The sequence below is a fragment of the Selenomonas sputigena genome (genome assembly GCF_026015965.1).
GTDB lineage: Bacteria > Bacillota > Negativicutes > Selenomonadales > Selenomonadaceae > Selenomonas.
Window position 1 is genome coordinate 2,377,962 of the sequence record NZ_CP110383.1, and the last position, 57,671, is coordinate 2,435,632.

A 57,671-nucleotide genomic window follows, 5' to 3' on the forward strand; every position below is an offset into this window, starting at 1 on the left:
TCAAGGGCCTCGACGTGACATGGGGTCACTTCTGGGGCAAGAAAGAGACCGTTTCCTATCCCGAGGAAAAGATTCCGATGACCGAGCGCTTTCGCGGCGGACATCTGGCGATGGAGACGGAAAAGTGCATCTCGTGCCGCCTATGTGCGACGAGCTGTCCGAACAAGGCGCTCGACCTTCATATCGTGACGGACGAGGCGAAGAAGCGCCACATGGCGGAGTACTGGCATGACATCGGACGCTGCATCTATTGCGGGATATGCGTCGAGGTTTGCCCGACGCAGGCGATTACTTGGAACAAGAATTTTGCGATTGCGACGTACTTCAAGGAGGATTTGAAGTACGATGCGGTGGCGGAAGAAAGGGAGAAAAAGAAGGAGGGGGGCGAGCCGCATGAGTGATTTCCTGAATGCAGGCGCCTTTTATCTCTTGGCGGCCGTCACGCTCGCGGGCGCGCTCGGCGTGGTGCTCGCGAAGAAGCTCGTCCATGCAGCGCTCCTCCTGACCGTCACGTTTATCGGCGTCGCGTGCCTCTACTTCCAACTCGGCGCGGACTTCCTCGGTGCGGCACAGCTCATGATCTACGCGGGCGGCGTCGCCGTGCTCATCGTCTTGGGCGTCATGCTCACGCGCCATGCGCCGGGCGAGGAGACGAGTCCCGACAATGCGCGATGGTTCGCCGCGCCCGTCGCCGCCGCTCTCTTCTTCGCCGTTGTATTCTCTGCCATCTATGTGACGCCGTTCGCGGAGGTCATGGAAGCGCCTGTCGGCAACTCGATTGAAAAGCTTGCCGACCTCATGCTCGGCGAGTATGCGATAACGTTCGAGCTGGCGGCGACGCTCCTTCTGGCGGCTCTCGTCGGCGCGATTGTTTTGGCAAAGGAGGAAGGACAATGAGCGTAGGACTCCTGCATTATCTCATACTGGCGGCAATCCTCTTTTCCATCGGCCTCTTTGGCCTCATCCAAAAGAGAAACCTCATCGTCGTGCTCATGAGCATCGAGCTGATGCTGAACGCGGCGAATCTCAATCTCGTCGCCTTCAATCGCTTCCTGCCGGTCGATGCGCTCGAAGGGCAGCTTCTGGCCATCTTCTCTCTGATGGTCGGTGCGGCGGAAATCGCCGTGGGGCTTGCGCTCGCGTTCCGCATCTACCATGACAGTCATACGATTTCACTCGATGCGCTGCAGCGCATGAAAGGCTAGGGGGTGGCATGATGTTTTCCTCTTTCGCCCTGCACCATGCGTGGCTCATACCGCTCCTGCCGGGAATTGCCTTCGTCCTCGCGGGCTTTCTGCGCGCCCTGGGGCGCCTTGCGGCGGCGCTCGTCGTGGCCGCAATCGCCGCGAGCTTCGCGCTCTCAGGCGGCGTGATCGCCGAGGTTCTCTCCACGCCGATCACGGTAGAAGCGCCGTATGTCGCGAAGACCGCTTGGATGACGGTCGGCAGCCTCGTCCTGGAGATGGGCGTCCTCGTCGATCCCATCACGGCGATGATGCTCTTCGTCGTCACGACGGTATCGCTTTGCGTCGCCATCTATTCCGTCGGCTACATGAAGGACGATCCCGGCATGGGGCGCTTCTTCTCGTTCATCTCGCTCTTTGTCGCGTCGATGCTCGGGCTCGTGCTCGCGTCGAACTTCCTGCAGCTCTACGTCTTCTGGGAGGGCGTCGGACTCTGTTCGTACCTTCTGATCGGTTTCTACTATCAGCGCGTATCGGCGCGGGAGGCCGCGAAGAAGGCGTTCATCACGACGCGCGTCGGCGACTTCGGTCTGCTCCTCGGCATCCTGCTCTTGCAGATTCACTTCGGCACGCTCGACTTTTTGAACCTGCGCATGCTCGTGCCGCTTGAGGTCTTGACGCTCGGCACGGTATTCTTGACCGTCGCGGGCTTCCTTATCTTCATCGGGCCGATTGGAAAATCGGGCCAATTCCCGCTGCACGTCTGGCTGCCCGACGCGATGGAAGGCCCGACGCCCGTCTCCGCGCTCATTCATGCGGCGACGATGGTCGTCGCGGGCGTCTACCTCGTCGCGCGTTCCTATTTCATCTTCGCGGCGTCGCCCTTCCTCATGGATTTGATCGCCTGGGTCGGCGGTTTCACGGCGATCTTCGCCGCGAGCATCGCCTTGACGCAGCGCGAGATCAAGCGCATCCTCGCCTATTCGACGGTCAGCCAGCTCGGCTACATGATGCTCGCGCTCGGCGTCGGCTCGCTGACGGCCTCGATGTTCCATCTCATGACGCACGCCTTCTTCAAGGCGCTCCTGTTCCTCTCGGCTGGCGCCGTCATGCACGCGCTCGCCGACGAGGCGGACATCTTCCGCATGGGCGGGCTCTGGAAGAAGATGCCGTGGACGTTCGCCGTGATGACGATCGGCGTTCTCGCGATCTCTGGTCTGCCGCCTTTCGCGGGCTTCTTCTCGAAGGATGAGATCCTCTTTGCGGCGGCGGAAGTCTCGACGCCGCTCTACGTCCTCGCGACCGTCACAGCTTTCATGACGGCGCTCTACATGGCGCGGCTGCTCTTCGTCGCCTTCCTCGGCGACTGCCGCACGGGCACGGCGTACCACGCGCACGAAGCGGGCTGGTGGATGCGCTTGCCGCTGCTCATCCTCGCGGCGCTCGCCGTCGTCAGCGGCTTTTTGGGTCATGCGTGGGGCTTCGGCTCTTGGGTCTACTTTGGACACGCGCACGAGGGCGCGATCGATCCGACGGTCGCCGGCGTTTCTACCGCTTTGACGCTCCTCGCGCTCGCCATCGCCTACCTCGTCTATGTGAAGAAGGTCGTTTCTGCCGATGCAATCGCAGAACGGCTCGGCATTTTCTACACGCTCAGCTATCACAAATACTACATCGACGAGATTTATGCGGGGCTTCGCAAGGTCTTCGTCGACGGCTGCGGCAGGGTCTTCTACTGGATCGACATCTACATCGTCGACGGCATCGTGAACCTTCTCGCGCTTTTTGTACGCCTCTTGAGCGGCGTCCTCTCCTTCTTTGAGACGGGGCAGACGCAGTTCTATGCGACGGTCGTCATCGTCGGCGCTGTCCTGCTCGCGCTTCTGGGTGTTTACTGTGCGGGCGGCACAGCTTTCGTGGGAGGTGGCTTCTGATGGACTTTCCCGTTTTGTCGGTCATCCTGCTCACGCCGTTGGCGGCGGCGCTTCTCCTTTGCTTCTTGAACCGCGAGTCGCGCTCCGCCATCCGCATCGTGGCGGCTGCCGCCATGGCGTTCTCGTTCGCTCTTTCCGTTTGGGCGTACTTCGGCTATGACCTCGCGGCGGGCGGCATGCAGTATACGGAGCGCGTGCCGTGGATCACCGATCTCGGCGTTTCCTACGCGCTCGGCGTCGACGGCATCTCCTTGCCGCTGCTCCTCTTGACGGAGCTGATCGGCGTGTCGGCGGTCTTTTCCTCGTGGCATGTCGAGGAGCGCTCGAAGGAGTTCTTCATCCTGCTGCTCATCTTGATCGCAGGCGTCACGGGCACCTTCGTCGCCAACGATCTCTTCATCTTCCTCTTGTGCTACGAGGTCGTCGTCATCCCGATCTACATTCTCGTCATTCTCTTCGGCTCGACGAAGCGCGTGACGAAGGAATACGCGGGCATGAAGCTCACGATCTACCTGCTGCTCGGCTCGGCATTCCTGCTCGTCGGCGTCGTCTGGCTCTACCTCACGGCGTTCCCCGCAGGAAGCCGCACGTTCGACATGCAGATGCTCGCGCTCGCGGCGCAAGGAGGACACTTCAGCCCGGGCTTCCAGATCGGCGCATTCTTACTGCTCCTCATCGGCTTCGGCTCGCTGCTTTCCATGTTCCCGTTCCACAGCTGGTCGCCCGACGGCTACGCGGGCGCACCGACGGCGGTGTCGATGATTCATGCGGGCGTTCTGAAGAAGATCGGCGGCTACGGCCTCATCCGCATCGGGCTTCTCGTGCTGCCTTTGGGTGCGAAGTTCTGGGCGCCCTTGATTGCGTTCCTCGCGATGTGCAACGTGCTCTACGCCGCTTACATCGCGCTCGTGCAGAAGGACTTGAAATACGTCGTCGGCTACTCGTCGGTGTCGCACATGGGCTATGTGCTCTTGGGCTTCGCGGCATTGAATGTCGTCAGCGTTTCGGGCGCGGTTGCCAACATGGTGGCGCACGGCGTGATGAGCGCACTCTTCTTTGCGATGATCGGCTTTATCTACGAAAAGACGCATCTTCGCACGGTTGACGATCTCAAGGGGCTTGCCTACCAGATGCCGCGCCTCGCGACGGGCTTCATGCTCGCGGGCATGGCGTCCTTGGGACTGCCGGGACTCATCGGCTTCGTGCCGGAGTTCACAATCTTCGTCGGCGTATTCGCCGAGTTCCCGATTCTCGCGGTGCTCGCTATCGCCGGCATCATCTTCACGGCGCTCTATGTGCTGCGGCTTCTCGCCAAGGTGCTCTTCGGTCCGGCGGACAAGAAGTTCGACGCGTACCGCGACATGCGCGGCGCGGAGCTTGTGCCGCTCGTGCTCTTGGGCGTCGCTCTCGTGGGCTTCGGCGTGTTCCCGCATCTCCTCATGGGGCTGATTTCGACGGGGACGGAGCCTTTGCAGCCAATGCTTGACCAGTTGAGCCGGATCGGCTTCTTTTTAGGGGGGGACTGAGCATGGATTTTTCAGCAATCGGCATGGAGCTTGGTCTTCTTGCGCTCGCCCTGCTCTTTTTGGCGATGGGCGTGCTGCTGCCGAAGAAGGAATCGCGCACGAGTCTCGCGGCGATCTCGGTCGTCGCGCTTCTCGCGCTCTTCGCCTACGGCTTTTCCTTCTATCGGGGCGGCGAGGCGGCGTCCTTCTACGCGGGGCTTTACGTCGTGGACAATTACGCCGTCTTCTTCAAGCAGCTCTTCATTTTGAGCGCGGCGCTTGTCGTGCTCTTTTCGAGCGACTATGTCGAAAGGCTTCTGCGCTCTCGTGCGGAGTTCTATGCGATCCTCGTCTTCGCCGTGCTTGGCATGTGCGTCATGGCTTCGGCGAACGACTTCCTCACGCTTTACATCGGGCTGGAGCTTATGACGATCTCCTTCTATGTGTTCGTCGGACTCCGCCAGCGCGATGCGCTTTCGAGCGAGGCGGCGATCAAGTACCTCGTCTTGGGCGCGGCGGCGTCCGCGATCCTCTTCTTCGGCGTCAGCCTCATCTACGGCGCTGCGGGCAGCCTGCGCTTTGCGGCGGTCGTGAGCAGCCCGCAGCTCTTCACGCCGCTCGGCATCGTCGGAATGGCGCTCGTCTTTGCCGGCATCTTCTTCAAGCTGTCGATGATACCGTTCCACATGTGGGCGCCCGACGTCTACGAGGGCGCGCCCGCGCCTGTCGCCGCGCTCCTCGCCATGGGGTCGAAGGCGGCGGCTTTCGCCGTGCTCCTGCGCCTTGTCTTGGCGGTATTCCCGCCGTTGGGTGGCATGTGGCTCTCGCTTTTGGCCATTCTCGCTGCCGTCTCGATGGTCGGCGGCAATGTCATGGCGATCGTGCAGGACGATGTGAAGCGCATGCTCGCATATTCTTCCATCGCGCAGGTCGGCTACATGCTCGTCGGCGTCGTCGCGGCGGATGCGGCGGGCATGAAGGCGCTGCTCTTCTACCTCGCGCTCTACGCCTTTGCGAACATCGGCGCTTTCGCCGTGCTGACCGCCGTCGAGGCGCAGCGCGGCAAGCCCGACATGGCGAACGTCGCGGGACTCGCGAGAACTGCGCCCGTCCTCGCCGCCGTCATGACGATCTCGCTGCTCTCGATGGCGGGCATCCCGCCGACGGCGGGCTTCGCCGGGAAGCTCTACCTCTTCACGGCGGTCGTCGATCAGGGCGGCCTGTGGCTCGCCTTCGTCGGCTTCATCATGTCGATGATCTCCGTCTACTACTACCTGCTCGTCGTCAAGGCGATGTACCTCGGCGAAGGCCCGAAAGAACCCGTAAAGATCTCGGGCGCACTTCGTGCCTGCGTCCTCGTGAGCGTCGCTCTGACGCTCGCCCTCGGCGTCTATCCCGAGCCTTTGGCGAACCTCACGAACTTTGTGGCGGCGACGTTCTTTTGACGGATGGGAGAAAACAGCCCTGCGGCTTGTGCCGCAGGGCTGTTTTGCTGGGGGGCGTGCCTTCCGCGCACGCTGTCACGCACATGGTTGACAGCAATGCGTTTCCATGCTATACTTTGTTACAGTGAAGGAAGAGATTTTGGGGAAAATGCCATGAGTTTTAGATTTTTCCCGTGGACAAAAGTTTCCTTGATATTACAGGGGTTGCGGACGTTTTCAGCCGATTTTGGCGACAAAAAAATCCCGCGGGGTTGCGGCGATTTGCCAAAAAGAGCGATCCGTTTAGAAAACCCGCTTCTGGGTTCAGCTGTCCCAAGGGCTGTGAGGGACGGTATTGCATGCAATCCATACCGCTTGCGGTATTGAAACTCCATTTTCCGTCCTTATCAACCACAATCTGCCAAATTGCATGCAATCCATACCGCTTGCGGTATTGAAACTCATCGATGTCCTCTCTAACATCAACGAGATCATCCATTGCATGCAATCCATACCGCTTGCGGTATTGAAACACGAATTCTGTTTGGGAGAGCGTATAATGTCCTGATTGCATGCAATCCATACCGCTTGCGGTATTGAAACACCGTCACGGGATGGCCTTCGAAGCCTTCAAACTCAATCGTATTGCATGCAATCCATACCGCTTGCGGTATTGAAACCGAAGGGAATAGTTCCCCTCCATTTCCAGATAGCCATTATTGCATGCAATCCATACCGCTTGCGGTATTGAAAAAGGACAGATTCGTGCAGAATCCCTAAGAGGATGAAAAGAAGCCCTGCGGCAGAGCCGCAGGGCTTCTTTTGTTATGGGTCACTGTCCGTATTTTGGGGTGCAGCCCACTTCAGCCAGTCGGGGTCTTCGTGGTCGAGATACTTGTCTGAAAGCGTGAGTATCTGGTAGATCAGCTTGAAGTTTGCTTTGTCAAACACGTTGGCTAACCAGAGCCGCATACTTCGCACGCTCGTCAGCCGGAATTTGCAGCACATCCATCGCCTTTTCTACGGAAAAATTCATGCTGTGCATCACGTTGCGGATGGAGGTGGTCAAGCCTTCCTGTCGTCCTTCCTGCCGTCCTTCCTGTCGTCCTTCCTGCCTTCCATCCGCTCTCGCCTCTTCAGCGCGAATCTCTAAGGCGCGTTCCTGATTCCAAGCAAAATTCAACATATCGAAGACCTCCTCCTGCTTCTGACGAAAATAATCCTCCAGATAATTATGTGCGATACAGTATCGCACAGACTCGCTTATAGCAGTTTCAAGCGCACTTCCGCTCTTGAGCCTTTCTCTCACCTTGGCGACGAAAACGCTGTAGCTTTTGAGCGCATGGCTTTTTTCCAGGATCGGACGATTCGGCTTGTCATTGATATTGAGGACTTTGACTGCAAGATCTATGTCTCCCCTGTAGTCATCAAAAGCATCTGACAGGTGCAGCGTCCATAGATCTGGCATTTCCACCTCACCGTTGTAGAATACATAAAACTTCGGTGCAGGCAAGGGGATCAATCTTTTCCGATAGACCGCATCGGCATCCACATAGCGACGATAGATTTCTGCCAGATACATGAGCATTCTCAATGGCATGTTCGCATTGATCGTGCTTTGATGCTCGGTCAGGAGAACATGCTGATTGCCGACGATAAAACCTACGTCATTCTTGATGCCTGAGAAAAGCGTTTCATTGATCGTGGCGAGCGTTATATCGCTGGCTGTCGTTTTAATGCCAAGAAGCGCCTCATAGATTTCTGGCAGTCTGTCTGCGTTGTTGAAGATGTCGCGAAAAAGAGAATCCCGGTATGCACGCTGCGGTTTCCTCATCGAACTGCCCCCCTTTATCATATTATACTATAAGCCGCGCCATCCGGACAAGGAGTGTTGGTGGTTTCGGCTGTATCATCCTGCGCATCGAAGCGCTCTCGACGCCCTCATGTACACGGTTGACAGCGGACATATTTCCATGCTATACTTTGTTACAGTGAAGGAACGAATTTCGGGGAAAGTGCCATGAGTTTTAGATTTTCCCCGTGGACAAAAGTTTCCTTGATATTACAGGGGTTGCGGACGTTTTCAGCCGATTTTGGCGACAAAAAAATCCCGCGAGGTTGCGGCGATTTGCCAAAAAGAGCGATCCGTTTAGAAAACCCGCTTCTGGGTTTAGCTGTCCCAAGGGCTGTGAGGGACGGTATTGCATGCAATCCATACCGCTTGCGGTATTGAAACGCTTATAATCCCGCTTTTGCAACAATGGAAGCATCAGATTGCATGCAATCCATACCGCTTGCGGTATTGAAACAAAATCTGTTATGATTGACCATGGAGATGGTATTCAATTGCATGCAATCCATACCGCTTGCGGTATTGAAACACATCATCGCGTTTGCACGCCTCTTTAACGATGGTTATTGCATGCAATCCATACCGCTTGCGGTATTGAAACTTGACAAAGCCGCCCTGCCGACTAAAGCGCGGCCATTGCATGCAATCCATACCGCTTGCGGTATTGAAAAAGGACAGATTCGTGCAGAATCCCTAAGAGGATGAAAATAAGCCCTGCGGCAGAGCCGCAGGGCCGGTATATGTATGCAGTTTTCCTAGCAGTGTATGTGTCTTTCGAGCAGCGGCAGCGCTTCCTCGAAAGGCGTCCTTAGATCCTGTGCCCGCCGGGCTTGCTGTATCCTTCTTCCTCCATGACGTTCCTCATGGCCGGCCTCGCGGCAAAGACTCGTCCGGACGCTCACCGATACTCGCGAAACCGCGTGAAGACGAAGCGGCTGATCTTGCGTGCCGAACCGTCTTCCGCCTGCTCCTCGATCGCCTCCCTGCGGCTCGTTGCCGCAAGGACAGTTACGCCCGCCGCACGCAGGAGGTTCACGAGATGGTAGACGTAGGTGAACTCGCCCTGACACAATACGGCGCAAGGCTTCTCCGCCAAGATCTTCGCGGCATTCTCCGCAGCGACTTTCGCGACGCGCTCCTCGTCCCAATCCGCCCCGATGTCGGGAAACGGCAGATCCTCGATCTCGCCCCAAGTGCGCGCCGCCTCTTTCTGCGCCGTCGGCCACTTCGCCGAGGCATGGTTCGTATGGTTGATGAACATGCAGCTTCCTCCTATGCGTTTCTAAGCCTTTCGATGTAGGCGGCGATCTCTTCTTCCAGCCGGTCGTTTTCCGACGCACCTTGATTTCTGCGAGCCGTAGGCGCATTTTCGGCAGCGTGGTTCGTATCGTTGCGACCTTGGCGGATGAAATAGAAACCGCGCAAAAAATCGACGGCTTCCTCCGTCGCCTTCTGCGTATACATCAAAAGTTTCCCGTGGCCCGATAGCATCCTGCGGTAGCAAGCTTCCCGGCGCAGCCATTTCTCTTCGGGAGATTGTTGCTTCTTCGCGGTGCGTCTCTTTCTGGAGGTTGGATTTTTTCTGGCGCACGCCTCTCCACATTTCTTGCCGTCTATGCCCAGCGCGGTGAAAATATCCTCATTCGAGCTGCCTGCCAAGCGCCGCAAAATCTCTTCATGAAAAAACTTCTTCTTCGGCGATGGATGCAAAATGGCGATGGTACGGTCGATGATGGCATTGCGCGTGCGGAAATCTATCTGTCGCAAATCATAGTTCCGCCATTTGGAGGCGATTTCATCGTAAGCGGCAAAAAAACTTTGCACGCCTCGTTTCATTTCCGGCGGCAAGTCCTCGACTCTTGTGCGAACTCCGCTGCTCAGTATCGTGCGAAGGAGGTTCGTCATTTCCTTGAAGGAAGCGTTATGGAAATCTCCTTCTGGAACAGACGTCGTCGGCGATTTCACTTCTTTGCTTTCCGTCACCTGGCCATACGAATTGATGAACTCCTGCTGCCAGCTCCGCATTCCCGCGCCGGAATCGCCGCGCTCTTGGCATTGCTCGATGACCTCTTCATCCTCCGTATAGCAGATTTTCTTCTCCACCAAGATCGCCGGAATCCACTCCGTGCAAAGTGTCATTGCTTGCTGCAGGAATTTCTTCTGCACGCACCACGCGATGATGTCGAGGCGACGATCCGATTTCTCGCCCGACGCATTCTTGATGACAGAGCCGTATTCTCCCTCGATGACGCCGAGGATGTGCGAGAACATCTCCTCTTCGATGGAAGCGGGCTTCGACTGGCGAAAGGCGCGAATCTTCTCGGCGAGATCGGTCATCTCGTCTTCGATGACGCTCGTGCGGCAGATGCGTATGGCGTCGGAAAAGCGCCGCATGGCGGCAAAGAGCGTGGAAAAATCCTCGCTGTGACGCGGACTGCGGCTGAAATACTCCTCCAGAGCCTGTACACTGCCGTACTTCTGGAACTCGTCCGCACCCGCGACGAGGTCGAACATGCGGCGAATATCATCCGTCAGATGAACGCGGCTCTCCCCGCCCCGAACAAGATCCGAATATACGACATGCCCCATGCGGATGCCCATGTACTTCGACAACTGCATGACGACGAGCAGCATCATCGCCGCATAGCGAAAGCCGCCCGTCATATCGGCATGAAGGACGAGCTCTGCCTCAGGCTCTTTTTCGTGCACGCGTTCGGCAAAGGCGCGAACACGCTCCGCGATGCCCGCAATGCTGCGCATCGAATCCTCGATGCCCATTTTCGAATATTCGCTGTCCTCGAACACCTGCGCGAGCTCCGGGTACTTCCTCGCGCTCTGCGCCTTCAAAAGCTCGACGGCGGACATCGACTCAGAACCGTATTTCTCCATCAGTGCCAGCCAATCTGCCGAATTCCGCGTCACCTTCTCGCGCGCTTGATCTGTCTCGATCAGAATGATTTTCGCCAAGCCGCCTTCCGCCCGCAGCAGAGACTGCAGCTGACAAACGGCGGCTTCGTTCGTCTGCATGCACGAAAATATCTCCTTCCCATCGACGCTCCGATATTCGACGTTCGTCGGATTATTCGCCAACTGACTCACGAAAGCCACCATCACATGAACATTTTTCGTCATAGAATCCTTCCCCCAAAAAGCCACTCGCAAATGTATTTCCAGCAGTCTGTCTGCGTTGTTGAAGATGTCGCGAAAAAGAGAGTCCCCGTATGCATGCTGCGCTTTCCTCATAGAACGGCTCACTTTTTCATATTATACTATAAGCCGTGCCATCCGGACAAGGAGTGCTGGTGGCTTCGGCTGCATCATCCTGCGCATCGAAGCACTCTCACCGCCCTCATGTACACGGTTGACAGCGGACATATTTCTATGCTATACTTTGTTACAGTGAAGGAAGAGATTTTGGGGAAAATGCCATGAGTTTTAGATTTTTCCCGTGGACAAAAGTTTCCTTGGTATCACAGGGTTTGCGGACGTTTTCAGCCGATTTTGGCGACAAAAAAATCCCGCGAGGTTGCGGCGATTTGTCCAAAAGAGCGATCCGTTTAGAAAACCCGCTTCTGGGTTCAGCTGTCCCAAGGGCTGTGAGGGACGGTATTGCATGCAATCCATACCGCTTGCGGTATTGAAACATAAAAGATGTTTTTTATAATGAAAGGAGTGGTTTATTGCATGCAATCCATACCGCTTGCGGTATTGAAACATGATCACTTCTCCTTTTCAAAATAAGAATAAACAAATTGCATGCAATCCATACCGCTTGCGGTATTGAAACGCCGCCGTATCGGCGTGGCCGATATACGACTCAAATTGCATGCAATCCATACCGCTTGCGGTATTGAAACCTTGCACGCCTCTTTAACGAGGGTGGAGGTCAAGTAAATTGCATGCAATCCATACCGCTTGCGGTGTTAACACAAAGGGGCTGTCGCACATAAATCATGTGCGGCAGCTTTTTTCATGCATAAAAAAGCCTCCGCCCTAGCAAAAGGGAGGAGGCGGGTGTAAAAAAAGAGGGCTGTTGCATGAGTCGAATTCGACTCATGCAACAGCCCCTTACGCTAAACCTTCAGGACATACGTTCAGCCACTAACCGAATCAGATCTCCGCGTCAGTGGATCTCAATCTGCTTGCGTTGAGGCTCGCCCGCTGTTTTTGGCAGCTTCACCTGCAGTACACCGTCCTTGAACTCCGCGTGGATATTCGCTTCGTCGATGCCGTCGATGTAGAACGAGCGGCTGACCTCGCCCGTGTGACGCTCACGGCGGATGTAATTGCCCGCCTCATCCTTCTCGTCCTTCGACTCGTCGTGCGAGGCGGCAACGGTCAGATAGCCGTTTTCATAGTGCAGAGCGACGTCTTCCTTCTTCATGCCTGGCAGATCGGCAGTCAGTTCGTAATGATCGTCCATCTCCTTGACGTCCACCTTGAAGGCGGCAGCGCCCCAATTCGCGGCGGGAAAGCCGTCGCGGAAGAAAGAATCGCGCATCGCGTCGAAGAGTGCGAACGGATTCGCGCTGCTGCGCTCCGCGAGATCATGACGTCCGGCAAAAGGTACCAGTCCAAACATAACAATCAACTCCTTGAAATTCATGCGGCGGCACGGCTCTCTATGCCGTCGTTCATTGTTTGCATTACCGAAGGTGTTCTTTACCATGAAGCCCCGAGAGGTCAAGCCGAAGGCGCAGACCGATCGGCTAGGCTTCTGTAAGGCGTGAGGACATATGTACAGCGTGCCTCCTTGATGACACCGTTGTCAGAAGCGGCGGTGGAAGCAAGTCCTGCCGCTCTGCTTCACGGCTGAACATATGTCCTGAAAGTTTGCTCACCTTCTGATTCTTATTATATACATAAAAGTCAAAAAGTCAATAGGTCAAAAAGAAAAAGTTTAATTTTTTTGCCGCTCATCCTTGTGGATACACGCTGACTTCCACGAGATTGCCGTCGGGGTCGCGCAGATAGATGCTGTCGATGCGCCCCCGCGCTCCCGTGCGCTCGACGATGCCGAGTTCGATGGGGGCGCCCTTCGCCTCAAACTCGCGCTGGATGTCCTCGATCGATCCGTCAGCAATCAGACAGAGGTCAAGACTGCCGCAGGTCGGATGCTTTGCGGCAGGTTGGAACTCGCCCTTTTGCACATGGATGTTGAACTTCGCATTGCCGAAATGCAGCGCATGGCGGCCGTCCCTTTCGCGATGCTCCATGCCGAGCACGCCTTCGTAGAAGGCAAGGCATTGTGCGAGATCCTGCGTCGTGATGACGATGTGGTCGATGTGCTTGATGGTCATTCGAGACTCTCCTTTCGAGCAGATAGATTATTCATATTTATTCTACCATAGGTTTCTGACAAATGGAATATCTATCATCCTGCATTTGCCATAATGATTCAGTCTTGGAAAGTCCACTAATATCCTGTATCTCCGAGAGTCCCATGAAGCTCTTTTGTATCCAGAGGCATAAGCATAATTTATGCAACTGTGTATAAAATGTATTTGCGAGAAAATTCCCGTTATAGTATGCTTAAAATGTAGGATGTAACACGGACATGCGGCTGCCGCAGGAAAGCGGGCAGCGCAGACGGGAGGTTTTCCAATGACCAAGGCAGAGTGGCAGGGATTCAACGGCGGACTTTGGCAGGAGGAGATCAATGTTCGCGACTTCGTGCAGAGGAACTACACGCCCTATGACGGCGCAGAAGATTTCCTCGCCGCGCCGACGGAGGCGACAAACCGCCTCTGGCAGAAGCTGCAGGAGCTGCAGCGTGCCGAGCGCCGGAAGGGCGGCGTGCTCGACATGGACACGGACATCGTCTCGGGACTGACCTCGCACGGCGCGGGATATATCGACGAATCGCTCAAAGATCTGGAACGAATCGTCGGCCTGCAGACGGACAAGCCGTTGAAGCGTGCCTTCATGCCCTACGGCGGCATCAAGATGGCGGAAGAGTCGTGCAGGAACTACGGCTACGAGCCGAGCGAGCGCCTGCACGAAATCTTCACGAAGTACCACAAGACGCACAATCAGGCAGTCTTCGACGCCTACACGCCGGAGATTCGCCGCGCGCGCCACAGCCACATCATTACGGGCCTGCCCGACACCTATGGCCGCGGGCGCATCGTCGGCGACTATCGCCGCGTCGCGCTCTACGGCATCGATCGCCTCATCGAGGCGAAGAAGGCCGACCATGCGGAAATCGGTTCGGACGGCGTCATGTCCGACGACGTCATCCGCCTGCGCGAGGAAGTGGCTGAGCAGATCCGTGCGCTCGGCGGCATGAAGGAGATGGCGGCAATCTACGGCTTTGACATCTCGCGTCCTGCGCGGACGGCACAGGAGGCCGTACAGTGGCTCTACTTCGGCTACCTCGCCGCCATCAAGACGCAGAACGGCGCGGCGATGAGCGTCGGGCGCATCTCGACCTTCCTCGACATCTACATCGAGCGCGACATGAAGGAAGGCAGGCTCACGGAAGCTGAAGCGCAGGAGCTGATCGATCACCTCGTCATGAAGTTCCGCATGGTGAAGTTCGCGCGCATCACGAGCTACAACGAGCTGTTCTCGGGCGATCCCGTCTGGGCGACCCTTGAAGTCGCAGGCATCGGCATGGACGGGCGCTCCATGGTCACGAAGAACGATTTCCGCTTCCTGCACACGCTTGAAAACATGGGGCCTGCGCCCGAGCCGAACCTCACGGTGCTCTACTCCGAGGCTCTGCCTGAATCGTTCAAGCGCTATGCGGCGAAGATCTCCATCGACACGAGTTCCATCCAGTACGAGAACGACGACGTGATGAAGCCCGCGTGGGGCGACGACTATTCGATCTGCTGCTGCGTCTCCGCCACGCAGACGGGCAAGGAAATGCAGTTCTTCGGCGCGCGCGCCAACCTCGCGAAGTGCCTGCTCTACGCCATCAACGGCGGTATCGACGAGAAGACGGGCGAGCAGATCGCGCCGGCTTTCGCGCCCGTGCGCGCGGACGTGCTTGACTACGACGATGTGCTGGCGAAGTTCAGCCGCATGATGGAATGGCTCGCCTCCGTCTATGTGAACGCGCTGAACCTCATCCAGTACATGCACGACAAATATTATTACGAAGCGGCGGAAATGGCGCTCATCGACACCGACGTGCGCCGCACCTTCGCGACGGGCATCGCAGGCTTCTCGCACGTCGTCGATTCGCTCGCCGCCATCAAGTATGCGCGCGTGCGTCCCGTCTACAGCGAGCGCGGCTACGTCGTCGATTACGAGGTCGAGGGCGACTTCCCGCGCTACGGCAACGACGACGACCGCGCCGACGACATCGCGCGCTGGCTCCTCAAAACCTTCATCGAGAAGGTTCGTGCCCGCCACACCTACCGCAACTCCGAGCCGACGACCTCGATCCTCACGATCACCTCGAACGTCGTCTACGGCAAGTATACGGGCGCCATGCCCGACGGAAGGAAGGCATGGACACCGCTCGCGCCCGGCGCAAATCCGAGCTACGGTGCGGAAAAGTCGGGGCTGCTCGCCTCCTTGAACTCCGTCACGAAGCTACCCTACGAGTGGGCGCTCGACGGCATCTCCAACACGCAGAGCATGACGCCCGAATCGCTCGGACACACGGAAGAGGAGCGCATCGATCAGCTCGTGCGCGTGCTCGACGGCTACTTCACGCAGGGAGCGCACCACCTCAACGTCAACGTCTTCGACCGCGCGAAACTGCTCGATGCCGTCGACTACCCCGAGAAGGAAGAATATCAGAACTTCACGATCCGCGTCTCGGGCTACGCCGTGAAGTTCATCAGCCTCACGCGCGAGCAGCAGATGGACGTCATCGCACGCACCTTCCATGAGGCCATGTGACGGCGTGCCGTTCGGCCGCATCCGCTCCGTCGAGAGCTTTGGTTCGGTCGACGGCCCCGGCCTTCGCTACATCGTCTTTCTTGCGGGCTGCCGCCTGCGCTGCCTCTACTGCCACAACCCCGAGACATGGGGCGCTGCGGGGGCGGAGGAGAAGAGCGCCGAAGCCGTGCTCGCCGCCGCGCTGCGCTTTCGTCCCTATTGGAAGGGCGGCGGCGGCATCACCGTCTCGGGCGGCGAGCCGCTCGTGCAGGCGGACTTCGTCGCGGGACTTTTCCGCCTCGCAAAAGAGGCGGGCGTCTCCACCTGCCTTGACACGGCGGGCGAACCGTTTTCGCGCACGGACGACGCCGTCCTTCGCGCCGTCGCCGCAAGCGACCTCGTGCTGCTCGACATCAAGCACATCGATCCCGAGAAGCATGAAGCGCTCACGGGCAGACGCAACGAGAACATCCTCGACTTCGCACGTTATCTGGCCGAAGAAAAAAAGCCCGTATGGCTGCGCCACGTCCTCGTGCCCGGCCTTACGGACGATGCGCTTTCACTCAACTGCCTCGCACGCTTCGTCCGAAGCCTCGGAAACGTCAAGCGCTTCGAGGTTCTGCCCTATCATGCCATGGCGCGAGCGAAGTATGAAAAACTTCATATTCCCTACCCGCTGCCCGAGACGCGCGAGCCGCGTACCGATGACATCCGACGCGCCGAGGAAATCCTCGGCACCGCCGACTATCAAGGCTGGCGAAGGAAATAGGCGCTCCCTGCCGCAGCAGCTTTTCGCTGCTGTGGCAGGGAGTTTTGCTTACAGCGAATCTTACAATTTGATTTTTTAATTATTCATATTATTCTCTCTTCATATTTTTATCTATATTTTACCGGTTTGCCATGTACCGCAGATTACACGAAAGGGTTTTATGCTATCCTTGTAGAAAGGATATAAAAGGACTAGGATTCGTAAAGATTCAACAGAGAAAGGGGAAAAATAACATGAAAGTATCATGGAAGAAACTCCTCACGGCAGCAAGCGCCGCGCTTCTCTGCGGCGCACTCCTCACGGGCTGCGGCGGTTCGGGCGGCTCGGGCGGCTCCGATGGCTCGGGCGGCGGCATGCTCGGCAGCAAGAGCCTCGGCCCTGACGCGCCGAAGGAAGTCGTTGCCCAGCTCAAGCTTGGCGACAAGGACGTGCCGCTCTACGAGTACAAGGGTGCGGCGCTCCCCGAGAAGCTTCAAGGCTTTCATTCCAACCTCGCCGTGACGAAGGACGCCATATACGGCATCAGTTTCGTCGCCGCAAGCAAGGAATTCCATCTGCAGAAAATGAACCTCGAGAATGGCGCCATCACCTCGGTGGAAGATCTCGGCAATGTAGAAAATGAGCCGATCACTTCAGATGGCACAAACATCTATTTCATAACCAAGAAGGACGACAACATCGGCGTCTATGACGGCAACGCCGTATCGAACTTTAGCAATAAGGACGCGGCCGTCATACGCGCCATTTTCGGCGAGAAGACCGCCTATACGAGCGGCACTTTTGTATCACGCAGCGGCATCATGGCCGGCACGATCTCCAAGGACGGCACGAAAGACATGAAGTCCGTGCTCCCGAAAGATGAGTTTGCCAAACTCCAAGATGCCAAGGATGCAAGTGCAGAAAAAAATTCGTTCCTCGCCTGCGCAGATAAAGACGGCTTCTACATCACGACGCTCGCCACGCATGGTGGGGACAGCGGAAAGTGGACCGAGCCTCTGCACATGTACGGCCCGGACGGCAAGAAGATCCGCACCTTCGAGTGTAACGAAGGCATCCCCGATTCGGCGGAAAAGCGCAAGATTTCCGAGCGCCAATCCATCGCGACGAAGGACTACGTCGTGTTCTACGATAGAGGCTTCCTGCGTGTCTTCAACAAAAAGGACGGCAAGTATGTCGGCGACGTCGAGCTGAAGATCAACGGCAAGAACATTGAGCCTGCCGGCGCCGCAGTCGACGATGAGAACCACATCTACTTCATCGATCACAAGACGGACGCGAACATCTACCGCATCGACCTCTGATAACGAAGGGGGCGCTTCCATGTCAGCAAAAAAATTCGCTTGGGAAAGAGCGCGGACGCTCGTGTCCGTCCTCTGCCTCCTGCTCATTACAGTCTTCATGACAGGATGCTTCAAGGGCGAAGCGAACCTCACGATCCGCGCCGACGGCTCCGCCGCCTTGAAGACGCGGCTTCTCGGCACGGATTTCCTCAAGGAGGCGATCATCGAAGCGACGAATGAGATGAAGAAGAAAGACTCTGCCGCTGTCGTCAAAGAAATCAGCGAAGGCGACAAGACGGGTTTCGAAATCACTTCGGAATACCCCGACATGAAGACGCTCGCCGAAAAGGGCGGCGACCTCTTCACGCGCCGTGACGGCAAGGCGGCGGGCATCCAGCAAAAGAAGACGTGGTTCTACGACGCCTACGCACTCGATCTCTACGCAGGCCCTAGTGAAACAGGAAATGATGCCAATGGCGACGATCCTGCGGCTGCCGCCATGATGAAGGGCTTCCTCGATCAGATCCATTACGAGTTCTGCCTGACGCTTCCTGAAGCACCCGAAAAGCACAATGCGGACCGCACGGAAGACGGCGGAAAGACACTGCGCTGGGATCTCGCCCCGACGCTCACCGCAGGCGGCGACAAGCACATACAAGCGGAATTCCGTCTGTGGAACAAGCCGCACATCATGCTGACCGCCGCAGTCGCCATCGTCTCCCTCGCGCTCGCCGTCCTCTGCTTCATCCTCAGGCAGAAGAGCGCACCAGAAAAGCGCGGTATGAAGCAGATCCTCGCCATCGTCTTCGCCGTCCTCGCGCTCGTCGTCTTCGCCTTCTCCGCATGGCAGCTGACAGCGGCTTTCGGATTTGCAGCAGAGGATTCGATCTCGCCCGCATACGTCAAGGACGTGGCAAAGTAATCGGCGGCATCGAGCCGATCTCCGACAATAAGAAAGGATCTTCTCTATGAAAATCAGAGCATTCTTTTTTACGCTGCTCCTCGCATTCCTCCTTATTCCCGCCGCAGGCGGTGCAGCAGGGCTCGCGGACGAGGAGATGGAGCTCGGCGGCATTCGGCTCGGCGATACGATGGAGGAGGTCGAGGCATTCTACGGCGAAGGCGATCACATCGCGGACGGCGTGACGGAGTGGGGTGGCACGACCGTCCACATCTTCGCTTGTGACTACGGCGATTCCCTCGTCGTGCAGTACCGCGATGAAGGTGACGCCTGCCGCGTCATCAGCGTGCATCTCGGCGTGAACGACGTGAACAAGTACAGCCAAAGGCCGTCCGATGAGGCTAAGATGATCGAGACGCCGAGCGGCATCCATCTGGACAGCACGATTGAGGACTTGGAAGCTGTCTACGGCTATATCCCCAAGCCCGAATGCGGGCATACCGCACCGCCCGTCTGCGGCTATTTCTACGACGGCGCAGACGCCGTGCTCGCCTTCTACATCTGCCGGGAGTACAGCCCCGGCATCCGTTCGATCTGGCTGCACGAGAAGTGGACATGAGATAGGGTATTCCTTTATACAAAACCAATCGGTCTGCGCCTTTTGGCTTGACCTCTTGGGGTTTCATGGTAAGCTACACGCACAAACGTCCACTTTGTGGACATTGTGCGCCGCCCTTACAGAAGCCTAGCCGATCAGCCTGCGCCTTCGGCTTGACTTCTCGGGGCTTCATGGTACACTCTGAATATGGGAGATTTTGTATAGGGAGGAAAGCTTATGGAGTTGGCAAAGTATATTGACCATACACTGCTTAAGACGGATGCGCAAAGGGCGGATGTGATGAAGCTCATCGAGGAGGCGAAGGCGTATCATTTCGCTTCGGTCTGCGTGAGTCCGATCTGGGTATCGTATGTGTCTGAAGCGCTTCGAGATACCGGGATCAAGACGTGCACGGTCATCGGCTTTCCGCAGGGGGCGACGCCGTCCGCGGTCAAGGCATTCGAGACGAAGCAGGCGGTCGCGGACGGCGCGGACGAGGTCGACATGGTCATCGCGGTCGGCAAGCTCAAGGACGGTGACGACGCTTATGTGAAAGCGGACATCGAGGACGTCGTTCGAGCGGCGAGAGGAAAGGCACTGACGAAGGTCATCATCGAGACATGCCTCCTGTCCGACGAGGAGAAGCGCCGCGCATGCCTTTTGGCGAAGGAGGCAGGAGCGGACTTTGTCAAGACGTCGACGGGATTTGCTGCAGGCGGCGCAACGGCAGCCGATGTGAAGCTCATGCGCGAGAGCGTGGGAGAGGCGATGGGTGTTAAGGCGGCGGGCGGCGTCCGAACCCGAGCGGACGCCGAAGCGATGCTTGCCGCCGGAGCGACACGGCTCGGCACATCGAGCGGCGTGAAGATCGTCGAGGGATAAGAAAAGAGACGAGGCAGAGGTCTGCCGTTGTCAGGCAGGCATGCATTGCCGCCTTTCGCTAGAGTAAAAAACAGCCCTGCGGTGCGAGCCGCAGGGCTGTTTTTTTCCGTAGGAAGCGCTATAGAGCTGCGCCTATTTCACGTTCGATATATGCCAAAGCTCGTCCTTCTCGTTGCTGCCGCATAGTGTGAACTTACGTTCGTCGATGTCAGCGTAAGCGGCAAACTCCTCTTTCACAGGTGTTTCTCTCGGGCACAGGACGTAGAATTCGCTGAGTGCTGAAAGATCCTCGATGGCGTAAAAGGGCATGATGTTCGTCGCCGTCCACGTGCCTGGCTTTGGTGCGTTTCGCTCGACATCTTCACGTGTCTTCAACAGATATATGGTCTTGTCCGAATAGAACGTGCAGCCGACGCTGTATGTGTGCTCGCGGTAGCTCATGACGGGTATGTGCGCGGGAAGATCGTGCACGAGAGCAGCGGCGGGTGCGCCGCCTCTCTCTCGGCACATGGGAACGGCGACGAGGACGAAGAGGGTCAGATAGAAGACCCCGAAGGCGACGATGAAGATGCTCATGCGCTTCCTGTCGAAACCGCCGAGGAGGCGCGCCGCTAGGATGGCGATGGGGAAGACCGAAGGGAAGGTGTAGGTCGGATATTTCGTTGCCATGCATTGATAGACGAGAATCGTGCCGAGCGCCCAGACGAGCAGGAAGAGTGTGTCCTTTTCCGCGAAGGCGCGGCGAAGGGCGGCTTCTCGCTCTTGCCAGATTTTTTTTGCCGTACACCAGACGAGCGGCAAGGACCATGGGAAGAAACTCGCGAGGAAGATGAGGATGTAGTAGTACCAAACATTCTGTCCAGGATGTTCGGAGACGGTCGCGCGCAGGAAGTTATGCGTGCCGAAGAACGTCTCAAGGAAGACTGCGCCGTGCAGGCTGTACATGGCATAGTACCAACTGCCTCCAACGAGCAGGAAGAGAATCATGCCGCCGCCCCAGTGAAGGTGAAGAAGCTCCTTCGCATCCTTTCGGAGCACGAGGTAGACGGCAAGCAGGAGTCCCGGCAGCAAAAAGCCGATCGGCCCCTTCGTGAGGACAGCGAGTCCTGCGAAGAAGAAGGCGGCGTAGTAGCGCACACGTTTTCCTGATTCGTAGCCGAGGTAGAACGAGACGAGCGTAGCACTCATGAAGAAGAAGAGCGTCATGTCCGTGATGATCGCCTTGCCGACATACCAGAAGCCGACGGAGCTGGCGAAGAGTCCGCCCGCAAGAAGGGCCGTCCGATGTCCGTAGAGGCGGCGCGCAAAGAAGTAGAGAAGCGTGAGGCTCAAAAGCCCCATGACGGCGCTCGGGAAGCGCAGCGCGAACTCATTGACGCCGAAGATGAGACATGAGGCGATCATCTCCCAATAGAAGAAGGCGGGCTTGTCGTACCAATAGTTGCCGAAGATACGCGGTGAGAGGTAGTCGCCGGAGGCGACCATCTCCTTCGCTGTCAGCGCGTAGTTCGATTCGACGGGATCGGTGACGGCGAGACTGCCGTTTGCTGCCAGCAAGATGATTGCCCCGAAGATGAGCAGGAGCAAGAATTCCTGCTTCTCACGTTTGACCATGATCGTATTTCCTCCATTCAGCGAGTCTTGGATGTTTTCCCTGCGGCAGGCTGGGGGATCGTGCCGGGATGGCCGTCTAGTTTGCGATTCCTAACTGATGTAGGATATGCGGCTCTCGTTGCGCGGCTCGGGATCGGACACGTCGCCTGCGGCGTAGCCGAGCGCGAGATGGCCGATGCCGACGTATTGGCCGGGGCGGAAGAATATGCCGGCGCGCGAGAGAATCTCCTGCCCGAGAGGCTGTTCGAGTTCTTCCTTGGCGCGGTGAATCCAGCATGTATGGATGTCGAGTGATTCGGCGGCGAGCATCATCGTGGCGATGGCTATGCTGCCGTTGCACAAATAGTTCACATCGTCTTTGTCCGCGATGACGAGCAGGATGACAGGCGCACCGTAGAAGGGGTCGAAGCCCTTCTTCCAATGGCCGATCTGACAGTTCAGTTCAACGAGTTTTTCACGCATGACCTTGTCCGTGATGACGATCGTGCGCACGGATTCGCTGCCCATGCTGCGCGGCGCATACAGCCCCGCCTCGACGATGTCGCGCACGATGTCGGCGGGTGGCATTGTCGGCAGGAAAGCGCGCACGCTGCGCCGCTTCTTGATCGTTTCCATGACTTCGTTCATCGTTGTGCCTCTTTTCTTGCAGGATGATAATTCTTCTTTGGGATGATTGTCTTGATTTTCTTGCGTCATTATAACATAGTTTTCGATGTTATGCGACTATTGGGGGTGGAAAAGGGAATTCTTGGGAAGTTTTAAGGGAAAGGGCTTGTCGGACGTGGGAAAAAGGATTCGTAGCCCAGCAGAGCTGGACAACGATTTCTAAGATTCGCCTGCGCCCTTTGGGCTTGCCGGACGTGGGAAAAAGGATTCGTAGCCCAGCAGAGCTGGACAACGAAATCTAACATCCGCCTGCGCCCTATCGGGCTTGTCGGACGTAAGATTTCGTAGTACAATAAAAGCATGAAAATATCTTGTATGCATGGATGGAGGATGAAGTATGCTTAACAAGAAGACGAAGATCGTTTGCACGCAGGGGCCGTCTACGGATGCGCCGGGCATGGTGGAGAAGCTCATTGAGAACGGCATGAATGTCGCGCGCTTCAACTTTTCGCATGGTACGCATGACGAGCATTTGAAGCGCATCAACCGCGTGCGTGAGGCGGCGAAGAAGATGGGGCGCGTCGTCTCTCTGCTGCTCGACACGAAGGGGCCGGAGATGCGCCTCGGCGAATTCAAGGACGGCTCGGTCATGCTCGAAGCGGGAAAGCCGTTCGTGCTGACGTACGACGACGCACCGGGCGATGAGACGAAGTGCTCGGTCAATCACAAGAAGCTCTACACGGAGGTCAAGCCCGGCGACAAGCTGCTCCTTTCCGACGGACTCGTCGAGCTGAAGGTCGAGAAGATCCAGAGCAAGGACATCGTGACGACGATCTTGAACTCGGGCAAGATGAGCACGAGGAAGCGCGTCGCGGCGCCGGGAGTTCCCCTCGGGCTGCCGCCGATCTCGGAGCAGGACAAGAATGACATCCTCTTCGGCATCGAGCAGGACATGGATTTCATCGCAGCGTCGTTCATCCAGCGCGCTGATGACGTGAAGGAGATCCGCAAGCTGCTCGAAGAGCACAACGGCAGGATGGAGATCTACCCGAAGATCGAGAACCTTGAGGGCGTGAAGAACTTCGACTCGATCCTGGAGGTCTCGGACGGCATCATGGTCGCGCGCGGTGATCTCGGTGTCGAGATTCCGGCCGAGGATGTGCCTCTGATTCAGAAGGAGATCATCGCGAAGTGCAACAAGGCGGGCAAGCCTGTCATCGTCGCGACGCAGATGCTCGAATCGATGACGACGAATCCGCGTCCGACGCGCGCCGAGGCTTCGGACGTCGCGAACGCGATCCTCGACGGCACGGACGCCATCATGCTGTCGGGCGAGACGGCGAGCGGCGATTATCCGGCGGAAGCGGTTCAGACGATGGCGACGATCGCGCTTCGCACGGAGTCCTCGCTGCATTATAAGAAGATGTATCAGGGCACGGGTCTCGAAGACCTCAAGTCGCGCACGCGTGCGGTCGCCCATGCGACGGTGCAGATGGCGATGGAGCTGGACGCCGACGCGATCATCACGCCGACGGTCAGCGGCTATACGGCGCGCATCATCTCGCACTACCGCCCGAAATCCCTCATCGTCGCCTACACGCCCGATGCAAAGGCGATGCGCCAGCTCAATCTGCGCTGGGGCGTCTACCCCATCAAGGCGGCGGGCATCTGGCCTGACGAGGGCGAGATGATCGCGAACGCGACGGCGGCGGCGGTCGAAAAGGGCTGCGTCGAGCGCGGCGATCTGACGATCATCACGTCGGGCATCAAGTCCGAAGAGGGCAATACGAACGCGATCCGCGTCTACACGATTTAACCGCGTTCCACAGCGGCCTTTCGCTCCTGCGCGTGAGAAAGTTTCTCGCGATTTTCGCTTGCGGCGTACGATAGGCTGTGCTATAATGATGGAACGGCGGGCGTATGCCCGCAAAAGGCTTTGACCCAGCGATGGGGGAAGGTCGGACCAAGCGAGCGCATAGTTCGCTTGAATGCATTACCCGTCTGGGAAAAAGTGAGGTGTATAGGAATGAAGGAAGGGCTTCATCCGGAATTCTTCGAGGCGACGGTGACGTGCGGCTGCGGCAACACGTTCAAGACCGGGTCGACGAAGAAGGAACTGCGCGTGGATGTCTGCTCGAAGTGCCACCCGTTCTTCACGGGTCGTCAGCGCGATGTCGCTGCCGGCGGACGCATCGAGAAGTTCAACAAGCGCTACGGCAAGCAGTAAGGTGCTGGGGCAGGGCAGAAATGCCCTGCCTCTTCTTTATGTGATACAAAAGAGTTTTTCGCAGGCGAGCCGCTGCTGTTTCGCCTGCGAAACAGGATATGAGGAGGAAATTCTTTGGACGAAAAACTCATGGTCGGCGGGCAGGCGGTCATCGAGGGCGTGATGATGCGCGGACCCGCTCGTTCGGCGACGGCAGTGCGCACGCCCGACGGCAGGATCTCCGTCGAGTCGAAGGAGGTGCGCTCCTTCTCCGACCGCTTCCCCGTCTTTAAGAAGCCATTCCTGCGCGGCACGGTCGCGCTCGTCGAGTCCCTCGTCATCGGCATCCGCTCACTTTCGTGGTCGGCGAAGATGGCGGGCGAGGAGGAAGAGCAGCTCTCCGACAAGGAGCTGGCGGGCACGATTGCCGTCGCCTTCGTGCTCGCCGCCGTGCTCTTCATCGCATTGCCGACGGGAGCGGCGAAGCTCTTTCATGCGTGGTCGGACGATCCCGTCTTTTTGAACCTCGCCGAGGGCTTCTTGCGCCTCTTCATCTTTCTCGCCTATATATGGGGCATCTCGCGCATGAAGGACATTCAGCGCGTATTCCAGTACCACGGCGCGGAGCATAAGACGATTTTCTGCTTCGAGGCGGGGCTTCCGCTGACGGCGGAGAACGCGCAGAAGTTCGAGCGCTTCCATCCGCGCTGCGGCACGTCGTTCCTCCTGATCGTCATGCTCGTCTCCATCTTCGTTTTCGCCTTCCTTGGCTGGCCCGATCTCTGGCTGCGCATCGTGAGCCGCATCGTGCTGCTGCCCGTCGTCGCGGGGATCTCCTACGAGGCGATCCGCCTGGCAGGCAGAAGTAAGAACACTTTTGTGCACGCGCTCTCTCTGCCCGGACTTTGGCTGCAGCGGCTGACGACGCGCGAGCCGGACGCTTCGATGCTCGAAGTTGCGATCGAGTCGCTGAAGGCGGCGCTGCCCGAGGATAAGATTCCTGCGGGAAGCGCCGATTATCGCAAGACGGCGGATTCGGAAACGGCTGTGTACGAAACGCCTGCGGCTGCTTTTGCTGCGGGCGAGGGAAAGTGAGGAAGATGCGACGTGCTGGACAAGCTCCATGCCGTAGAGGAAAAATATCGCGAGCTTGAGTCGCTGATCAGCGATCCGGCGGTGCTTGCCGACATGCCGAAGTGGCAAAAGCTGAGCCGCGAGCACGCACAGCTCGCTCCCGTCGTGGAGAAGTACCGCGAGTACAAGAAGGTGCGCGAGGGGCTTCTTGAGGCGAAAGCGATCTTCGACGACAATCCCGACGCGGACATGCGCCGCCTCGCCGAGGACGAGATCGCCGAACTGCGCCCGCGCTTGGAGGCGCTGGAGCATGAGCTGCCGATCCTCCTTTTGCCCAAGGATCCGAACGATGCGAAGAACGTCATCGTCGAGATCCGGGGCGGCGTAGGCGGCGAGGAAGCGGCGCTCTTCGCGGGCGACCTCTTCCGCATGTACGCACGCTACGCCGAGCGGCGCGGCTGGCGCGTCGACGTCATCGACAAGAACGCGACGGAGATCGGCGGATTCAAGGAGATTTCCTTTTCCGTCGACGGCGCGGGCGCGTACAGCTTTTTGAAGTACGAGAGCGGCACGCACCGCGTGCAGCGCGTGCCCGTCACGGAGTCGAGCGGGCGCATCCACACGTCCGCCGTGACGGTCGCGGTTTTGCCTGAGGCCGAGGAAGTTGAGGTCGAGATCGCGCCCGCCGACCTTCGCATCGATACGTACTGCGCTTCGGGCGCGGGCGGCCAGTACGTCAACCGCACGGAGACGGCGATCCGCATCACCCATCTGCCGACGGGCATCGTCGTGCAGTGCCAGGACGAAAAGTCGCAGCTCAAGAACAAGGAAAAGGCCATGCGCGTCCTGCGTGCGCGCATCTTGGAGGCGGCGCGCGAGGAGCAGGCGGCGACGGTCGCCGCCGACCGCAAGAGTCAGGTCGGCTCGGGCGACCGCAGCGAGCGCATACGCACCTACAACTTCCCGCAGGGGCGCGTGACCGATCACCGCATCGGTCTGACGCTGCACAAGCTCGCGGCCGTGCTCGACGGGGACTTGGATGAGCTTCTGGCCGCGCTGATCACGGCGGATCAAGCGGAAAAGCTCAGGCAGGCCCAGTGATGGCGCACGAAGTCTGGACGATCGGCTCGATCCTCTCGTGGACACAGGGCTACTTCACGGAAAAGGGCATCGAGACGCCGCGCCTCGATGCCGAAGTGCTTCTCTCGCATGTGCTCAAAAAGGAGCGCATATACCTCTACGTCCATTTTGACGAGCCGCTGGAAAAGGAAGAGCTTGCGGCGTTCCGCAAGGCGGTCGCTGAGCGTGCGCGGCGCGTGCCGACGGCCTACATCACGGGCAGGCGCGAGTTCATGGGGCTGGATTTCGCCGTGTCGAGGGCGACGCTGATTCCGCGTCCCGATACGGAGATCCTTGTGGAAGCGGCCATCGAGAGATTGGGACGGCTGGCAGAGAATGGGAGAAAGCCCCTGCGTTTCGCTGACATCGGCACGGGGACGGGCGCGATCGCGCTCTCGGTGCTCAAGTACGCTTCGGAAGACGTCGCGGCGGATGCCGTCGACATCTCGGGCGCGGCGCTCGCCGTCGCAAGAGAGAACGCCGAGCGGCTGGGACTCTCTGCGCGCGTGCATTTTTATGAGGGTGATCTTCTCGCGCCGCTTTCCCATGCGGCATACGATGCGATCCTCTCGAACCCGCCCTACATCCCCGACGCCGACATCGAGCGCCTTGCGCCCGAAGTGCGCAGCTATGAGCCGATGACCGCGCTCAAGGGCGGTGCGGACGGTATGGACTTCTACGCGCGTCTTGTCGAGGCGGCGCCGCAGCATTTGCTGGCGGGTGGCTTCCTCGCCGTGGAGGCGGGCATCGGTCAGGCGCAGAAGATTCGCGCCTTGGCGAAAGAGCCTTGGGGCGATGTCGAGATCTTGCCGGATCTCGCGGGCATCGAGCGCGTCGTCGTGCTGTGGAGAAAATGAGGCTGCGCCGCGCAAGCGGCGCTTTTTGCATGTGATTTTCGCACCGCTTCCGGAAGGTGCGAGGGCGTGTGCGGTTCGCCGGACAGGGGAGGAAATGTCTGTGTTTTCAACAAAGGTTCTGCCGCCGACAGCAGCCGCCATCGAGGAGGCGGCGCATCTTCTTCGTGCGGGCGAGGTCGTAGCCTTTCCGACGGAGACGGTCTACGGACTCGGCGCGAACGGCTTCGACGCCGCCGCCTGCACGAAGATCTACGAGGCGAAGGGGCGGCCTTCGGACAATCCGCTGATCCTGCACATCGCGCACCGCGCCATGCTCGACGAAGTGGCGCTCGACGTGCCCGAGATGGCGGAGCATCTTCTGGCGGCATTTGCGCCCGGGCCTCTGACCTTGGTGCTGCGCCGCCGCGCCGCTGTGCCCGATCGCATCACGGGCGGCCTCGCGACGGTCGGCGTGCGCATGCCGGAGAATGACGCCGCGCTCGCCCTGATTCGTGCAACGGGCTTTCCTCTGGCCGCGCCGAGCGCCAACACGTCGGGCAGGCCGAGTCCGACGACGGCGGAGGCGGTGCTCGAAGACCTCGCAGGGCGCATCCCGCTGATTCTCGACGGCGGCCCGTGTCGCTTCGGCGTCGAATCGACGATCGTCGATGTGACGGGCGAGGCTGCCGTCATCCTGCGTCCCGGCGCCATCACGCGCGAAATGCTCGAAGAGGTCGTCGCCGACGTACGGCTCGACCCGGGACTCGCCGCGCAGGAGCGTGCGGCGCAGATGAGCGTCAGCGCGGTGTGCCCTGCGGCGGCGAACGGCGCGGAAGCAGGGGAGACGGCTGACGTGCATACGGTCGCCGCCGCACCGCGAGCGCCCGGCATGAAGTACACGCACTATGCGCCGCGAGCGCCGCTGACCTTGCTCGCCGCCCCGCCCGCTGACTTGCCCGCCGCCTTTCGCGCGGCGCTCGCCGAAGCGGCGGGCAAGTCGGTCGGCCTCATCGTGACGGATGAGACAGCGGCGGCGCTTGCAGGCGAGGCGGAAGAAGACTTTGTCGTGCGTCTCGGTGCGAGAAAAGACGTGCGTGCCATCGCCGCGCATCTTTACGAAGCCCTTCGCGCCTTCGACGAAAAAAAGGTTGACTTCATCCTCGGCGAAGCGCTCGACGAAAGCGGCTTGGGACTCGCCATCATGAACCGCCTCAAGAAGGCCGCAGGGTATCGGATTCGCCGCTTTTGAACGGCATGTGATATAATGGGGACAAGTGAATGAGGAGGGGATAATCATGGACAGCCGATTCATGCCCGAGGTGCTGCAGGCCGTGCCGGGCGACGGATATGTCATCTATGCGTATTTCAACGACGGCACCGTGCGCCGCTACGATGCGGCGAAGCTCGTGCAGAAGGGCGGCGTCTTCGCGCGCCTCAAAGAGCGCGCATTCTTCACCGCCGCCCTGACGGTCATGAACGGCACGGCGGCATGGGACGTCACGGGGACGCGCGATGCGGCGCAGTGCATTGATATAGATCCGTTCGTCCTCTATGAGTCTCCTGTCGTACCCGACCCGTTGGAACGCGCGCATACCCCAGGAGATCATGCTTGTGCGATGAAAGTTGATGCTGAAAACACCTGAAATTATAGGGAGTAAAAGCAAAGTTGCCCCATCTGTCTGTGTCTTTGGTTTGATTTCTTGGACTTTCACGCTAATTTTAGAGGAGCGTAAACTACACGCACAAACGTCCACTTTGTGGACATTGTGCGCCGCCCTTACAGAAGCCTAGCCAATCGGTCTGCACCTTCGGCTTGACCTCTTGGGGCTTCATGGTAAAATTTTGTGGGACAAGGTGGATTTTCTTGGAAAACCGTAGTATAATACTACTTAGAAATAGCGCTTTTTCGCTGATGTGGAAAAAGTGGAATTTTAGAAATGGGCATTATATCCTACTGCAGGGGAGGGTCTGTTTTGCAGCCAAGCGATATGGGAACGATCATTGCTTTGATCTATCGGTACAGCCAGAGTTACTTTAACGAGAAGTTGAAGAAGTATGGTCTGGGCAACGGACAGTATGTGTTCTTGCTGCACCTTCTCGACCATGAGGGAATCAATCAGGAAACCTTGGCGCACATGGTGAAGATCGACAAGACGACGGCGGCGCGCGCCGTGGCGAGACTCGTCCATGCCGGCTATGTGAGCCGCACGGTCAGCGACAAGGATCGCCGCGCCTATGTACTGCGCACGACGGAGAAGGCGCAGACCGTGAAGAAGGCGTTGAAGAAGACGATGGATGACTGGTACAAGATCTTAGTGCAGGATTTCTCCCCGGAGGAGTGCCGCCAATTCGACAGGTTGGTGAAGCAGGCCGTAGAGAACGCCGCAGCGCAGGAAGTTTGATGCCATTGAAAAGCCCCGAAGAATCGCATGCGATTCCTCGGGGCTTTTCGTGTATTTTGCGTATGATTCCAACCTTTCTTTTGCTATTATAGATTTTCGTGCATGGATGTCAAGCGCGCCCGTGGAAGGGAGCGCTCGGCGTCCCTTTGTCTTTCAGTGAATCTTTGATTTGGCTCAGCAGCTGCCGACCTCGTCGAGCGCCTTGGCTTCGCCCGTCTTCGTGAGGTTTACGGCTCTTCCTTCGCCGAGTCCCGTGAAGATGACGAGGCAGGCGTCGGACTTTGCATGTTCCTTGATGTAGGCGTCGTCGAAGGTCATGAGGCGGTCGCCTTTCTTTACCTTCTGTCCGCCTTCGACGAAGACCTCGAAGCCCTGCCCGCCGAGTGCGACGGTATCGACGCCGATGTGCAGCAGGTATTCCGTGCCGTCAGCGGCCTTCATGCCGATCGCGTGCTTCGTGTCGAAGACGAAGACGACTTCGCCGTCCTCGGGCGCGTAGACTGTCTCTTCCGTCGGGTAGACGAAGTAGCCGTCGCCCATCATCTTGCCCGCAAATGCCTCGTCGGGCGCTTCCTCGATCGGATGCACCGTGCCTGCGACAGGCGTGAAGAGCGTGTGTGCGGCAGTTTCACCGGCAGACGCTTCCTGCGCGCCCGACTCTTGTGCCGAGGTGTTTTTCTCAGGCACGTTTGTCGCAGAAGCTTTTTCCGTCGGCTCTGCAGCGGCCATCGCTTCCGGCTCGACGTCGGGGGCTGTTTCGAGGTACGTCTCAAGATTCGACTTGATGACGGCGACCTGCGGGCCATAGATGACCTGCACGCCCGTGCCCTTGACGATGACGCCGACGGCGCCCGTCGCCTTTAAGAGCTTCTCGTTGACGAGTGAGGAATCCGCGACCGAGCAGCGAAGGCGCGTCGCGCAGCAGTCGACGGAAGTGATGTTCCTCTTGCTGCCAAGGCCGCGCGCGATTGCCGCGCTCTTGGCATCGGATGCGCCCGCGCCGGACGCTGCTCCCGCCGCGCCTTGCTGCGCCTGGTAGTCAGCCTTCGAATAGAGCTTCGTCTCCTCGTCGTCGTCCTCGCGGCCCGGCGTCTTGAAGTCGAAGTGGCGGATCATCCACGAGAAGATGAAGTAGTAGAGGAAGAAGTAGACGACACCGACGGGAATGATGTACATCCAGCCCGTCTTCGCCTCTCCCTGCAGGATGCCGAAGATGAAGAGGTCGAGGAGACCGCCCGAGAATGTCAGGCCGACGGCGATGTTGAGGATGTGCGCGATCATGTAGGCGGCGCCTGCGAGCGCGACCTGCACGGCGAAGAGCGCGGGTGCGACGAAGAGGAAGGAGAACTCGATCGGCTCGGTGATGCCCGTGAGCATCGAGGTCAGAGCCGCCGAGAGCAAGAGGCCGCCCGCGACCTTCTTCTTCTCGGGACGCGCACAGCGGTACATAGCGAGCGCCGCGCCCGGCAGGCCGAAGATCATGAAGATGAACTCGCCCGAGAAGTAGCGCGTCGCATCCGAGCTGAAATGCGTGACATCGGGCGAAGCGAGCTGGGCGAAGAAGATGTTCTGACCGCCCTGGACGAGCTGGCCGTCGATCATCATCGAGCCGCCGACGCCCGTCTGCCAGAACGGCAGATAGAAGACGTGGTGCAGGCCAAAGGGGATCAGAGCGCGCTTGATGATGCCGAAGATCAGCGTGCCGATGTAGCCCGTGCCCGTCACGAGGCCGCCGAGCGCGAAGATGCCCTGCTGGGCGAGCGGCCAGACGAAGTACATGGCGATGCCGACGAAGAGGAAGACGATCGTCGAGATGATGGGCACGAAGCGTGAGCCGCCGAAGAACGACAGCGCGTTCGGCAGCACGATCTTGTGGTACTTGTTGTGCAGCCAAGCGACGCCGATGCCGACGATGATGCCGCCGAAGACGCCCATCTGAAACGAGAGGATACCGCAGCTCGGCGCGATCGTGCCTTCGAGCACCGAGGGCGCGATCGTTCCGTCCGCAAGGATCTGGCCGCCGATTTTCAGCATGGCGTTGCACGCTGTGTGCATGACGAAGAAGGCAATCATGGCAGAAAGCGCCGCGACCTCCTTCTCCGCCTTCGCCATGCCGATGGCGACGCCGACGGCGAAGATGATCGGCAGATTGCCGAAGATCGTGCTGCCCGCGCTCGCCATGATGGAGAGAAGCGCGTGAAGCGGCGTTCCTGCACCGAGTACGGCGGTAAGTCCGTACGTCTCGATGGTCGTGGCGTTCGTGAACGACGCGCCGAGCCCCAAGAGTATGCCAGCGATCGGCAGGATGGCGACGGGCAGCATGAAGCTGCGTCCGACGCGTTGGAGTACACCGAAAATTTCGTCTTTCATGACAGCGAAAACCTCCTTTCCGGGGAATTGCTGGATTCATCCATACCTCCCCAACAGAAGAAATATTACGTTTTGATTATACCGCAAAGGGAAGAAGATTGTAAAGGTGGGAATGTTAAGAAGAATCGTTGATTTTGATATCTACTGGGAAAGTTTACAAGTTGACACTTTACAAGTTGACACATAAGGCAAAGCGTGCTATATTATCCTTCATACCTATTCATTCATTTTTTAGGAAAGAAGGATTCATCATGAATGCACTGATGCTTGTCGGGTGCGCCATCGCTGTCTTTCTCGCCGCCTACACTATCTACGGACGGTGGCTCGTGAAAACGTGGGGCATCGACGAAACCGCCGCGACGCCGGCGCAGAGATTCGAGGATGGGCAGGACTACGCGCCTGCCTCGCGCTTCACCGTCTTTGCGCATCAATTTTCCTCCATCACGGGCGCAGGCCCCGTCACGGGCCCCATCATCGCCGCCATGTTCGGCTGGCTTCCGGCGTTCCTCTGGCTGCTTGTCGGCGGCGTCTTCTTCGGCGCGGTGCAGGATTTCAGTGCGCTCTATGCGTCGGTGCGCAACGAAGGGCGCTCGATGGGCATGCTCATCGAACAGTACATCGGCAAGACGGGGCGCCGTCTCTTCCTGCTGTTTTGCTGGCTCTTCACGCTGCTCGTCATCGCCGCCTTCGCCGACATCGTCGCGAACACGTTCAACGGCTTCGGCAAGGACGGCAGCCTCGCCGTACCGAATGCAGCGGCGGCCTCGATCTCGATGCTCTACATCTTCGTGGCGATGGGCTTCGGACTTTTCATCCGCCGCATGAAGCCATCGGGCGCAGTGAAGTTTTTTGTCGCCATCGCGCTCATCGTCGCCATGCTCGCCGTCGGTATTTCTTATCCGCTCTACTTTGATGCGACGGTTTGGCGCTACGTCGTCTTTGCCTACTGCTTCATCGCCGCCGTCCTGCCCATGTGGTTCTTGATGCAGCCGCGTGACTACCTGAGCGTCTTCCTGCTCCTCGGCATGGTCGCGGGCGCCGTCCTCGGCGTGCTCATCACCAATCCTGTCATCGAGATGCCCGCCTTCGTTGCCTTCGAGGTCAAGGGGCAGTCGCTCTTTCCAATCCTCTTCATCACGATTGCCTGCGGCGCTGTCTCGGGCTTCCACAGCCTCGTTTCTTCAGGCACAAGCTCGAAATCCATCGAGAACGAGCGCGACATGCTGCCCGTTGGCTACGGCGCCATGCTCGTCGAATCGCTTCTCGGCGTCGTCGCCCTCGTCATCGTCTGCTCGGCGGCGACGGGCGAGCATCTGCCGGACGGCACGCCGTTCCAGATCTTCGCGGGCGCTGTCTCGGGATTCTTCGTGGAGTTCGGTCTGCCGAAGCATGTCGCCGCCTGCATCATGACGATGTGCGTCTCGGCGCTCGCCATGACGACGATCGATTCCGTCGCACGCATCGGACGCATGTCCTTCCAGGAGCTTCTCGCCCCGTCGGAGGGCGAGGCGGAAGGCGCTGCCGCGAAGCTCCTGCGCAACAAGTACGTCGCGACGGCAATCACGCTCGCTCTCGGCTATCTGCTGTGCCTCGCGGGCTACATGAGCATCTGGCCGCTCTTCGGTGCGGCGAACCAGCTGCTCGCATCCCTCGTCCTCATCTCCATCGCCGTCTTCCTGCGCACGACGGAACGCAAGGGCTGGATGCTCTACGTCCCCATGACCTTCATGTTCCTCGTCACGATGTCGGCGCTCGTCATGAGCGTCTATGGCATCATCGGCAAGCTTATGAACGGTGGTTTCGTCTTCTTGGTCGACGGGCTGCAGCTCCTCCTCGCGCTCGCACTGATGACGCTCGCGCTTCTGGTCGTCAAGCACTGTGCCGCTGAACTCGTCACGGGCAAAGCCGAGCATGAGGCGCGTACCGATATGTGACGGATTGACGAAAACAGCTTGTCAGGATCCTGCTCCTCTGCTATAATAGTCCTATGGGAATCTCTGATAAATTCAGCCCCCGTCTTCACATATCTGGGCGACCTCATTTTATCAGCGCTTCCTATATCTTCCAGAGGAGCAGCCGCGATTCTGCGGCGTCCGCCGGACGCACGGTGCGCGGCATATATGCAAGCGAGACCTTGTCCCGTAGCCGGGGTGGGGTCTTTTTCGTATAGGGAAAGGAGAGTCTTCTCTATGAATACGATAAAAACAACGATCTTGATGGCGCTCATGATGATCCTTCTCGTCGTCTTGGGCGGCGCGATCGGCGGCAAGGGCGGCGCGATGCTGATGTTCGTCGTCTCTTTGGCGATGAATTTCTTCTCCTATTGGTTCAGCGACAGCATCGTGCTCCGCATGTACGGCGCGCGCCCGCTGACGGAGAGGGAAGCGCCCGAGCTTTATCATCTTGTGGCAGATCTTGCCGCGCGCGCGGGTCTGCCCATGCCGAAGGTCTGTCTGGTCGAATCTATGACGCCGAACGCCTTTGCGACGGGGCGCAGTCCTTCACACGCCGCCGTCGCCGTCACGCGCGGTATCGTCGGCATGTTGAGCCGCGAGGAGCTTTCGGGCGTGCTCGCGCATGAGCTTTCGCACATCAAGCACCGCGACACCCTGATCTCGACGATTGCCGCCGCTATGGGCAGCGCGATTTCCATGCTTGCCTACATGGCGCAGTGGAGCGCGATCTTCGGCCGCTCGGACGACGACGAGGGCGCAGGCGGCATCGTCGGCACGCTTCTCGCCGTCCTCGTCGCACCGCTCGCGGCGACGCTCATTCAGCTCGCGATCTCGCGCTCTAGAGAGTACGACGCCGACAAGTCGGGCGGCGAGATCTGCGGCAATCCGCGCTATCTCGCGCGGGCGCTCGAAAAGATCTCCGGCACGGTACAGTCCATGCCGCCGATGCGCGAGGCCGAGGCGCAGCCTGCGACGAGCGGCCTCTTCATCGTCAACCCTCTCGCCGGCTCGCGCCAGGCCTTCGTGAACCTCTTCTCCACGCACCCCGCGACCGCCGAGCGCGTCGCCCGACTCGAAGAGCAGGCGCGGCTTCTGGGGCGGTGACGGATTGCCTACCGTCAGCCGGATGTGCTGCAAGCAGCAGGAAAGTTGTAACGATACCGTGTAAGATACGAGAAGAGCCCTCAAGCTGGAAGTCTTGGGGGCTTTTTGTTGTGTCAGCAGAATTCCTACAAGAAAATCAGATTTTTTCCGCTACTTTTCCCGTTCTCTATATGAAATAATACTGAGCAAGAACATTTCGATTCCAAGAAAGGAGATTCATTCATGCTTGCTTTCCTCAACAAAATTTTCCTCACGGCGCCGGATGCGCCGCCCATGCAGGATGCGGAGAAGGCGAAGAGCATCTTCTACAGCCTGCGTTGGCGCGTCTTCGCTTCCATCACGATCGGCTACGCCTTCTACTACATCATCCGTCAGAGCTATTCCGTCATCAAGAAGCCGCTCCTGGCGTCGGGCGCGGTCGATCCCACGCAGGTCGGCATCATCGGTTCGATCTTCTTCGTAACGTACGGTCTTGGCAAGTTCACGAACAGCTTCCTCGCCGACCGCATGAACAACAAGCGGTTCTTCGCCTTCGGTCTCTTCATGTCGTCCGTGACGATGGCGGCGATGGGTCTCGTGAACTCGTTCGTGCCGCTCGCCGTGCTCTGGGGCATCAACGGCTGGTTCCAGTCCTACGGCGCAGGGCCGTCGATTGTCTCCTTGAACCAATGGTTCAGCAACCGTATGCGCGGCACGCTTTACGGCGTCTGGTTCACGAGCCACAACCTCGGCTCGTCGTTCGCCTACTTCGCGATCGCGGCCATCGTCAGTGCCTACAGCTGGTCGATGGGCTTCATCGCGGCCGGCCTCATCTCGCTCGTCGGCACCATCTTCATCTACCTCGGCATGAGCGACCGTCCCGAGACGCGCGGCTTGCCGAATGGCGCTGTTCTCTACGGCGAGAAGACGCAGGCGCAGGTCGATGAGGAAAAGACGCGCTCCGTCGGCTCGATGCAGTGGAACGCCGTCGTCAAGAACCCCGCCGTCTGGATTCTCGGTCTCTCATCTCTTTGCGTTTACATCGCACGCTACGCGGTCGAGAGCTGGGGCGTCGTCTATCTGACGAGTCATAAGGGCTACGACATCATGGGTGCGGCGGGCGTCATGGCGTACATGCAGGTCGCGGGCATCTTCGGCGCACTTCTCTGCGGCTGGATCTCCGACCGCTTCTTCCACTCGAAGCGCAACATGCCGGCGCTCATCTACGGTCTTCTCTACACGGCTTCGATCGCGGGCTTCGTCTGGGCGCCGCAGTCGTTCTACATGGACCTCTTCTGCATGACCTTCTACGGCTTCACGATGGGTGCGCTCGTCTGCTACATGGGCGGTCTCATGGCAGTCGACATCGTGCCGAAGCGCGTCACGGGCGCGGCGATGGGCATGATCGGTCTCCTGTCTTACGCGGGCGCCGCGATCCAGGAGTTCGTCACGGGCAAGCTCATGACGATCACGACCGTCGGCGGCGAGAAGATCTACGACTTCGGCTATGCCACCGAATTCTGGGTTGGCGCAGCGCTCCTCTCGACGCTGCTCGCACTCCTCGTCTGGAACGCGAAGCCGCAGGACGAAGCGTAAATTACGGGAAATAGCAGAGCCGCCCTCTGGAAGCGAGAATGCTTCCAGAGGGCGGCTCTTTCTGTATACGGTCACATGGCCTTCAGTTGATCCAAGGCGCCTAGGACTTCTTCAGAAACGCTTTCGATTTCCGGCAGGAGGCTTCGCACCTTGTATTCGTTGTGACTGTTGTAGGCGTCGATGGCTTCGGCGCAGAGCTTGTGGAAGCGTGCGTGCGACGCGTCGAGATTTTCAAATACAGGCGTGCCGCCGTACTTTGTGCGCCCTTCGCCCGAATACCATTGACCGAGGCGGCATGTTTCATGGTTAATGACATCGGCGGAGTTGAGCTGCAGGTTGCCGAGGAGCATCTGGTTGATGCGCGCGAACCAGATCAGATGGTCGGTCCTGGCGAGGTCTAGGAGCTCATTCGAGGTGAGCGAGAGGCCGTTCTTGAGGAAGTTCGTGCGCACGGTGCTCGATTCCATGAGCACATGGAAGAGCCCTGTGTTGCATTCTTTTGACTCGTTCTTCGCCGTGTGCATGTTGTCTACCGCCTGATTCAGCGACGCCGTCATCTCCTCGAAAGACGCCGACTGCTGCTCTGCGAACGGCGCGAGCTTTTCCATCGCCGTACTGATGTCCGTGAAGGTGTCGCGGATTGCGCCTGCCTGCTGCTCCGTCGCCTCTATGTTCTCCGAATTCTTCGTGAAGGTTTCGTCCATCGAGTCGAATTGCCCGCCGAGGTTCTTGACCTCGCTTTGGATCGACGTGAGCTGGGCGCGGATCTCCTCGACCGACTCTTTCGACTGTACGGCGAGCTTTCGGACTTCTTCAGCGACGACGGCGAAGCCGCGCCCGTGTTCGCCCGCACGTGCCGCCTCGATGGAGGCGTTGAGGGCGAGCAGGTTCGTCTGCTCGGAAATGCCGTTGACCGTCGCCACGAGCGTGTTGATGTTCGCCGTCGAACTCGTCAGCTTCTCCATGCGCTGCACCATGAGGCTGATGCTCTCGCCGACGACCTTGTTGCCGGCAGACATCTCCATGATCGTCTCGCCTGCTGCATTCATCGTAGTCTGTCCCGAATTCGTCTGATCGGCGATCTCGGTCGACATGGAGGCGATGTCGTTGATCGACTCCGCCAGAGTGCGTATGACGCTCATGACTTCCTGCACTCCGCTCGCGATGTCCGTTAAGTTGAAGGACAGCTTGTTGAGCATGATGGAGGCATGAATCTGGCTTGCGAGGCTGTTGTTCAGCATCAGCGTGATGTCGTGCGCCTGCTGTTCCTGCTGTGCGGCGAAAGCCTGCAGAGCTGCCGCCAAGGGCTGCAGGGAGGCATCCCTCACCTGGGGCGGCGGGGTTTCGAGCTTGCCCGAGGCAAGCGTCTTCAGATATTGCTCCAATCTCCGAATGTCGTCCGCCGCTCCCTGGGATTGTGCAGCGGCGGGCATGGCTGTGGCTTTCTCTTTCTGAAAGAAGCCCATGATACACCAACCTTTCTCTTCCGATTTTCTCGGATGGGTTTCTTCGGGAAGCGCTGATGGATGCAAGCCATCGCCTTGGTGCTACCAGTGTTCCATAAGCAAAGACTCGTGCCACAATTCTTCTCCTTTCTTGCTCTATCGTTAAAAAACAATTTCTGGAAAAGGTTCTTTAGGGAAGAATATATAGGACGATTCTACATCTTATATACGAAGAAAAGACCTAAGAAACTTTTTGCACAGGAGGGAGATATATCCTCCTTTTCTGCTGCATGTATGCCCGCGAGACGCAAGAAGAAACTTTCGTCGGATAAAAGTGTCGAAAGATGCCATGAGAAAAGGAGTGGGGAAAATGCGTGTATTTTTGAATCCGGGGCACGACCTTCTGTACGACAGCGGCGCCGTCAATGCGGAGCTGGGGCTTCGAGAGTGCGACGTCGCCGCCGACATCGGCGAGCGCGTGAAGCTCTATCTGGAGCTTGTCGGCATCGAGGTGTTCCTCATGCAGAGCGACAATCTCGCTTGGGAGAGCCGCCATCTTGAGCGCTGGAATGCCGCCGTGACGGACGAGGCGAACAAGTGGTGCGCCGACATCTTCATCAGCCTGCACTGCAACGCGGCGGACGGCGAGGCGCACGGCACGGAGACGCTCATCTATGAGCGCGGCACGAGGGCGGAAAGACTCGCGCGCGCCATCGGCTGGCAGATCACGACGTCGCTCGGCACGACCGATCGCGGCGTCAAGGAGTGCCCTGAACTCATCGTACTGCACGCGACGGCGATGCCCGCCGTCCTCGTCGAGATGGCGTTCATCGACTATCTGCCCGAGGCGCAGCTGCTCACGGAGAAGGCCGACGTTTTCGCACGCGCCATCGCGCGGGGCGTCACGGACTACGAGACGGAAATGCAGGCAGGGGAGAGCGGGGCGTCCGCGATCTCCGAGTGAGGATCGGACACACGGCAGCAGCCCCCGACGTTGAAAAAGCAGCGTCGGGGGCTGCTGTTATTTTATTGGAAGGGTACTCAGCCGCACATCTTGCCAAAATCTGCTCCATCGGTCGCATCTTCGACATAGTTTGGGACTTCAGGATAGAATATGAATCTTTTTCATGTTTTGCTTGCCCCCCCAGCAAGATATGTTATCATTATCAACGAGCAGACTGCAAGCGGGGATATTCTTGAGGGAACGTGGATACTCGGAAGCTCCCCCTTGGATGGTCTGACCACAGTTCATTTCCATCTAGGAAGCGCTGATAAAATGAGGTCGCCCAGATGTGTGAAGATGGGTAGCTGAATGTATCAGTGATTCCCCTATTTCAAAGGAGGAGTTTTTCATGAAGAAGTCTCTGACAGCCGCCTTGACGACGGCACTCGTCGTCGGCGCGGCCTCGACGACCTTTGCGGCGGCGAACCCGTTCAGCGACGTCCCTGCCGATCATTGGGCGTACGACGCAGTCGCACAGCTCGCCGATGACGGCGTCATCGAGGGCTACGGCGACGGCACGTATCGCGGACAGAACGAGATCACGCGCTACGAGATGGCGCAGATGGTCGCCAAAGCCATGGCGAAGGAAGACCAGGTCAATGCCCAGCAGAAGGCGATGATCGACCGCCTCGCCGCTGAATTCAGCGAAGAGCTGAACAACCTTGGCGTGCGCGTCGCGAATCTCGAAGACCGCGTCGACAACGTCAAGTGGACGGGCGAGCTGCGCTATACGTATGAGAAGACAGGCGGAGAATTCATGGGTAAGTATGAAGGCGGTGCGCAGACGAACCATGAACTTCTCTTCCGCTTGGAGCCGGAGGCCACGGTCAACGACCATTGGAAGGTCAAGGCTCGCCTCGACGCCGCTTGGAATCCCAGTACGGATTCGTCGGATGAAGACCATGACAGCAAAGTATCGCTCAAGCAAGCCTACGCTGAAGGCACATACGGCACGACGGTCATCGATGCCGGCAAGCTGCCCGTCTTTACGGAGCAGGGCGTCCTCATCGACGACGATTTGTCCGGCGCTGCCGTGACCTTCGGTGCGGAGCAGCCGTTCTCAGGCACGCTCTTCGTGGGACGCTACGACCTCGCACATTCCGCCTTGGGTGACGAGGTGAAAGAAGCACGGGAGAGGGGCTTCACTGGCAGGACTTGGGCGAACGTGCAGATAGTGAACCTCAACTGGAATCCGTCGGAGAAGTTCCACGTTGGTGCCGACTACATGCGTATGAAGACCAAGGATAACTTCGCTGGATCGGACGCAACGTCGACTTGGGGTCTTGGCATGAAGTGGCGTCCCGAGAGCACGGTCGCTCTTTCGGGCGGCTATTGGAAGAACACGAGCGATGAGTCCGCCGAGGTCAAGAACGAGCATCTGAAATCCTACAATATCGAGCTTGCCTACAAGGGGGCAGAGCCGGAGAATCCGCGTACGTTCGGCCTCCACCTCGCATACCGTTACCTCGGTGGTGGCTCGGTGCTCGCCCCGACCTTCGACGGTGCAATGTGGAACACGAAGGGCTGGGAAGTCGGTGCAGAGTACACCTTTGCCAAGAACATCGTCGGCACGCTCATCTACTTTGACGGCGATCAGATCTACTCGGCAGAGCCTGAAGGAAAAACCGGGCAGAAGAAAGGTTTCGCCCGCGTCGAATACTTCTTCTAAGCTGGAACGAACAGCGGAGCCGCTGCACAGGATTCTGTGCGGCGGCTCTTTTTTGTATGCGAGTCTCATGGTATAATATAAAAAGGCGCACGCGCTACTACCAGTCGATGATCGATGCCGACCTTCTGGAGACAGGTGCTGATTATGACGACCTGAACAAGACCATCATCATTTTCATCTGCCCGTTCGATCCTTTCGGCAAAGGGCGGCATATCTACACTTTCCGCAACTTCTGTGCAGAGGACAAGACACTTGAGTTATCCGACGACGCAGCGAAGATATTCCTGAACGCCAAGGGCACGCTGAACGATGTGGATGAAAGCATCAAGGCATTTCTCGACTATGTGAACGGTATCGTATGCAATGATCCCCTCGTGCGGGCAATCGACGAGGAGATTCGGAGGATCAAGGAAGAGAACGAAGAGAGGGTGAGCTACATGACTTTCGCGATGAAGATGATGGAGGAGCGAAAAGAAGGCTTTAAGGAAGGAAAAGCTGAAGGAAAAGCTGAAGGATTGGCTGAAGGATTGGCTTCTTCTATTCGCAATATGATGAAAAATATGGGCATTTCACTGGAAAAGGCGATGGACGTACTGCAGATTCCTGTGGACGAACGTGCGAAGTATGCCGCACTCGTCAAGGATTGAGCGTACATGATACGATACTTCAAGATATATAAAAAGGCTGCGCATCGTCGAATCCGACGTATGCACAGCCTTTTTCATTTCTTCCCCAATATATTGTGCCTGAGCGCGTAGTCGACGAGTTCCGAGTTCTGCGTGCAGTCGAGCTTCTGCAGGAGGCGCGTCTTGTAGGTGGATACGGTCTTGATCGACAGGTAGAGCTTGTCGGCGATGGTCGAGAGCGAGTAGCCGTGCACGATGAGTTCGAGGACTTCGCGCTCCCTGGCGGAAAGCGCGGCGGGCTCTTCAGGCTCTTCGAGCGCGCCGTCGATCAGAAGCTCCGCCTCGCGCTCGCCGAGGTAGCGCCCTCCTGCGGCGACGGTGCGCAGGGCGCGGAAAAGCTCGGCGTCGAGCGTGTCCTTGCACAAATAGCCGTTCGCGCCCGCACGCAGGCACTCGCAGACGTACTGGCGCTCGCTGTGCATCGTGAGGATGAGGACGCGCACGGCGGGCTGCATCGCCTTGAGGCGGCGCAGGCACTCAAGGCCGCCCATGCGCGGCATCGAGAGGTCGAGGAGCGCGATGTCGACGGGAGTCTTGGCCGCCTTTTCGAGCGCTTCCTCGCCGTCGGACGCTTCGGCGACGACGCTGAAATCTTCCTCGGACGAGAGAAGCAGCGACAGACCTTTGCGCAGCACGCGATGATCGTCGGCGAGCAGGATGCGCAGCGGTTCTTTCTTGTTTTCCATCACGTTTCTCCTCCCTTCTTGCGCGGCAGGCACAGGAAAAGGCGCGTGCCCGCGCCTGGCGCACTCTCGACGGAGAAGCTGCCTTCGAGAAGCTCGGCGCGCTCTTTCATGCTCACGAGGCCGAGGTGGCGGTCGAGACGCGCCCTCTCCGCCGTGTCCTTCTCGAAGCCCACGCCGTCGTCGGCGATTTCCACGCATACTTCCTTTGCCGTCGCGCGAAGCTTCACGCTCGCCTCACGTGCGTGTGCGTGGCGCACGATGTTCGTCAGCCCCTCCTGTACGGAGCGATAGATGACGAGTGCGAGCGTGCGGTCAAGTCCTGTGAAATCGCCTTGCGTCTCCCATCGCACGGTCAGATCTTCGTGCGTGCGGCGCAGGGTGTCGATGTACTTCTCAATGGCAACGAGGAGGCCGAGGTCTTCGAGGAGCGGCGGATGAAGATCGACGGCGAGCTGCTTCAGGCCCTGCAGCGCCTCGCTCGTCAGTTCCCGCGCCTCCTGCAGCAGTTCCCGCTGCTCGGGCGTCGCGAGCTTGCCGTGCAGGATGCGCAGATAGGCGAGGATCGACGCCATCGACTGGCTCGTTTCGTCATGCAGCTCGCGCGAGATGCGCCGCCTCTCGTCCTCACGCGCCGAGAAGAGCTGGCCGATGAGCCAGAGGCGAAGCCGTTCCTTCTGCTGCAATGCGCCGAAGAGCTTCGCGTAGCGCGTCGCGAGGAACGTCGCGAGGAGCGCGAGCGCGAGAAGCACGAGGAAAAGCTCGAAGCCGCGCCGCTCGACGAGGGCGCGCGCCTCGCGCTCGGTGAGGCCGATGCGCAGATAGCCCGTGATGCCGTCGTCGATCGGATAGAGGATCTCGCGGATCGGCCCATCGGTGCTGCTGTAAATATGCGGCTCCAAATCGTCCTTTTCACGAAGCGGCAGCAGTCCTTCGGGCAGGCCATCGGCGAAGGTGCTCGCGAGGATGCGCCCGTCGGGGTACGTCACGAGGATGTAGCGCACCTCGGGATTCTTTTCCAGCGTGCGCTCCAACTGGTCGGAAATCGTGAAGCGGTCGTCGAGGAGGATGTCGCTCGCGATGACCGCGCCGAGCGCCGAGGCGATCTCGCGCCCCGAGCGGTTCAGCCCTTCGATCAGCGTCGCCCGCAGGGTCACGAGGAAGAACGCGCCGAGCAGGAGTCCGCAGAGCAGCACGCTGCCGACGAGGAGGATGTTGAAGCGGACGGTCAGGCTTTGCTTTTCCATGTCACTCTCCCGAAAGGCGCTCGTGCGCGAGAAACTTCTGCCGCAGAGGCTCGTAAAGCCCGCCGTCGGGCGGCACGAAGCGGTCGATGACCGCCGACTGCAGCACGGGACGCATGGCTTCGTCGTCCGCCATCTCATAGAAGATGCGGCGAAGCTGCTCCTTTTCCTCGGGCGCGAGGTTCTGCCGCACGACGACGGGGCCGGTCGGAGCGACGGCAAGCTCATCGATGATGCGCACCTTCGCGGCGAGCTGCGGATTCGTCTGCTCGATATGCTCATAGATCTGGTTGTCGATGCTCGCTCCATCGGCGAGGTGGTTGGCGACCGCCCAGATCGACTTGTCGTGGTGGTGCGTGTAGAAGATGCGCCCGAAATACTGCTCGGGCGTCAGCCCTTCTTCGAGCAGGCGGTAATCGACGGCGAGCCTGCCCGAATGACTGAGCGGATCGACGAAGGCGAAGACGCGTCCTTTGAGCGAGGCGAAGTCCTCGATTTCGCTGTCGGCGGCGACGATGACGAAGGTGCGGTAGAGGATCGTGCCCTTCGTCTCGACCATGGCGAGAAGTTCGATCGGCTCGTGGCCGCGGTACGCCGTATAAGCGCCCGTCGAGAGGAAGGCGACGTCGGCTTCGCCCGCCGCGACGAGTTGATCAAGCTCGGCCGCGCCGCGCTTCTGTACCATGGTGACGGGGCGGCCGAGCTTCTCGGCGAGGTAGGCGGTCATACGTTCATAGGGGCGGCGCGTCTCCTCGGGACTCATGACAGGCGCGAAGGCGATGACGAGCGGGCGCTCTGCAGCAGGTGCGGCAGGCGCGGCCGCATGACGCGCAAAGTCGATGAAGCCTTTCTCATCGCCGCAGCCTGCAAAAAGGAGCGCGAGGGCGGCGAGGATCAGCAGGACTGCCTTCTTGGCCATACTGTCACCTCCTTGCGAATGTTCGCATCTTCTGCGGGCTTTGCACGAAACGAGCCGCGCACCTTCTCAGAGCTTCGCGCGGATCTCTCGCAGTTTCGCCGCCGAAAGCCCGCCCGCCAGAGCGGCGCGGTGACCTTCGTAGTAGCCTTGCGCTTCCCTTTGCACATGGGCGAGCGCCGCCTCGAATACGGCGCGGCTGCCCGAAAGCACGCGCTCTTCGAGGCGTGCGCCCTCTCTTTCGAGATAGGCGCTGACCATGGGGCGAAGCCTTTCCTTGAGCGATTCCGCCATGATCTTGCTGCCGCCCTTTTCGAAGAACTGTGCGGGGCTCTTGAAGAGCGCAAGTTCCTTGGCGAAGACCTGCGGCTCGACGTCGGCGAACGCCGTCGGAAACGAGAGGTCAAAGTCAAACTCCGTCGCTTCCACGCCGAAGGAGAAGTCGCGCTCGCCCTCGGAGAGCGTCTTTGCGAGCGTCTCCTGCAGTTCTTTGCCGCGCTTGGCGAGGAAGCGCTCCAAGCGCACGGCGGTCGCACGCATCTCCTGCGCGAGGTCGAAGCCGAGGCTCGCGAGAAGCTCCTTCATCGCCTTTTGGAGACTCGCTTTGCCGTGCTCGCGGCCGAGCGTCGCGGCGTTGAAACTCAGGCGGAACATGTCCTCATAGCGCAGGAAGACGCGCTCCGCGACGTAATAGAGAAGCTCCGCCTGCTCCTGCGCGGCGCGTTTTTCGATGCCTTCGCTGCTCTCTTTTTCGAGAATGTCCTTCGCCCGCGCCGCGTTCTTTTCGAGCGATTCGCGCCGCTCGGCCTTCTTCTCGGCGCTTTCCTCGCTCTCTTCGATGAGGCGGCTCAAGAGCGTTTGGGCACGCGCATAGTCGCCTTCGGCGGCGCGTACGGCAAGGCCTGCGAGGTCGTGGAAAATGAAGTGGTGGAAAGCGTTCTCGAACTGCGTGCCGCGATGCTCGCCCGCGAGCTTTTCCTTGAGGATCGCAAGGCTCGATACGGCATGAAGGCGCGGCCTCTTGATGCCGAAGCGCGAGAGGTTCGCGCGCACATAGGCGAGCACGTCGCTCGCGTCCTCCTCGCTCTCAGCGAGGTCGATGGCGTTGACGATGAAGAACATCTTGTCCATCTCGAAGGCGTCCTTGACGCGCCCGAGCTGCACGAGGAATTCGCTGTCGGCATGGGAAAAGGCGTGGTTGTAATACGTGACGAAGAGGATGGCGTCGGATTGGCGGATGAAGCGGAAGGAGAGGTCGGTGTGACGCGCGTTGATGGAGTCGGCGCCCGGCGTGTCGACGAGCGTGACGCCCCGACGCGTGAGGTCGCAGTCGCTATAGATCTCGATCTCCTCGACGAAGCATGCCTTGTCCTCGTCGACCGCGTAGGCGGAGAAGTCTTCGAGCGTGCAGTCGAGCCACGCGCCCGCCTTGCCCTCGAACATCGCGCGTCCCTTCTCGTAGGCGCGCAGGAAGGCCTGCTGCTGGCGCAGGTCGCTCGCGCGCGTCAGCACGTCCTCGACGAGCGCGGGCGCTTCCGCGAGAGCCTTCGCCTCGCGCTCGAAGGGCGCAAGGGCGCGGTTCAGATCGGCGAGCAGCATCGCTTCGTCCTTCAGGTGGACGCGCACCGTGCCGTGCGGCTTTTCCTTCGTCACGGGCAGGATCTTCTGTATGACGGCGGTCGTCGGGTTCGGCGAGACGGGCAGAAGGTTCTCGCCGAGGAGCGCATTCGCAAAGGACGACTTGCCCGCGCTGAACGCGCCGAAGAGCGTCACGAGATAGCCGTGCCCTTCGAGCCGCTCGGCACGCAGGGAGAGCTCTTCGGCGAGCCGCGAAAGCCCCGGCACGTCCGCGACGAGTTCGCCCGCGCGGCGAAGGCGCGGCGCCCATGCCGCAAGGTCTGCCCGCGCGGCGTCATCGGCAGGCAAAGCGGCAGCGCCCGCCTGCATTTCCTCCGCTTCCGCCGCCAGAGACGCAGCCTCGGCCGGCGCGTCCTTTTGCACCGCGCGCCCTGCCGCGTTGTCCGCCGCGCTCGGCGTGCCGTCGCCCTCTACGATCTCGACCGCCTGAGGCGCGAGCGTGAAGAGCGCAGCGTCTGTCGTGTCCGTGCGTTCCTCGCTCGCGAGAAGCTTCGCCAAGGCTTCCCGCTTCGCCTGGACGCGCTTCTTCGCCTGCCGCACGGCGAAGAGCGCTGCGACTTCTTCGGCCATGCCCGAAAGCTCTGCCTCGATGGCGGCGAGGCGCACGCCGTTCCGCTCCTCCATGCGTGAGAGGAGATCGTCTCCGACGGCGGCGAGACGCGAGCGCGCGCACTCTTTGACCGCCTTTTCGAGCGCGGCCGTGTAGTTCAGCACATAGCTGCCGTCGTAGCTCGTGCTCGCGCCTTCTTTTTGATTCTTTTCCAGCACATCTTCTTCAGGCAGAGCCGTGAAATTCTCGGCGAAGGCGGCGGCCGCCCCGCCCTCGATGTGTCGGTCGCGCGCAAAATCCTTCAGATACGTTGCGATGTGCCAATCGACCTGCAGCCGCACCTTCTCCGCGAGAGCCTGCCACAGGCGCTCGCGGCGGGCAGCACGCTCCGCCGCCGTCTTCTTGCCGCGCCCAAAGAAGCCGACCTTGAAGCCGGGCGAGGAGGCTTCGAGGTAGAGACGCGCCAGTTCGCGCACCTCGTACGGCATCATGTAGGCGCTGGCGAGGATCTTTTCGATCCCTTCGTTGAAGGCGGCGCGTCCGTCCTCACGCAGACTCTGCGCCTCCTGTTCCAAGGCGCGGCTGCCCGCCCAGAGCGCGTCGCGCTCCGCGACCGACAGAGGTTCGAGCACGCGGCGGGCGTCGGCAAGCCCTTTTTCCTCTGCTTTTTCCTCGCGGCTTACGGCATCGGCGCAGATCTTTTCGAGAGAGCGGGCGATCGATTCTTCGAGTGCCGCCGCACGATTTTCGAGCGCATCGCGCAGGAAGGCCTGCATCGCCTTGAAGTCGTTGTGCGCGTGCGACTCGTCCTTCATCGAGGTGAAGAAGACCGCCTCGGGCGCGACGCCCCATGCGGCGAACGCGTCCTTGACGCCGGCAGCAAACGCGGCGAAGGAAAGCTCTTCCTCGCGGTGCTTGTCGATCTGGTTGATGACGAGCGCGACGCGCTTTCCCGCTTCCGTCAGCGATTTCGTGAAGAGAAAACTCTCCTCCGACTGCACATGGTTGTAGTCCATGACGTAGAAGATGAGGTCGGCGAGGTGGATTGCCTCCTCCGTCGCCAGGCGGTGCGCGGCGTCGGTCGAGTCGATGCCCGGCGTATCCATGAGCACGACGCCCGCAGGAAGAGATGCGGCCGCCGTCGAGATCTCGATGCTCTCGATCGCCGTTCCGTCGCGGCAGAACGATTTCACGAGGTCGTAGTCGTAGGGCGCGAGGTAGCGGCGCGGCTTGCCGTCTCTAAAGCGTGCCTCGGCGTACTCTTCGCCGTGTCTGACGTAGACGAGGTTCGCGCTCGTCGGTATGGGACTCGACGGCAGGAGCATCGCGCCGAGGAGGCGGTTGATCATGCGCGACTTGCCCGCCGAAAAATGACCGCAGAAAGCGACGCCGAATTCGCCGCGCACGAGCTTTTCGGCAAGCTGGCGTACCTTGCGGGCGCTCGCCGCATCGCCCTCGGCTGCAAAATGATCGTAAAGCCGCAGCAGTCGGCTCTTCAAGATGACGCTTTGCATAGATCCTCCTTTGACTTCGCCCTTGCTTTCTGCCGCTGCATGGATTACGATGGAAGTCAGAAAGTCTTGCATGAGCGGCAAACCTGCAGGGAAAGGAATCAAAATGATAGAAACTCTTCAAAACCTGAAAAAAGAAGGCATACGGCTCTACTATTTCCTGCCGGACTTCCAGGCGCCGGAAACTGTATGGCGCACGGTATTCGAGCGATACGTCAAAATCTTTTGCGCGGCAGACAACGTGGCGCTGCTGCTTGACTTGTCCGCCGCAGAAGGCGCTCAAGAGCCGCTGGCGCAGTTCAGTCAAGCGCTTGACGCGCTCGGCGACGACGCGCCGGCGGTACTGACCTTCGAGGGTGAGGCGGCGCTGTCTTCTGCCGCGCTTCGTCTGGCGGACGTCTTGATCCTCACGAGAGAAGAGCGTTCGCTGCGTCTCTTGAACCGCCTCGAAACGCAGCCGCGAATCCTTTACGGCGGCGATGCGGCGATCTTTTCCCGTGACGAAGCACGCGGGGACGATGCGCATTTCGATGTGTCCGTCTGCATTCTCACCTATCGGTCGGATTTTCTGAAGCTCAAAAGGACGCTCGCCTCCGTCGTTGAGCAGAAGGGCTGCTCGTTCGAGATCGTCATCGCCGATGACGGCTCGGAAGATTTCCCGAGGAAGGCCATCGAAGACGATCTCGCTTCTAAGGGATTCACAGCCTACAAGATTCTTCAAGCACCCAAAAATCAAGGTGTCGTGCGCAATGTATACCGCGCTTTTTCCCATGCACGAGGGAAGTACATCAAGAACATCTCTCCTGGCGATTACCTGTACAGCGACCATGTATTGGCCGACATGTTCCGTTTCATGGAAGAGAGCGGGTATCCGGCCGCCTTCGGACGCGCCTGCTATTATCGTGAAGAGGGCGGGCAGTATCATATATTGGATGAAATGCACCCGCGGAATTTAGAACCGTATGAAAGGAACGATTTCGCCGCAGCAAGAAGGGCGCATCTTCTATGTCAGGATTACCCGATCGGCGCCGCCTTCATGACGCGCCGCAAGCTTCTCATGCAGTACACGAAGCCCCTGCTGGGCAAGGCGGTTCATCTCGAAGACCGCGCCTACACCCTCATGATCGCCGACGGCATCGACATCGGCTTCTGGAATCACAACCTCATCTGGTACGAGTACGGCAGCGGCATATCGACGAGCACGGACGAACGCCGACAGGCGCAGGTCATCAAGGACAATCAAGCGTGCTTCGCGCTGATCGCCGAAAAGCATCCGGAGCTTTCCGGCTGGTGCAAGTGGCACATCTTCAACGAAGAAGATATGGAAGATGCGTGGCTCGCCTACTACGAAGAAGTGAAAGACTACTATCAAAAGGTCGATGCGTCCGTCGCCGAAGCGAAAAGAGCCGGGCGATGGATATATCTGCAGGACATCGAGCCGAAAGCGCTGGAAAGGATTGTTCAGGCGCAGGTCATTTTGCCTCCTATAGACGCATCGAAATCTTCCGCCACGTCTCCTTCGTGAGGAAGCTTCCCTCCGCCTCACGCTCCATCTCCAGGAAGCGGCTGTACGGTATCCCAAAAGAAAGCATATCCTTCGGGATGCACTTCCTCGCCGAAGGATCGGTCAGCCCGATGAAGCAGCTCTTGCCGCCGTCCTGCTCCTCGGTCACCGGATAGAGCACCGCCTGGGCGCATCCCGCACCGAAGAGCAGCTTGACGTTGTCCTGCGTCCTCTTGTCGTAGTTCGCGAGCGTAGCAAGAACCGAGATCTGATCGGCATTGACGAGGAAGATCACTGCGAGCGGGCGCTCATCGGGCAGGACATCTCGCAAGGGCTTACAGACGACATAGGGCTTACCGTCATGACGCTTGATGTTCTCGATGAAGTCCCGCGCCAATTCCGGAGTTTTCTTGTAGAACTCGCCTTCTCTGCCGATATGCTCGCCTCCCGTTGAGAGGAAGTATTCGATCCAACCGTGCGGGTAATCCTGAAAGCCCAATCCCGTCTTCGCACCGAGACAGGCGGTCGTCTTTTCAGCAAAAACGGCCGTCTTTCCCTTGCTTGCGGTCACAAGCAAGGCGACCGAGCATCCCCTGACGCCTTCCTTGAACTGCACGGCGTTCTCAGGCGCTGCATCGGCATGAAGCACTGCTACGGGTTGGTTTTTCAGATGGATCAGTTTTGCGATTTTGCTTTCCATGGATGGTCACTCCTTTTGCTAAAACAAATCGCTGTGCGAGCCTGTCCTCGTGAGATACAAGATCAAGGTTTCTTCAATAATATTGTTCCGTCGTCACCAATTCTTCTTCGACCGCCAGAACGACGGGTAGAGCATGACGAGCAGCGTGAAGAATTCGAGCCGGCCGAGCAGCATGGCGAAGCACAGGATGCCCTTCGTGAAGTCGGATAGTCCCGCGTAGTTCTCCGTCGCGCCCGCAATGCCGAAGGCAGGGCCGACGCAGCCGACGGTCGTTACGCTGATGCCGATGGCGTCGAAGGTCTTGATGTTGTCCGCCGTCATGAGTACGGCGAAAAAGGCGATGGCAAGGACGTAGAGGAAGAAGAAGACCGCCGTGCGGTGGAGTGTCGCCTCGTCGACGCTCGCGCCGTTGATGCGCACGGGCGTCGTGACGCGCGGGTGAAGCTTCTCCAGAATGATCGTGCGCACCATGCGAAAGAGCACGAGGATGCGCGCGATCTTCAGTCCCGCCGCCGTCGAGCCGACGCAGCCGCCCGTGAGCATGAGGAGAATCAGGATGCCTTTGGAAAAGCCTGGCCAAAGTTCGTAGTCGGCGGAGACGAAGCCCGTCGTCGAGAGCGACGTCGCCTGAAAGAGCGCGAAGCGCAAAGCGTCGGGCACGTTGTAAAGCCCTCGGTAGAAAAGATTCGCCGCGATGAGCAGCACGGCGCCGCCGACGATGCCGAGGTACGCCTTGAACTCGGAGTTGCGCCACAGCACCTGTGGCCCTTTCTTGTAAACCCGGTAGTAGAGCCCGAAGCTGCCGCCCGCGATGAACATGAAGAGCGACATCCATAGCTCGATGGCAGGACTCTTGAAATGCGCGGCGCTCGCGTTGTACGTCGAGAAGCCGCCCGTGCCGATCGTCGACATCGCATGGTTGACGGCGTCGAGCGCACTCATGCCGCAGGCGAAGAAGGCGAGAAACGCCGCGCCCGTCAGGACGACGTAGATGCGAAAGAGTACGCTCGTGAGGTTCTTGAGGCGCGGCAGGACGCGCTCCGAACCCTGGGCGCTCGATTCGGCGTTGTACATCGTGATGGCGCTCTGCCCCGTCGCGGGCAAAAGAGCGATGAAGATGACGATGATGCCGAGGCCGCCAAGCCAATGCGTGAGGCTTCGCCAAAGGAGCACGCCCTGAGGCAGGGCCTCGATGTCTTCGACGACGGTCGCGCCCGTGCCCGTGAAGCCCGATATGCTCTCAAAGACGCCGTCGAGGTAGCCGAGATAGCCGCCCAGAAGGTACGGCAGCATGCCGAGGAAGGTCGCCAGAAGCCAGCCGCCGCCCGTGATGGCGATGCCCTCGCGAAGCGTCAGACGTTCGCCCGGCTCTTTTCCTGCGCGGCGAAGCGCCGTGCCCGCCGCTGCACTCAAGAGGGCTGTAGCGAAGAGCGGCAAGCGAGAGGATTCGGCGTACCACAGGGAAACGGCAAGCGGCACGAGGAAAATCAGCCCTTCGGCCTGCGCGATGCGCCCCAAAAAGTACGCCACGACCTTGATGTCCAAAGGAGAAGCCCTCCCTTTCTACCCTTTGTCGGACGCCTCGTTGTAAACGTCCTTCAACAGTGTTTCCTTGCGAAGCGCGAGGCACTCGCAATGGCGCTCCTTCGCCGCTGTTTCCCGAATCGTTTCTGCGAGCACCTCGCCGATCATCGGTGCGTCGTCGTAGAAGATGTCCTTCATCGTGCCGTACGACCACTTGGGGCGGATGCCCTCGCCGTAGTTCACGACGTAGTAAAGCCCCGCGTAGCACGCGCCGATCTCCCGCGCGAGGTAGACCTCGGGGCAGATGCTCTGCCCGATGATGTCGGCATGGCCGTTGAGCATGGCGACTTCGGCAGGACTCTCGAAGTGGCGTCCGTCCGTGCACGCGTAAATGCCGCGGTCGAAGATGCGCCCTGAAAAGCGCTTCTTCGTCGCCGCCAGAAGCGAAGCGCGAAGTTCGGGGCAGAGGGCGTCGCGCATGATGAGCAGATACCTGCCGTCGAGCATGACGTCCTTGCGGTTCGAGAGGTCGAGATAATCGTCGGGAATCAGGAAGTCGCGCGGATCGAGCAAATGATTGGCCGTGCCGACGCCGCCCTCGGAGAGGACGCGCACGACGCCAGCCTCGCGGAAGACCCAGAAGACCTGGCGCGAAGCGTCGGCTCGCGTCACGCCCGAGCGCCAGCCGTGCATGCGGCACGAGAGAGCGCGCACCTCGCCGACCGAGAACAGACGAAAAGCAGGGCTTTTTCCGTAGGGCGTGTCGAAGATGAGATTGTCGGCGAGAATTTCTATATCCTCATCGGGAAGACGCGCGGGAAAATCGCTCGAAAGCGTGCCCGAGCCGCCGACGACGCCGAACGATGCGGCGGGAATTTCTTGCTGTGCCATTTATTCGCTCCTTTCGCTGAAGGTTTTCAGTACGCGGTACTCCGTATCGCGCTGCGCGGCTTCTCTGCCCGCGCCTTGAATCAGACGCACCATCTTCTGAATCGACATCTCGTAGCGCGTGCCAGCCGCCTTGACGACGTTTTCTTCGAGCATGATGCTGCCGAGGTCGTCCGCACCGAAGCCCAGCGTCAGCTGCCCGATGCGCTCGCCCTGCGTGACCCACGAGCCTTGGATGTGCGCGATGTTGTCGAGGTAGAGGCGCGTCAGAGCCAGCGTCGTCAGGTAGTCCCACGAGCTTGTCTTCTCGCCGCCAAGCTCCGTGTGGCCGGGCTGAAACGTCCATGTGATGAAGGCGCGGAAGCCGCCCGTCTCGTCCTGCAGGCGGCGCACCTTCTCCATGTGCTCGATGCGGTCAGCCATCGTCTCGCCAAAGCCGATGACCATCGTCGCCGTGCTCTCCATGCCGATCATGTGCGCCGTCTTCATGATGCGCAGCCAATCGTCCGTCATGATCTTCTTCGGCGCAATCCTCTTGCGGATGCGGTCGACGAGGATCTCCGCGCCGCCGCCCGGCAGGCTGTCGAGTCCCGCCGCCTGTAGCCGCTTCAATGTCTCCTCGACGGAAAGCCCCGCCTTCTCTGCGAAGTAGAGGATCTCCGTCGCCGTGAAGGAGTGGATTGTCAGCATGGGAAATTCGCGCTTCAAGCGGCGCAGCATTTCCTCGTAATAGGCAAGACCCAGCTCCGGATGCAAGCCGCCCTGGATCATCAGCTGCGTGCCGCCCGCCTCGACCGTCTCACGCGCCTTTTCGAGAATTTCCTCGTAGGAAAGCAGGTAGGCGTCCGCCGCGTCCAAACGGCGGTAGAAGGCGCAGAAGCTGCACTCGTTGCGGCAGATGTTCGTATAGTTGATGTTGCGATCGACGATGAACGTCGTGCGGTTGCCGTAGCGCGTGCGCCGCACAGCATCGGCCTCTCTGCCGAGCGCAATCGGATCTTGTGCGAGGAGAAGAGCCTCGCCCTCCTTTTCCGTCAGGCGCATTACGCTTCCTCCTCTCCGCTTGCCAACGCGTGATAAAATGTGTCGCGCTCCACAGGCTCGTAGCCCGCCTCGCGGATGATGCGGCAGAGCCTTTCGCGCGTGATGCCCGTGCCCGTCTTGGCGCCCGCCGCGTGTATGATCTTCTCCTCGCCAATCGTGCCGTCGAGGTCGTCCGCGCCGAAGCCCAGGGCGAGCTGTGCCACAGGCATCGTCAGCATGATCCAAAACGCCTTGATGTGGCGGATATTGTCGAGGATAAGGCGCGAGAGCGCCATCATCTTCATGTCCTCCCACGAGCCGACGCGCTCCAGCGCATAGTCCTTCGCAAGCTGCGTATTCGCGGGATGAAACGGGAAGGAAACGAACGCCTGGAAGCCGCCCGTCTCGTCCTGGATGTCGCGCAGAGTGATGAGGTGCTGCAAACGCTCCTCGATCGTCTCCACATGACCGTAGAGCATCGTCGCGTTCGTGCGTATGCCGAGAGAATGCGCGGCCTTCATCGTCTCGATCCACTGGGCGGCCGTCGCCTTCTTTGGACAGATGATCGCGCGCACGCGATCCGCGAGAATCTCCGCGCCGCCGCCTGGAAGCGAAGAAAGTCCCGCCTCCTGCAGAAGCGCGAGCACCTCCTTGACGCTTTTTCCCGTCATCTCGGCAAAATGCACGATCTCAACGGGCGTGAACGCCTTGATGTCGGCATCGGGCAGAGCCGCCTTGACCTGGCGCACGACATTGATGTAGTAGTCGAAAGGCTTCGTCGGATGAAGCGCCGAGACGATATGGATCTCGCCGAGCCGCTTGACCTCTTTCGCCTCGACGAGGACGCGCGCGACGTCCGCCTCCTCCATCACATAGCCATGACTCTCGCCTTCCGCCACTTGAAAGGCGCACAAGGGACAGCCCGACGTGCAGATATTCGTCAGATTGATATGGCGGTTCACATTAAAAAAGACGCTCCTGCTGCTCGCGCGTTCCTTCGCACGCCGCGCCGCATCCGCGAGAAAAAGAAGGTCGTTCTCCTCGTAGAGCGCCAAGGCATCCGCAAGGCTCAGCCTCTCCCCCTGCTCCGCCTTGCGGCGTGCAGCTTCCAATATCGTCATCGTATCTTAGTTCTCCTCAAATCACATAATCGCGCGGCATCTCGCCTTTTCGCCGCGAGCGATCAATCCGTCACCACTTCGCCCGGCCAGTCCATGATGCCGCCGAAATCGACGATGTTTCCATAGCCCATGGCAGCAAGCTTCTGCGCCGCATCATGGCTCCGCTTGCCGCTGCGGCAGTAGACGAAGATCAGCTGATTCTTGTCCTTAAGCTCTGCAGGCGGAGTCTTGTCGATGCTCTCATTCGGGATGTTGATCGCCTTCGGAATATGTCCTGTAGCATATTCGCCCTTCGTCCGCACATCGACGATGATATAGTCCTTCTCCGACGCCATCATCTTCTGCGCCTCAGCCGCCGACACCTGGCGCGGCTGCGCTGCCTGCCCGCTGCCGCAGCCGCCCGCGAAAAGCGTCAGCGCCATCAATGCCGTCAACATAATAATCTTTTTCATAGTATCTCTCCTTTGCAATCTCAATTCTCGCCCTTATTATACCACATCCGGCAAACCGCGAGAAACTGCCTTCAGCGCCGCTTCTCGCGCCACTCAAACGACAGCAAGCAGGATGTTGTATCCATATCCGAAATATTTCTCAAAAAAGCCATCGACTTTCTGCCTTGCAGAGAGTCGATGGCTTTTGAGCAGCGGTGCAGGCGAGCGATTTTCTCAGGCTTTTTCCGTCATGAAGCCGCTCCAATTATCCGCATATTGCAGGAGCAGAGTCAGCTTCTCCTCACGGGCAGCAACCGCGTGGTTTTCGGGGACATACTGTCCGTCATGATAGACGATCGCCTGGATCTCTTCCTCCGTCAGAGGGAAGTGCGGGAGGATGAGCGATAGACTGCGGACGGGAACGCTCAGATAGATGAGCTCCCTGTTCCAACGATAGGGGAAGCGTGCGCTCGCCTCCTCATTTTTCAGATACTGCGGCTTCCCCGGCGATCCCGCCTTGCCGAGGTCGTGCAGGAGGGCGACGATGACGCAGCTCTCCTCGGAAAGTTCGGGCGCGATGGTCGCGCGCATCTTCAGCATCGTTTCGGCGACGTTCACGCTGTGTTCCAAGAGGCCGCATTCTTTGCACAGGTGGTATCTCGTGGAAGCGGGCGCTGTGAGATAGGCTGTCTGCTGCTCGATGAAGTCCATCAGCGCGGCAAATTCCCGACGGCGTTTCGTCACCATGTCTTTGAGCTTCTGATAACGCGCCATAAGCTCCACGTCGAGCTGCAGCAGCACAGTTCCGTGCGGAATCTGCGGCGTGCCGAGCAGCTTTTGGAAGACGTCGCTGTAATAATCCTTCCACTGCTCCTGCGTCGTTTTATAGCCATGATATTCTGCTCGATGTGCCTCCATCGTCGGATCGCTGGCGATGTTCAGCAGGACGAGACGCACATCGGGGAAGTGATGCGGCACGCAGCGCGTCCGCATCTCGTAGAGGAAGACCAAACGGTTCGCGAGCTGGTAATGCCCGTCCGTCCACAAGGAGAAATCCCCCTGCGGGAAGTGCGCGTCGTGCCATTTGCGCAGTGTATCCTTGATCTTGTCTATGCTTTCCTGAGCCGTCGCTCCGAGCTTCTGCCCTTCAGCCTCCTTGCGATGGGCTTTTGCCTCCACCAAGTAGAGCGCACCGCTGTCCCTGCCGATGGCGATACCGTCCCACTGCGGCTGGTTCGACGGCCAAAAGTCGAAGAGAGACGCCTTATCCGCATGGGGAAAGAGCTTCGCCATCGCCTCGTCTTGATTCAGTTTGTACTCCTTGAAGTCATTTTGCGGGAGGGGAGCAATCCACTCCACCTCCTCGCCAAGCTGCGCTGCAAACATGCGTGCGAGAGTGGGGAAGCGTCCTGCTTCCACAAGATGCTGCATCCAGAGGTGACTGCCCGCCACGGCTCGGCCTGCTGCCGTATTGCTCTTTCCTGCTGCCATTTTTGCTGCCTCCTTTTTGGTTGCTGCCATGATTTTAGGCATAGAGAATATGTTTTCTTACGAAACGGAAAATCCCACAGGGGAAGGGCTGGAGGGAACGGCCTGCAGAGCCGCAACATCGAAGTCCTCGATGGTGAGCTGCCACAAGTCTTCCTTCGCGAGCGTTTGACCCTCGCGAAGTGTACAGAGTCGCTGCGCTTGACGCATGAGCGCCTGTTCGAAAACATTTCGTACGAAGCGTCCGTTGCCGAAGTCCGGTTGCCTGCACACTGCCTCAAAACGCTTGCGGCAGTGTGCGACGATCTCTTCGGTGAGCGTGCAGCCCTTTTTCCGTGCGATGAGTCGCAGAATCTCTGCGAGCTCAGCCGGCGTGTAGTCCGGAAAGTCCACATGAAACGCGATGCGGCTGCGCAGCCCCTCGTTGGTGGCGAGGAATGCCTCCATCTTCTTCGGGTAGCCGGCGAAGATGACGATCACATCCGCGCGGCGGTTTTCCATCTCCTGCACGATGGTGTTGATTGCCTCGTCCCCATAGCTGCCGGAGCGGTCGTCCACGAGCGCGTACGCTTCATCGATGAAGAGGATGCCGCCGCGCGCCGCGCGGAATTTTTCTTTGAC

Annotated in this window: 48 protein-coding genes and 3 CRISPR repeat arrays (2 of these 51 cut by a window edge); of the genes, 27 read left to right on the forward strand and 21 right to left on the reverse strand. The window is 59.2% G+C overall.

The genetic code is table 11. The features are described from left to right. The 6 genes in view from OL236_RS11390 to OL236_RS11415 are tightly spaced (at most 11 nt apart) and all read left to right on the forward strand, a layout consistent with a single transcriptional unit that may run on beyond the window. Positions 1-401, forward strand: partial view of a 4Fe-4S dicluster domain-containing protein gene (locus OL236_RS11390; protein WP_009645311.1) — the 3' portion only. 19 nt of this gene lie to the left of the window's left edge; 401 of the gene's 420 nt are visible here — the last part of the coding sequence; its start codon lies beyond the left edge, outside the window; the stop codon is at positions 399-401. After that, positions 394-897, forward strand: a complete 504-nt coding sequence (locus OL236_RS11395) for an NADH-quinone oxidoreductase subunit J (protein ID WP_009645280.1) — start codon at positions 394-396, stop codon at positions 895-897. The genes OL236_RS11390 and OL236_RS11395 overlap by 8 nt, the downstream gene beginning before the upstream one ends. Further along, positions 894-1,205, forward strand: coding sequence for an NADH-quinone oxidoreductase subunit NuoK (gene nuoK / locus OL236_RS11400; RefSeq protein ID WP_009645291.1), 312 nt, complete (start codon positions 894-896; stop codon positions 1,203-1,205). The genes OL236_RS11395 and nuoK overlap by 4 nt, the downstream gene beginning before the upstream one ends. Positions 1,206-1,216: 11 nt before the next feature. After that, entirely contained in the window at positions 1,217-3,118 is a 1,902-nt protein-coding gene (gene nuoL, locus OL236_RS11405; protein ID WP_265071825.1) for an NADH-quinone oxidoreductase subunit L, read from the forward strand. After that, positions 3,118-4,644: a complex I subunit 4 family protein gene (locus tag OL236_RS11410; RefSeq protein WP_265070709.1), complete on the forward strand. Its 1,527-nt coding sequence runs from the start codon at positions 3,118-3,120 to the stop codon at positions 4,642-4,644. Before nuoL ends, OL236_RS11410 begins: the two co-directional genes overlap by 1 nt. Before the next feature lie 2 nt (positions 4,645-4,646). Continuing rightward, complete coding sequence (locus OL236_RS11415; protein WP_265070710.1) at positions 4,647-6,068, forward strand: NADH-quinone oxidoreductase subunit N; 1,422 nt, start codon at positions 4,647-4,649, stop codon at positions 6,066-6,068. 333 nt (positions 6,069-6,401) lie between these two features. Continuing rightward, a CRISPR array of direct repeats spans positions 6,402-6,801; the repeat unit is 36 nt; unit sequence ATTGCATGCAATCCATACCGCTTGCGGTATTGAAAC. A 189-nt stretch (positions 6,802-6,990) separates the two neighbouring features. Here the strand turns inward: OL236_RS11415 and OL236_RS11420 are convergent. The 5 genes from OL236_RS11420 to OL236_RS11440 form a co-directional block, all read right to left on the reverse strand. After that, a complete protein-coding gene (locus tag OL236_RS11420; protein ID WP_265070711.1) occupies positions 6,991-7,881 on the reverse strand; it encodes an Rpn family recombination-promoting nuclease/putative transposase in 891 nt (296 codons plus the stop codon). Between the two features lie 366 nt (positions 7,882-8,247). Then, positions 8,248-8,570: a CRISPR direct-repeat array (repeat unit 36 nt; unit sequence ATTGCATGCAATCCATACCGCTTGCGGTATTGAAAC). A 227-nt stretch (positions 8,571-8,797) separates the two neighbouring features. Next, positions 8,798-9,160 carry a CRISPR-associated protein gene (locus tag OL236_RS11425; RefSeq protein WP_265070712.1) on the reverse strand — a complete coding sequence of 121 codons (363 nt, stop codon included), beginning with the start codon at positions 9,158-9,160 and terminating at the stop codon, positions 8,798-8,800. An 11-nt stretch (positions 9,161-9,171) separates the two neighbouring features. After that, positions 9,172-11,031: a TM1812 family CRISPR-associated protein gene (locus OL236_RS11430; RefSeq protein WP_265070713.1), complete on the reverse strand. Its 1,860-nt coding sequence runs from the start codon at positions 11,029-11,031 to the stop codon at positions 9,172-9,174. A gap of 476 nt (positions 11,032-11,507) precedes the next feature. Next, positions 11,508-11,829: direct repeats of the CRISPR family, unit length 36 nt; unit sequence ATTGCATGCAATCCATACCGCTTGCGGTATTGAAAC. A gap of 193 nt (positions 11,830-12,022) precedes the next feature. After that, positions 12,023-12,481: an Hsp20/alpha crystallin family protein gene (locus tag OL236_RS11435; protein ID WP_265070714.1), complete on the reverse strand. Its 459-nt coding sequence runs from the start codon at positions 12,479-12,481 to the stop codon at positions 12,023-12,025. A 334-nt stretch (positions 12,482-12,815) separates the two neighbouring features. Then, positions 12,816-13,199 carry a VOC family protein gene (locus OL236_RS11440; protein ID WP_009645312.1) on the reverse strand — a complete coding sequence of 128 codons (384 nt, stop codon included), beginning with the start codon at positions 13,197-13,199 and terminating at the stop codon, positions 12,816-12,818. A 304-nt stretch (positions 13,200-13,503) separates the two neighbouring features. Here OL236_RS11440 and pflB point away from each other — a divergent pair, with 304 nt between their 5' ends. The 6 genes from pflB to deoC all read left to right on the forward strand — a co-directional run bounded on the left by pflB (position 13,504) and on the right by deoC (position 20,165). Then, positions 13,504-15,756, forward strand: coding sequence for a formate C-acetyltransferase (gene pflB / locus OL236_RS11445; RefSeq protein ID WP_265070715.1), 2,253 nt, complete (start codon positions 13,504-13,506; stop codon positions 15,754-15,756). Next, on the forward strand, positions 15,743-16,504 hold the full coding sequence (pflA, locus tag OL236_RS11450; RefSeq protein ID WP_265070716.1) for a pyruvate formate-lyase-activating protein: 762 nt from the start codon (positions 15,743-15,745) through the stop codon (positions 16,502-16,504). Before pflB ends, pflA begins: the two co-directional genes overlap by 14 nt. A gap of 233 nt (positions 16,505-16,737) precedes the next feature. Next, on the forward strand, positions 16,738-17,805 hold the full coding sequence (locus tag OL236_RS11455; RefSeq protein ID WP_265070717.1) for a hypothetical protein: 1,068 nt from the start codon (positions 16,738-16,740) through the stop codon (positions 17,803-17,805). A gap of 19 nt (positions 17,806-17,824) precedes the next feature. Continuing rightward, positions 17,825-18,706, forward strand: a complete 882-nt coding sequence (locus OL236_RS11460) for a hypothetical protein (protein ID WP_265070718.1) — start codon at positions 17,825-17,827, stop codon at positions 18,704-18,706. A gap of 46 nt (positions 18,707-18,752) precedes the next feature. After that, a complete protein-coding gene (locus OL236_RS11465) occupies positions 18,753-19,304 on the forward strand; it encodes a hypothetical protein (RefSeq protein ID WP_265070719.1) in 552 nt (183 codons plus the stop codon). A gap of 216 nt (positions 19,305-19,520) precedes the next feature. Next, entirely contained in the window at positions 19,521-20,165 is a 645-nt protein-coding gene (gene deoC, locus OL236_RS11470; RefSeq protein WP_265070720.1) for a deoxyribose-phosphate aldolase, read from the forward strand. A 132-nt stretch (positions 20,166-20,297) separates the two neighbouring features. On the opposite strand, the gene OL236_RS11475 is transcribed toward deoC, so the two are convergent. Beyond that, positions 20,298-21,779 (reverse strand): ArnT family glycosyltransferase, encoded by a 1,482-nt coding sequence (locus OL236_RS11475; RefSeq protein ID WP_009645301.1) that lies wholly within the window; start codon positions 21,777-21,779, stop codon positions 20,298-20,300. Positions 21,780-21,869: 90 nt separating this feature from the next. Beyond that, positions 21,870-22,406: a nitroreductase gene (locus OL236_RS11480; protein ID WP_009645395.1), complete on the reverse strand. Its 537-nt coding sequence runs from the start codon at positions 22,404-22,406 to the stop codon at positions 21,870-21,872. 376 nt (positions 22,407-22,782) lie between these two features. On the opposite strand from OL236_RS11480, the gene pyk reads away from it, so the two are divergent. The 8 genes from pyk (at position 22,783) to OL236_RS11520 (ending at position 30,022) form a co-directional block, all read left to right on the forward strand. Next, positions 22,783-24,201: a pyruvate kinase gene (gene pyk / locus OL236_RS11485; protein WP_009645298.1), complete on the forward strand. Its 1,419-nt coding sequence runs from the start codon at positions 22,783-22,785 to the stop codon at positions 24,199-24,201. Between the two features lie 210 nt (positions 24,202-24,411). Beyond that, entirely contained in the window at positions 24,412-24,612 is a 201-nt protein-coding gene (gene rpmE, locus OL236_RS11490; protein WP_006193323.1) for a 50S ribosomal protein L31, read from the forward strand. 129 nt (positions 24,613-24,741) lie between these two features. Continuing rightward, complete coding sequence (locus OL236_RS11495) at positions 24,742-25,686, forward strand: DUF1385 domain-containing protein (protein ID WP_198003312.1); 945 nt, start codon at positions 24,742-24,744, stop codon at positions 25,684-25,686. A gap of 12 nt (positions 25,687-25,698) precedes the next feature. Further along, positions 25,699-26,766 (forward strand): peptide chain release factor 1, encoded by a 1,068-nt coding sequence (gene prfA, locus OL236_RS11500; RefSeq protein WP_009645265.1) that lies wholly within the window; start codon positions 25,699-25,701, stop codon positions 26,764-26,766. Continuing rightward, positions 26,766-27,641: a peptide chain release factor N(5)-glutamine methyltransferase gene (prmC, locus tag OL236_RS11505; protein WP_009645342.1), complete on the forward strand. Its 876-nt coding sequence runs from the start codon at positions 26,766-26,768 to the stop codon at positions 27,639-27,641. The genes prfA and prmC overlap by 1 nt, the downstream gene beginning before the upstream one ends. 94 nt (positions 27,642-27,735) lie before the next feature. Beyond that, positions 27,736-28,869, forward strand: a complete 1,134-nt coding sequence (locus OL236_RS11510; protein ID WP_037369511.1) for an L-threonylcarbamoyladenylate synthase — start codon at positions 27,736-27,738, stop codon at positions 28,867-28,869. Positions 28,870-28,915: 46 nt separating this feature from the next. Beyond that, positions 28,916-29,263: a DUF2442 domain-containing protein gene (locus OL236_RS11515; protein WP_265070721.1), complete on the forward strand. Its 348-nt coding sequence runs from the start codon at positions 28,916-28,918 to the stop codon at positions 29,261-29,263. 330 nt (positions 29,264-29,593) lie between these two features. After that, positions 29,594-30,022, forward strand: coding sequence for a MarR family winged helix-turn-helix transcriptional regulator (locus tag OL236_RS11520; RefSeq protein WP_265070722.1), 429 nt, complete (start codon positions 29,594-29,596; stop codon positions 30,020-30,022). A gap of 174 nt (positions 30,023-30,196) precedes the next feature. Here the strand turns inward: OL236_RS11520 and OL236_RS11525 are convergent, their stop codons facing one another. Then, complete coding sequence (locus OL236_RS11525) at positions 30,197-32,392, reverse strand: PTS transporter subunit IIABC (protein ID WP_265070723.1); 2,196 nt, start codon at positions 32,390-32,392, stop codon at positions 30,197-30,199. A 251-nt stretch (positions 32,393-32,643) separates the two neighbouring features. Here OL236_RS11525 and OL236_RS11530 point away from each other — a divergent pair, with 251 nt between their 5' ends. From OL236_RS11530 to OL236_RS11540, 3 genes are all read left to right on the forward strand, one after another. After that, positions 32,644-34,326, forward strand: coding sequence for a carbon starvation protein A (locus OL236_RS11530; protein WP_265070724.1), 1,683 nt, complete (start codon positions 32,644-32,646; stop codon positions 34,324-34,326). Positions 34,327-34,581: 255 nt separating this feature from the next. Next, the gene (htpX, locus tag OL236_RS11535) at positions 34,582-35,451 is read left to right on the forward strand and encodes a zinc metalloprotease HtpX (protein ID WP_265070725.1); all 870 of its coding nucleotides are present in this window, start codon (positions 34,582-34,584) and stop codon (positions 35,449-35,451) included. Between the two features lie 222 nt (positions 35,452-35,673). Beyond that, positions 35,674-37,026 carry an MFS transporter gene (locus OL236_RS11540; RefSeq protein WP_265070726.1) on the forward strand — a complete coding sequence of 451 codons (1,353 nt, stop codon included), beginning with the start codon at positions 35,674-35,676 and terminating at the stop codon, positions 37,024-37,026. A gap of 71 nt (positions 37,027-37,097) precedes the next feature. Here OL236_RS11540 and OL236_RS11545 read toward each other — a convergent pair whose 3' ends face one another. Next, positions 37,098-38,492 (reverse strand): methyl-accepting chemotaxis protein, encoded by a 1,395-nt coding sequence (locus tag OL236_RS11545; RefSeq protein WP_265070727.1) that lies wholly within the window; start codon positions 38,490-38,492, stop codon positions 37,098-37,100. A gap of 349 nt (positions 38,493-38,841) precedes the next feature. Between OL236_RS11545 and OL236_RS11550 the strand changes: the two genes are divergently transcribed. From OL236_RS11550 to OL236_RS11560, 3 genes are all read left to right on the forward strand, one after another. After that, positions 38,842-39,435, forward strand: coding sequence for an N-acetylmuramoyl-L-alanine amidase family protein (locus OL236_RS11550; protein WP_265070728.1), 594 nt, complete (start codon positions 38,842-38,844; stop codon positions 39,433-39,435). A 388-nt stretch (positions 39,436-39,823) separates the two neighbouring features. Then, positions 39,824-41,143 (forward strand): S-layer homology domain-containing protein, encoded by a 1,320-nt coding sequence (locus OL236_RS11555; protein WP_265070729.1) that lies wholly within the window; start codon positions 39,824-39,826, stop codon positions 41,141-41,143. Between the two features lie 56 nt (positions 41,144-41,199). Beyond that, positions 41,200-41,790 carry an Rpn family recombination-promoting nuclease/putative transposase gene (locus tag OL236_RS11560; RefSeq protein WP_413777376.1) on the forward strand — a complete coding sequence of 197 codons (591 nt, stop codon included), beginning with the start codon at positions 41,200-41,202 and terminating at the stop codon, positions 41,788-41,790. Positions 41,791-41,864: 74 nt separating this feature from the next. On the opposite strand, the gene OL236_RS11565 is transcribed toward OL236_RS11560, so the two are convergent. From OL236_RS11565 to OL236_RS11580, 4 genes are all read right to left on the reverse strand, one after another. Further along, positions 41,865-42,515 (reverse strand): response regulator transcription factor, encoded by a 651-nt coding sequence (locus OL236_RS11565; RefSeq protein WP_264917789.1) that lies wholly within the window; start codon positions 42,513-42,515, stop codon positions 41,865-41,867. Beyond that, positions 42,515-43,759, reverse strand: coding sequence for an ATP-binding protein (locus tag OL236_RS11570; RefSeq protein ID WP_265070730.1), 1,245 nt, complete (start codon positions 43,757-43,759; stop codon positions 42,515-42,517). The genes OL236_RS11565 and OL236_RS11570 overlap by 1 nt, the downstream gene beginning before the upstream one ends. Before the next feature lies 1 nt (position 43,760). Then, positions 43,761-44,675 (reverse strand): phosphate/phosphite/phosphonate ABC transporter substrate-binding protein, encoded by a 915-nt coding sequence (gene phnD / locus OL236_RS11575; protein ID WP_265070731.1) that lies wholly within the window; start codon positions 44,673-44,675, stop codon positions 43,761-43,763. Positions 44,676-44,741: 66 nt separating this feature from the next. After that, a complete protein-coding gene (locus OL236_RS11580; protein ID WP_265070732.1) occupies positions 44,742-48,374 on the reverse strand; it encodes a dynamin family protein in 3,633 nt (1,210 codons plus the stop codon). A 103-nt stretch (positions 48,375-48,477) separates the two neighbouring features. On the opposite strand from OL236_RS11580, the gene OL236_RS11585 reads away from it, so the two are divergent. After that, on the forward strand, positions 48,478-49,896 hold the full coding sequence (locus tag OL236_RS11585; RefSeq protein ID WP_265070733.1) for a glycosyltransferase family 2 protein: 1,419 nt from the start codon (positions 48,478-48,480) through the stop codon (positions 49,894-49,896). Here the strand turns inward: OL236_RS11585 and OL236_RS11590 are convergent. From OL236_RS11590 to OL236_RS11625, 8 genes are all read right to left on the reverse strand, one after another. Further along, positions 49,856-50,575, reverse strand: a complete 720-nt coding sequence (locus OL236_RS11590; RefSeq protein WP_265070734.1) for a DUF169 domain-containing protein — start codon at positions 50,573-50,575, stop codon at positions 49,856-49,858. The genes OL236_RS11585 and OL236_RS11590 overlap by 41 nt on opposite strands. Positions 50,576-50,668: 93 nt before the next feature. Further along, entirely contained in the window at positions 50,669-52,120 is a 1,452-nt protein-coding gene (locus OL236_RS11595; protein WP_265070735.1) for a TrkH family potassium uptake protein, read from the reverse strand. 18 nt (positions 52,121-52,138) lie between these two features. Beyond that, positions 52,139-52,990 (reverse strand): MTAP family purine nucleoside phosphorylase, encoded by an 852-nt coding sequence (locus OL236_RS11600; protein ID WP_265070736.1) that lies wholly within the window; start codon positions 52,988-52,990, stop codon positions 52,139-52,141. After that, the gene (mqnC, locus tag OL236_RS11605) at positions 52,991-54,031 is read right to left on the reverse strand and encodes a cyclic dehypoxanthinyl futalosine synthase (RefSeq protein ID WP_265070737.1); all 1,041 of its coding nucleotides are present in this window, start codon (positions 54,029-54,031) and stop codon (positions 52,991-52,993) included. Beyond that, positions 54,031-55,131, reverse strand: coding sequence for an aminofutalosine synthase MqnE (gene mqnE, locus OL236_RS11610; RefSeq protein WP_265070738.1), 1,101 nt, complete (start codon positions 55,129-55,131; stop codon positions 54,031-54,033). The genes mqnC and mqnE overlap by 1 nt, the downstream gene beginning before the upstream one ends. 62 nt (positions 55,132-55,193) lie before the next feature. Continuing rightward, entirely contained in the window at positions 55,194-55,583 is a 390-nt protein-coding gene (locus OL236_RS11615) for a rhodanese-like domain-containing protein (protein WP_009646917.1), read from the reverse strand. A 213-nt stretch (positions 55,584-55,796) separates the two neighbouring features. After that, positions 55,797-57,053, reverse strand: coding sequence for an HD domain-containing protein (locus OL236_RS11620; RefSeq protein WP_265070739.1), 1,257 nt, complete (start codon positions 57,051-57,053; stop codon positions 55,797-55,799). A 57-nt stretch (positions 57,054-57,110) separates the two neighbouring features. Then, on the reverse strand, positions 57,111-57,671 hold the final stretch of the coding sequence (locus OL236_RS11625) for an AAA family ATPase (protein ID WP_265070740.1). Its footprint extends 1,533 nt past the window's final position; 561 of the gene's 2,094 nt are visible here — the last part of the coding sequence; its start codon lies beyond the right edge, outside the window; the stop codon is at positions 57,111-57,113.

What these genes read in the sequence shown, in the direction of transcription:
- OL236_RS11395 (WP_009645280.1), top strand. Translation starts at nt 394, where the DNA reads ATGAGTGATTTCCTGAATGCAGGCGCCTTTTATCTCTTGGCGGCCGTC.
- nuoK (WP_009645291.1), top strand. Translation starts at nt 894, where the DNA reads ATGAGCGTAGGACTCCTGCATTATCTCATACTGGCGGCAATCCTCTTT.
- nuoL (WP_265071825.1), top strand. Translation starts at nt 1,217, where the DNA reads ATGTTTTCCTCTTTCGCCCTGCACCATGCGTGGCTCATACCGCTCCTG.
- OL236_RS11410 (WP_265070709.1), top strand. Translation starts at nt 3,118, where the DNA reads ATGGACTTTCCCGTTTTGTCGGTCATCCTGCTCACGCCGTTGGCGGCG.
- OL236_RS11415 (WP_265070710.1), top strand. Translation starts at nt 4,647, where the DNA reads ATGGATTTTTCAGCAATCGGCATGGAGCTTGGTCTTCTTGCGCTCGCC.
- OL236_RS11420 (WP_265070711.1), bottom strand. Translation starts at nt 7,881, where the DNA reads ATGAGGAAACCGCAGCGTGCATACCGGGATTCTCTTTTTCGCGACATC.
- OL236_RS11425 (WP_265070712.1), bottom strand. Translation starts at nt 9,160, where the DNA reads ATGTTCATCAACCATACGAACCATGCCTCGGCGAAGTGGCCGACGGCG.
- OL236_RS11430 (WP_265070713.1), bottom strand. Translation starts at nt 11,031, where the DNA reads ATGACGAAAAATGTTCATGTGATGGTGGCTTTCGTGAGTCAGTTGGCG.
- OL236_RS11435 (WP_265070714.1), bottom strand. Translation starts at nt 12,481, where the DNA reads ATGTTTGGACTGGTACCTTTTGCCGGACGTCATGATCTCGCGGAGCGC.
- OL236_RS11440 (WP_009645312.1), bottom strand. Translation starts at nt 13,199, where the DNA reads ATGACCATCAAGCACATCGACCACATCGTCATCACGACGCAGGATCTC.
- pflB (WP_265070715.1), top strand. Translation starts at nt 13,504, where the DNA reads ATGACCAAGGCAGAGTGGCAGGGATTCAACGGCGGACTTTGGCAGGAG.
- pflA (WP_265070716.1), top strand. Translation starts at nt 15,743, where the DNA reads ATGAGGCCATGTGACGGCGTGCCGTTCGGCCGCATCCGCTCCGTCGAG.
- OL236_RS11455 (WP_265070717.1), top strand. Translation starts at nt 16,738, where the DNA reads ATGAAAGTATCATGGAAGAAACTCCTCACGGCAGCAAGCGCCGCGCTT.
- OL236_RS11460 (WP_265070718.1), top strand. Translation starts at nt 17,825, where the DNA reads ATGTCAGCAAAAAAATTCGCTTGGGAAAGAGCGCGGACGCTCGTGTCC.
- OL236_RS11465 (WP_265070719.1), top strand. Translation starts at nt 18,753, where the DNA reads ATGAAAATCAGAGCATTCTTTTTTACGCTGCTCCTCGCATTCCTCCTT.
- deoC (WP_265070720.1), top strand. Translation starts at nt 19,521, where the DNA reads ATGGAGTTGGCAAAGTATATTGACCATACACTGCTTAAGACGGATGCG.
- OL236_RS11475 (WP_009645301.1), bottom strand. Translation starts at nt 21,779, where the DNA reads ATGGTCAAACGTGAGAAGCAGGAATTCTTGCTCCTGCTCATCTTCGGG.
- OL236_RS11480 (WP_009645395.1), bottom strand. Translation starts at nt 22,406, where the DNA reads ATGAACGAAGTCATGGAAACGATCAAGAAGCGGCGCAGCGTGCGCGCT.
- pyk (WP_009645298.1), top strand. Translation starts at nt 22,783, where the DNA reads ATGCTTAACAAGAAGACGAAGATCGTTTGCACGCAGGGGCCGTCTACG.
- rpmE (WP_006193323.1), top strand. Translation starts at nt 24,412, where the DNA reads ATGAAGGAAGGGCTTCATCCGGAATTCTTCGAGGCGACGGTGACGTGC.
- OL236_RS11495 (WP_198003312.1), top strand. Translation starts at nt 24,742, where the DNA reads ATGGTCGGCGGGCAGGCGGTCATCGAGGGCGTGATGATGCGCGGACCC.
- prmC (WP_009645342.1), top strand. Translation starts at nt 26,766, where the DNA reads ATGGCGCACGAAGTCTGGACGATCGGCTCGATCCTCTCGTGGACACAG.
- OL236_RS11510 (WP_037369511.1), top strand. Translation starts at nt 27,736, where the DNA reads ATGTCTGTGTTTTCAACAAAGGTTCTGCCGCCGACAGCAGCCGCCATC.
- OL236_RS11515 (WP_265070721.1), top strand. Translation starts at nt 28,916, where the DNA reads ATGGACAGCCGATTCATGCCCGAGGTGCTGCAGGCCGTGCCGGGCGAC.
- OL236_RS11525 (WP_265070723.1), bottom strand. Translation starts at nt 32,392, where the DNA reads ATGAAAGACGAAATTTTCGGTGTACTCCAACGCGTCGGACGCAGCTTC.
- OL236_RS11530 (WP_265070724.1), top strand. Translation starts at nt 32,644, where the DNA reads ATGAATGCACTGATGCTTGTCGGGTGCGCCATCGCTGTCTTTCTCGCC.
- htpX (WP_265070725.1), top strand. Translation starts at nt 34,582, where the DNA reads ATGAATACGATAAAAACAACGATCTTGATGGCGCTCATGATGATCCTT.
- OL236_RS11540 (WP_265070726.1), top strand. Translation starts at nt 35,674, where the DNA reads ATGCTTGCTTTCCTCAACAAAATTTTCCTCACGGCGCCGGATGCGCCG.
- OL236_RS11545 (WP_265070727.1), bottom strand. Translation starts at nt 38,492, where the DNA reads ATGGGCTTCTTTCAGAAAGAGAAAGCCACAGCCATGCCCGCCGCTGCA.
- OL236_RS11550 (WP_265070728.1), top strand. Translation starts at nt 38,842, where the DNA reads ATGCGTGTATTTTTGAATCCGGGGCACGACCTTCTGTACGACAGCGGC.
- OL236_RS11555 (WP_265070729.1), top strand. Translation starts at nt 39,824, where the DNA reads ATGAAGAAGTCTCTGACAGCCGCCTTGACGACGGCACTCGTCGTCGGC.
- OL236_RS11560 (WP_413777376.1), top strand. Translation starts at nt 41,200, where the DNA reads ATGCGAGTCTCATGGTATAATATAAAAAGGCGCACGCGCTACTACCAG.
- OL236_RS11565 (WP_264917789.1), bottom strand. Translation starts at nt 42,515, where the DNA reads ATGGAAAACAAGAAAGAACCGCTGCGCATCCTGCTCGCCGACGATCAT.
- OL236_RS11570 (WP_265070730.1), bottom strand. Translation starts at nt 43,759, where the DNA reads ATGGAAAAGCAAAGCCTGACCGTCCGCTTCAACATCCTCCTCGTCGGC.
- phnD (WP_265070731.1), bottom strand. Translation starts at nt 44,675, where the DNA reads ATGGCCAAGAAGGCAGTCCTGCTGATCCTCGCCGCCCTCGCGCTCCTT.
- OL236_RS11580 (WP_265070732.1), bottom strand. Translation starts at nt 48,374, where the DNA reads ATGCAAAGCGTCATCTTGAAGAGCCGACTGCTGCGGCTTTACGATCAT.
- OL236_RS11585 (WP_265070733.1), top strand. Translation starts at nt 48,478, where the DNA reads ATGATAGAAACTCTTCAAAACCTGAAAAAAGAAGGCATACGGCTCTAC.
- OL236_RS11590 (WP_265070734.1), bottom strand. Translation starts at nt 50,575, where the DNA reads ATGGAAAGCAAAATCGCAAAACTGATCCATCTGAAAAACCAACCCGTA.
- OL236_RS11600 (WP_265070736.1), bottom strand. Translation starts at nt 52,990, where the DNA reads ATGGCACAGCAAGAAATTCCCGCCGCATCGTTCGGCGTCGTCGGCGGC.
- mqnC (WP_265070737.1), bottom strand. Translation starts at nt 54,031, where the DNA reads ATGCGCCTGACGGAAAAGGAGGGCGAGGCTCTTCTCCTCGCACAAGAT.
- mqnE (WP_265070738.1), bottom strand. Translation starts at nt 55,131, where the DNA reads ATGACGATATTGGAAGCTGCACGCCGCAAGGCGGAGCAGGGGGAGAGG.
- OL236_RS11615 (WP_009646917.1), bottom strand. Translation starts at nt 55,583, where the DNA reads ATGAAAAAGATTATTATGTTGACGGCATTGATGGCGCTGACGCTTTTC.
- OL236_RS11620 (WP_265070739.1), bottom strand. Translation starts at nt 57,053, where the DNA reads ATGGCAGCAGGAAAGAGCAATACGGCAGCAGGCCGAGCCGTGGCGGGC.